This is a genomic window from Streptomyces sp. NPDC032721 (assembly GCF_055579625.1).
In genome coordinates this window covers 116925-168546 of sequence record NZ_JBVIMX010000021.1, presented here as the reverse complement: position 1 = coordinate 168546, position 51622 = coordinate 116925, and the positions used below count along the sequence as shown (strand labels likewise).

At 69.8% G+C, this 51622-nt stretch carries 37 protein-coding genes, 5 tRNA genes, 3 pseudogenes and 1 riboswitch; of the genes and pseudogenes, 19 read left to right on the top strand and 26 right to left on the bottom strand.

Features of this window, described 5'->3' with window-relative positions; all coding sequences use genetic code 11:
- Positions 1-502: 502 nt before the first annotated feature.
- A complete protein-coding gene (locus ACZ5PB_RS34985; protein WP_468696855.1) occupies positions 503-1060 on the bottom strand; it encodes a MarR family winged helix-turn-helix transcriptional regulator in 558 nt (185 codons plus the stop codon).
- Between the two features lie 116 nt (positions 1061-1176).
- On the opposite strand from ACZ5PB_RS34985, the gene ACZ5PB_RS34980 reads away from it, so the two are divergent.
- On the top strand, positions 1177-2478 hold the full coding sequence (locus tag ACZ5PB_RS34980; RefSeq protein ID WP_468696854.1) for an MFS transporter: 1302 nt from the start codon (positions 1177-1179) through the stop codon (positions 2476-2478).
- Positions 2479-2514: 36 nt separating this feature from the next.
- Here the strand turns inward: ACZ5PB_RS34980 and ACZ5PB_RS34975 are convergent, their stop codons facing one another.
- Positions 2515-4167 (bottom strand): ATP-binding SpoIIE family protein phosphatase, encoded by a 1653-nt coding sequence (locus ACZ5PB_RS34975; protein ID WP_468696853.1) that lies wholly within the window; start codon positions 4165-4167, stop codon positions 2515-2517.
- Positions 4168-4364: 197 nt separating this feature from the next.
- Entirely contained in the window at positions 4365-5717 is a 1353-nt protein-coding gene (locus tag ACZ5PB_RS34970; protein ID WP_468696852.1) for an NAD(P)/FAD-dependent oxidoreductase, read from the bottom strand.
- A 355-nt stretch (positions 5718-6072) separates the two neighbouring features.
- On the opposite strand from ACZ5PB_RS34970, the gene ACZ5PB_RS34965 reads away from it, so the two are divergent.
- The gene (locus ACZ5PB_RS34965; RefSeq protein WP_468696850.1) at positions 6073-6909 is read left to right on the top strand and encodes a TetR/AcrR family transcriptional regulator; all 837 of its coding nucleotides are present in this window, start codon (positions 6073-6075) and stop codon (positions 6907-6909) included.
- Between the two features lie 214 nt (positions 6910-7123).
- Positions 7124-9067 (top strand): sigma-70 family RNA polymerase sigma factor, encoded by a 1944-nt coding sequence (locus tag ACZ5PB_RS34960; protein ID WP_468696849.1) that lies wholly within the window; start codon positions 7124-7126, stop codon positions 9065-9067.
- 60 nt (positions 9068-9127) lie between these two features.
- Here ACZ5PB_RS34960 and ACZ5PB_RS34955 read toward each other — a convergent pair whose 3' ends face one another.
- On the bottom strand, positions 9128-11251 hold the full coding sequence (locus ACZ5PB_RS34955) for an asparagine synthase-related protein (RefSeq protein ID WP_468696848.1): 2124 nt from the start codon (positions 11249-11251) through the stop codon (positions 9128-9130).
- 717 nt (positions 11252-11968) lie between these two features.
- Between ACZ5PB_RS34955 and ACZ5PB_RS34950 the strand changes: the two genes are divergently transcribed.
- The 4 genes from ACZ5PB_RS34950 (at position 11969) to ACZ5PB_RS34935 (ending at position 17245) form a co-directional block, all read left to right on the top strand.
- Positions 11969-13399, top strand: coding sequence for an MFS transporter (locus tag ACZ5PB_RS34950; protein ID WP_468696847.1), 1431 nt, complete (start codon positions 11969-11971; stop codon positions 13397-13399).
- Positions 13400-13509: 110 nt separating this feature from the next.
- On the top strand, positions 13510-14715 hold the full coding sequence (gene lhgO / locus ACZ5PB_RS34945) for an L-2-hydroxyglutarate oxidase (RefSeq protein WP_468696845.1): 1206 nt from the start codon (positions 13510-13512) through the stop codon (positions 14713-14715).
- Positions 14716-14824: 109 nt separating this feature from the next.
- Entirely contained in the window at positions 14825-15709 is an 885-nt protein-coding gene (trmB, locus tag ACZ5PB_RS34940; RefSeq protein WP_468696876.1) for a tRNA (guanosine(46)-N7)-methyltransferase TrmB, read from the top strand.
- A 114-nt stretch (positions 15710-15823) separates the two neighbouring features.
- Positions 15824-17245: a PrsW family intramembrane metalloprotease gene (locus ACZ5PB_RS34935; protein ID WP_468696844.1), complete on the top strand. Its 1422-nt coding sequence runs from the start codon at positions 15824-15826 to the stop codon at positions 17243-17245.
- A 119-nt stretch (positions 17246-17364) separates the two neighbouring features.
- Here the strand turns inward: ACZ5PB_RS34935 and ACZ5PB_RS34930 are convergent, their stop codons facing one another.
- From ACZ5PB_RS34930 to ACZ5PB_RS34915, 4 genes are all read right to left on the bottom strand, one after another.
- Positions 17365-18681, bottom strand: a complete 1317-nt coding sequence (locus ACZ5PB_RS34930; protein WP_468696842.1) for a M23 family metallopeptidase — start codon at positions 18679-18681, stop codon at positions 17365-17367.
- Positions 18682-18692: 11 nt separating this feature from the next.
- Positions 18693-18826: riboswitch (cyclic di-AMP (ydaO/yuaA leader) on the bottom strand.
- Positions 18827-19166: 340 nt separating this feature from the next.
- Entirely contained in the window at positions 19167-20372 is a 1206-nt protein-coding gene (locus ACZ5PB_RS34925) for a PP2C family protein-serine/threonine phosphatase (RefSeq protein WP_468696840.1), read from the bottom strand.
- Positions 20373-20555: 183 nt separating this feature from the next.
- Positions 20556-20629 (bottom strand) — tRNA-Met (locus tag ACZ5PB_RS34920).
- A gap of 101 nt (positions 20630-20730) precedes the next feature.
- A complete protein-coding gene (locus ACZ5PB_RS34915; RefSeq protein WP_468696839.1) occupies positions 20731-21576 on the bottom strand; it encodes an NAD(P)H-binding protein in 846 nt (281 codons plus the stop codon).
- Positions 21577-21695: 119 nt separating this feature from the next.
- Between ACZ5PB_RS34915 and ACZ5PB_RS34910 the strand changes: the two genes are divergently transcribed.
- Together ACZ5PB_RS34910 and ACZ5PB_RS34905 are read left to right on the top strand one after the other, a co-directional pair.
- Positions 21696-22241, top strand: a complete 546-nt coding sequence (locus ACZ5PB_RS34910; RefSeq protein WP_468696838.1) for a MarR family winged helix-turn-helix transcriptional regulator — start codon at positions 21696-21698, stop codon at positions 22239-22241.
- Between the two features lie 63 nt (positions 22242-22304).
- Positions 22305-24011, top strand: a complete 1707-nt coding sequence (locus ACZ5PB_RS34905) for a DUF2079 domain-containing protein (protein ID WP_468696837.1) — start codon at positions 22305-22307, stop codon at positions 24009-24011.
- 822 nt (positions 24012-24833) lie between these two features.
- On the opposite strand, the gene ACZ5PB_RS34900 is transcribed toward ACZ5PB_RS34905, so the two are convergent.
- The 8 genes from ACZ5PB_RS34900 to ACZ5PB_RS34865 form a co-directional block, all read right to left on the bottom strand.
- Positions 24834-25724 (bottom strand): LysR family transcriptional regulator, encoded by an 891-nt coding sequence (locus tag ACZ5PB_RS34900; RefSeq protein ID WP_468696836.1) that lies wholly within the window; start codon positions 25722-25724, stop codon positions 24834-24836.
- 209 nt (positions 25725-25933) lie between these two features.
- Positions 25934-26308, bottom strand: a complete 375-nt coding sequence (locus ACZ5PB_RS34895; RefSeq protein ID WP_468696835.1) for a cupin domain-containing protein — start codon at positions 26306-26308, stop codon at positions 25934-25936.
- 40 nt (positions 26309-26348) lie between these two features.
- A complete protein-coding gene (locus tag ACZ5PB_RS34890) occupies positions 26349-27689 on the bottom strand; it encodes an MFS transporter (protein WP_468696875.1) in 1341 nt (446 codons plus the stop codon).
- Between the two features lie 183 nt (positions 27690-27872).
- Positions 27873-28274, bottom strand: a complete 402-nt coding sequence (locus ACZ5PB_RS34885) for a VOC family protein (RefSeq protein WP_468696834.1) — start codon at positions 28272-28274, stop codon at positions 27873-27875.
- Between the two features lie 17 nt (positions 28275-28291).
- On the bottom strand, positions 28292-28780 hold the full coding sequence (locus tag ACZ5PB_RS34880) for a cupin domain-containing protein (protein ID WP_468696832.1): 489 nt from the start codon (positions 28778-28780) through the stop codon (positions 28292-28294).
- The gene (locus ACZ5PB_RS34875) at positions 28743-30611 is read right to left on the bottom strand and encodes an FAD/NAD(P)-binding protein (RefSeq protein WP_468696831.1); all 1869 of its coding nucleotides are present in this window, start codon (positions 30609-30611) and stop codon (positions 28743-28745) included. The genes ACZ5PB_RS34880 and ACZ5PB_RS34875 overlap by 38 nt, the downstream gene beginning before the upstream one ends.
- Positions 30608-31459, bottom strand: coding sequence for an N-acyl homoserine lactonase family protein (locus ACZ5PB_RS34870; RefSeq protein WP_468696830.1), 852 nt, complete (start codon positions 31457-31459; stop codon positions 30608-30610). Before ACZ5PB_RS34870 ends, ACZ5PB_RS34875 begins: the two co-directional genes overlap by 4 nt.
- A gap of 5 nt (positions 31460-31464) precedes the next feature.
- A complete protein-coding gene (locus ACZ5PB_RS34865; RefSeq protein WP_468696829.1) occupies positions 31465-32823 on the bottom strand; it encodes a KamA family radical SAM protein in 1359 nt (452 codons plus the stop codon).
- A 404-nt stretch (positions 32824-33227) separates the two neighbouring features.
- Here ACZ5PB_RS34865 and ACZ5PB_RS34860 point away from each other — a divergent pair.
- From ACZ5PB_RS34860 to ACZ5PB_RS34850, 3 genes and pseudogenes are all read left to right on the top strand, one after another.
- Positions 33228-33755: pseudogene (locus ACZ5PB_RS34860) on the top strand (FAD/NAD(P)-binding protein); the annotation flags it as partial.
- Positions 33756-33836: 81 nt separating this feature from the next.
- Positions 33837-35123 (top strand): hypothetical protein, encoded by a 1287-nt coding sequence (locus ACZ5PB_RS34855; RefSeq protein ID WP_468696878.1) that lies wholly within the window; start codon positions 33837-33839, stop codon positions 35121-35123.
- A complete protein-coding gene (locus ACZ5PB_RS34850) occupies positions 35120-36319 on the top strand; it encodes an MFS transporter (protein ID WP_468696828.1) in 1200 nt (399 codons plus the stop codon). Before ACZ5PB_RS34855 ends, ACZ5PB_RS34850 begins: the two co-directional genes overlap by 4 nt.
- A 108-nt stretch (positions 36320-36427) precedes the next feature.
- On the opposite strand, the gene ACZ5PB_RS34845 is transcribed toward ACZ5PB_RS34850, so the two are convergent.
- The 3 genes from ACZ5PB_RS34845 to ACZ5PB_RS34835 all read right to left on the bottom strand — a co-directional run bounded on the left by ACZ5PB_RS34845 (position 36428) and on the right by ACZ5PB_RS34835 (position 38479).
- Complete coding sequence (locus ACZ5PB_RS34845) at positions 36428-36652, bottom strand: NUDIX hydrolase (RefSeq protein WP_468696827.1); 225 nt, start codon at positions 36650-36652, stop codon at positions 36428-36430.
- 71 nt (positions 36653-36723) lie between these two features.
- On the bottom strand, positions 36724-37260 hold the full coding sequence (locus ACZ5PB_RS34840; protein ID WP_468696873.1) for an NUDIX domain-containing protein: 537 nt from the start codon (positions 37258-37260) through the stop codon (positions 36724-36726).
- 1 nt (position 37261) lies between these two features.
- Positions 37262-38479, bottom strand: coding sequence for a tetratricopeptide repeat protein (locus ACZ5PB_RS34835; protein ID WP_468696872.1), 1218 nt, complete (start codon positions 38477-38479; stop codon positions 37262-37264).
- Between the two features lie 181 nt (positions 38480-38660).
- Between ACZ5PB_RS34835 and ACZ5PB_RS34830 the strand changes: the two are divergent.
- The 3 genes and pseudogenes from ACZ5PB_RS34830 to ACZ5PB_RS34820 form a co-directional block, all read left to right on the top strand.
- Positions 38661-39407, top strand: a pseudogene (locus tag ACZ5PB_RS34830) (hypothetical protein); the annotation flags it as partial.
- Positions 39408-39485: 78 nt separating this feature from the next.
- The gene (locus ACZ5PB_RS34825) at positions 39486-40403 is read left to right on the top strand and encodes a phosphotransferase family protein (RefSeq protein WP_468696870.1); all 918 of its coding nucleotides are present in this window, start codon (positions 39486-39488) and stop codon (positions 40401-40403) included.
- A pseudogene (locus ACZ5PB_RS34820) lies at positions 40404-41030 on the top strand (class I SAM-dependent methyltransferase); the annotation flags it as partial.
- Positions 41031-41374: 344 nt separating this feature from the next.
- On the opposite strand, the gene ACZ5PB_RS34815 reads toward ACZ5PB_RS34820, so the two are convergent.
- The 7 genes from ACZ5PB_RS34815 to ACZ5PB_RS34785 all read right to left on the bottom strand — a co-directional run bounded on the left by ACZ5PB_RS34815 (position 41375) and on the right by ACZ5PB_RS34785 (position 49393).
- Positions 41375-41447: transfer RNA gene (locus ACZ5PB_RS34815), tRNA-Lys, on the bottom strand.
- 135 nt (positions 41448-41582) lie between these two features.
- Complete coding sequence (locus tag ACZ5PB_RS34810; protein ID WP_468696825.1) at positions 41583-44576, bottom strand: FG-GAP-like repeat-containing protein; 2994 nt, start codon at positions 44574-44576, stop codon at positions 41583-41585.
- A 216-nt stretch (positions 44577-44792) separates the two neighbouring features.
- Positions 44793-47174, bottom strand: a complete 2382-nt coding sequence (locus ACZ5PB_RS34805; RefSeq protein ID WP_468696823.1) for a DEAD/DEAH box helicase — start codon at positions 47172-47174, stop codon at positions 44793-44795.
- 194 nt (positions 47175-47368) lie between these two features.
- Positions 47369-47986, bottom strand: a complete 618-nt coding sequence (locus ACZ5PB_RS34800) for a hypothetical protein (protein WP_468696822.1) — start codon at positions 47984-47986, stop codon at positions 47369-47371.
- Positions 47987-48252: 266 nt separating this feature from the next.
- A complete protein-coding gene (crcB, locus tag ACZ5PB_RS34795) occupies positions 48253-48627 on the bottom strand; it encodes a fluoride efflux transporter CrcB (RefSeq protein WP_468696821.1) in 375 nt (124 codons plus the stop codon).
- On the bottom strand, positions 48624-49046 hold the full coding sequence (locus ACZ5PB_RS34790) for a fluoride efflux transporter FluC (RefSeq protein ID WP_468696819.1): 423 nt from the start codon (positions 49044-49046) through the stop codon (positions 48624-48626). The genes crcB and ACZ5PB_RS34790 overlap by 4 nt, the downstream gene beginning before the upstream one ends.
- Positions 49043-49393 carry a metallopeptidase family protein gene (locus tag ACZ5PB_RS34785; protein WP_185032214.1) on the bottom strand — a complete coding sequence of 117 codons (351 nt, stop codon included), beginning with the start codon at positions 49391-49393 and terminating at the stop codon, positions 49043-49045. Before ACZ5PB_RS34785 ends, ACZ5PB_RS34790 begins: the two co-directional genes overlap by 4 nt.
- A gap of 59 nt (positions 49394-49452) precedes the next feature.
- Between ACZ5PB_RS34785 and ACZ5PB_RS34780 the strand changes: the two genes are divergently transcribed.
- From ACZ5PB_RS34780 to ACZ5PB_RS34765, 4 genes are all read left to right on the top strand, one after another.
- A complete protein-coding gene (locus ACZ5PB_RS34780) occupies positions 49453-51021 on the top strand; it encodes a metallophosphoesterase family protein (protein WP_468696817.1) in 1569 nt (522 codons plus the stop codon).
- A gap of 82 nt (positions 51022-51103) precedes the next feature.
- Positions 51104-51176 (top strand) — tRNA-Glu (locus tag ACZ5PB_RS34775).
- A 47-nt stretch (positions 51177-51223) separates the two neighbouring features.
- A tRNA-Asp gene (locus tag ACZ5PB_RS34770) sits at positions 51224-51298 on the top strand.
- 22 nt (positions 51299-51320) lie between these two features.
- A tRNA-Phe gene (locus tag ACZ5PB_RS34765) sits at positions 51321-51397 on the top strand.
- The last annotated feature ends 225 nt before the right edge of the window (positions 51398-51622 follow it).

Sequence of the window (51622 nt, the reverse complement as noted above, 5' to 3'; positions counted from 1 at the left end):
TTGGCACGCTGTTGAGTTCTCAAGGAACGGACGCTTCCTTTGTACTCACCCTCGCGGGCTTTCCTCCGGACGATTTCGTTCGGTGTTTCTTTTGTTCTTGCGTTTCCGACTCTATCAGACTGTTTCCAGTGCCGATTTCCTCGGTGCTTTCCAGGTTCTTCGCTTTCGCGCTTTCCCTTTCCGGCGGTTCCGACTCTATCAGATCCTTTCGGGCCTGACTCCCGGTCGAACTCGGGTTGTCTTGGCGGCTGTTGGGCCGTTCCGACGTCCCAAACCCTAGTGGATTTTCCCGTTGAACCGAAATCGGCTGCCGGCGACAGAATTCGGCATGCCGAAATTGTCCCCAGTGGGAGATCGTGCGGAGTTTGAGTTGCCGCTTTCGCGGCGGGAGTGGTTGCCGCAGAACCGTTACGGCTGTGTGGCAACTCGGAGAACCTTACGGATCTAGGTGGGGGGTGTCAACCCCCCACCGGGGCGCTCGAACACACAGTGGAGAGGAGCGTCAGTCCAGGTCGGTGAGGCGTCCGCCGGCATCCGGCTGGGTGTCCTCGACCCGGCGCAGCAGCCGGATCAGTACGTCTCCCAGGACGACCCGCTCATCGGCGTCGAGGTCCTGGAGGAGGTCCTCCTCGAAGGAGGACGCCATCGCCATCGCTTCGAGCCACTTGGCACGGCCCTCGTCCGTCAGCTCGACGATGACGCGGACGCGGTTGTTCTCGTCCCGGTCGCGGGTGACCAGACCCTCGCCCGCCATGCGGTCGATGCGGTGGGTCATCGCCGCCGGGGTGAGGCCGAGGCGCTTCGCCAGTTCTCCGGGGCCCAGCCGGTACGGGGCGCCCGAGACCACCAGGGTCTTGAGGACTTCCCACTCCGCGTTGCTGATGCCGAGGGCGGCGACCTGGCGTCCGTACGCCACGTTCATCCGGCGGTTCAGGCGGCCGAGGGCCGAGACGACCTTCTCCACCTGGGGGTCGAGGTCGCGGAATTCGCGTTGGTATGCGGCGATCTGCTCTTCGAGGCTCGGCTCATGAGGGCCGGGCGACTCTGGCGTGTCTGGCATCCGCGAAGTATGGCATGGGGCGCGTTGGCATTGAAGTCCTTCTATGTGTATTGTTGAGGTTCTAATTTTAGTGTTGAAGTCTTCGGACTTCAGGTCTTCAGGGTTGAGGTGAAGTAATGACCAAGGCGATGGGCTCGGCGATGCGGAGGATCCAGGCAGGTAACGCACTGAGTGCGTTCGGGCTGGGGTTCACGGTCCCCTATCTCTACGTGTACGTGGCTCAGGTGCGGGATCTGGGGCCGACCTCTGCGGGCATCGTCCTTGGCGCCTTCGCCATGGCCGCGCTGATCGCCCTGCCCGTCGTCGGTGTGCTGATCGACCGGCGCGGGCCGCTGCCCGTGGTGGTGGGTGCCGCGCTGCTGGCTTCCGTGGGCGCGGTCTCGCTCGGGGTCTCGTCGAGTCTGGTGACGGCGGTCGGCAGTGCCGCGCTGCTCGGCATCGGTACGGCGGTCATGCAGCCGGCGCTCGCGACGATGATCGTGTGGTGCTCCACGGCCGCCACCCGTACCCGCGCGTTCGCCATGCAGTTCTTCCTGGCCAACCTGGGCCTGGGCGTCGGTGGCCTCATCGGCGGCCAGATCGTCGACAAGAACGACCCGTCCTCCTTCACCCTGCTGTTCTCCATCGAGGCCGTGATGTTCCTGGTCCTCGCCGGGGTCGCACTGACGGTGAAGCTGCCCCGGCCCGAGACCTCGGGCGAGGTGGCCCCCGGCAACGGCGGTCTGTTCGCCGGGCTCAGCGTGCTGGTGAAGCACAAGGCGATGCTGCAGCTGTGCGTGCTCGGGTTCGTGATCTTCTTCGCCTGCTACGGACAGTTCGAGTCGGGCCTCGCCGCGTACGGCACCGAGGCCGCCGGAATCGACCCCTCCACGCTGGGCATCGCGCTCGCCGCCAACACGGCGATGATCGTGATCGCGCAGTTCGTGGTGCTGAAGTTCGTCGAGCGCCGTCGCCGGTCGCGGATGATCGCGCTGGTCGGGCTCATCTGGACGGTGGCGTGGATGTTCGCCGGTTACGCGGGACTGGGGCACGGCAGCCAGACCATGGCGACCGCGGCCTTCATCTCCACGTACGCCCTCTTCGGGCTCGGTGAGGCGATGCTGTCGCCGACCGTCGCGCCGCTGGTGGCCGATCTGGCGCCGGAGTCGATGGTGGGTACGTACAACTCGGCCTTCGCGCTGGTCAAGCAGTTGGCGCTGGCGGTCGGTCCGGCCGTGGGCGGGCCGATGGGGGCCTCGCTGCACATGCCGTACATCGTGACCTTCATCCTCTTCTCGCTCGGCATCAGCGTGCTCGCGCTGCGGATGGGCAAGCGGCTCACGCCTGCCCAGGACCTGCCGATCCCGGTGAAGTCGATCGTGGTCGCCCAGCACGTGCCGGACGCGGCCGCCGAGAAGCAGGTCAAGGCAGTCGCGTAACCCCGCCGCCCGGTCAGCCGGGCGGTAAGTCGGCAGTCAGTCGGGCAGTGCGAATTCGCACCAGACCGCTTTGCCGCCGCCCGGTGTGCGGCGCGAACCCCAGGACGAGGCGATCGTCGCGACGATCGAGATGCCTCGTCCTGCTTCGTCCGCGGGGTCGGCCCGGCGGCGGCGCGGCAGGTGGTCGTCGCCGTCGGTGACCTCGATGATCAGGCGTTTGTCCGTACGGCGCAGCCGCAGGCGCATCGGGGGCGTGCCGTGCTGGAGGGAGTTGGCGACCAGCTCGCTGGCGGCCAGCACCCCCAGGTCGCGGAGCTCGACGGGGAAGCGCCACGAGGTGAGGACCCCGGTGGCGAAGGCACGCGCGCGGGGGGCCGCTTCGATGCCGCCGAGGAGTTCGAGTGCCGCGTTGTGGAACAGCTCGGCGTCGTGGCCCTGGCGGGCGGGGTGCTGGACGACCAGGACGGCGACGTCGTCGTCGTGGTCGGTGGTGATTCCCAGGGCGCGCATCAGGCGGTCGCAGACGACCTGGGGGGTGCCGGTGGCGCCGGAGAGTGCCCGTTCCAGCGCGGCGACGCCCTCGTCGATGTCCTCGCGGCGGCGCTCGACCAGGCCGTCCGTATAGAGGACGGCGGTGGAGCCCGGCGGGAGGGCGATGGTGCCGGAGGTGTGCATCCAGCCGCCGGTGCCCAGGGGCGGTCCCGTGTGTTCCTCGGCGCGGGCGACCGTGCCGTCCTCGTGGCGGACGAGGATCGGGAGGTGGCCGGCGGAGGCGTAGACGAGGCGGCCCTCGTTGGGGTCGTGGACGGCGTAGGCGCAGGTGGCGATCTGGCTGGCGTCGATCTCGGCGGCCAGGCCGTCGAGGAGTTGCAGCACCTCGTGCGGCGGCAGGTCGAGGCGGGCGTACGCGCGGACCGCCGTGCGGAGCTGGCCCATCACGGCGGCGGCGCGCACCCCCCGGCCCATCACGTCGCCGATGACCAGGGCCGTGCGGCCGGCCCCGAGGGTGATCACGTCGTACCAGTCGCCGCCGACCGCCGCGTCCTTGCCGCCCGGCTGGTACGTGGCCGCCAGGCGCAGGTCGTCGGGCTGCTCCAGCCCCTGGGGCAGGAGTGACCTCTGGAGCGTGACGGCGGTCTCGCGCTGGCGGCGCTCGGCGGCGCGCAGCCGCTCGGCGGCGTCCGCGTGGTCGGTGACGTCGGCGGCGAAGACCAGCACTCCCCCGCCGTCGGGTGTGTCGATCGGGGTGCAAGTGATCGTGTACGAACCGCCCTTGGGGGTGCGGCGCGATTTGACCGTACGGGAGGTGCCGCTGCGCAGGACCTGGTCCATCAGCGGCAGCAGGCCCAGCTCTTCGAGCTCGGGCAGCTCGGTGGCGGCGGGCGCGCCGGGGGCGCGCGGGCCGAACGCGGTGGTGTAGGCGTCGTTGACGTACGCGATGCGGTGTTCGGGTCCGTACAACAGGGCGACGAGGGCCGGGAGTTGGCGGACGATCTCGCGCAGGGAGAGATCTTCGAGGGCCGGGGGGACCGGGGCCTGGGAGATGCTCGCGCCGGTGGCGGGGTCCGTGGTGGGGTCGGGCTGCTGCCCGGACTCACCGCGGGCGGCGGGCACGGACCCGCGGTCGGACCGCGCTGCCGCGCGGCGCTGCGTTCCGGGGAGCCGGGCGCTCCAGCGGGTGAAGTTCACTGAACTACTTGCCTCGTGGTCGGGGTGGTGGAGCAGGTCGGCTGGGGGTGGTGCGGTGCCCGGGGTGGGTTCCCGGGGTGCTGCTCGTGCGGGGTGGACAGGCGCGCGGGGCGCGTCACTCTGTGCAGGCGCGAGCCCACCTATCGTCACACGTCCAGTGTGACCGACCGCACTGACAGTCGGTAGTTGAGAGGACGTCAGCGGGGCTTGGGGGGTTCGCTCCCCGCCGCGAGTTCGAATTCGGCGCGCGGGTGTTCCAGTGAGCCCAGGGAGACGATTTCGCGCTTGAAGAGGCCGGAGAGGGTCCACTCGGCGAGCACCCGGGCCTTGCGGTTGAAGGTGGGGACGCGGCTGAGGTGGTAGGCGCGGTGCATCGTCCAGGCGGGGAAGCCCTTGAGCTTGCGTCCGTAGACGTGGGCGACGCCCTTGTGGAGGCCGAGGGAGGCGACCGAACCGACGTGCTTGTGGCGGTAGTCGGCGAGCGGCTGCCCGGCGAGGGAGGCGGCGATGTTGTCGGCGAGGACCTTGGCCTGGCGGACCGCGTGCTGGGCGTTGGGGGCGCACTCGGTGCCCTTTTCCCGCGCCGTCAGGTCGGGGACCGCCGCCGCGTCTCCCGCTGCCCACGCGTGCGTGGTGCCGGTGACGGAGAGCTGGGCGGTGCAATCGAGGCGGCCCCGGGCGTTGAGCGGGAGGCTGCTGGCGGCGAGCACCGGGTGCGGCTTCACGCCGGCCGTCCAGACGAGCGTACGGGTGGGGAAGCGGGCGCCGTCGTCGAGGACGGCGACGCGGTTCTCGATCGAGGTCAGCCGGGTGTGGAGGCGGACGTCGATGTTCCGGCCGCGCAGCTCGCGGACGGCGTACTTCCCCATCTCCTCGCCGACCTCGGGGAGGATGCGGTCGCTGGCCTCGACGAGGATCCACTTCAGGTCGTCGGCCTTGATGTTGTGGTAGTACCGCGAGGCGTAGCGGGCCATGTCTTCCAGCTCGCCCAGTGCCTCCACGCCCGCGTACCCGCCGCCGACGAAGACGAAGGTCAGGGCGGCGTCGCGGACGGCCGGGTCGCGGGTGGAGGAGGCGATGTCCAGTTGCTCGATGACGTGGTTGCGCAGCCCGATGGCCTCCTCGACGGTCTTGAAGCCGATGCCGTGCTCGGCGAGACCGGGGACGGGCAGGGTGCGCGAGACCGAGCCGGGGGCCAGGACCAGTTCGTCGTACGGCAGCTGGAGGGGCCCGGTGCCCTCCTCGGCGGTGGCGAGGGTGGTGACGGTCGCGGTGCGCTTCGCGTGGTCGATGGAGTTGGCCTCGCCGACGAGGATGCGGCAGCGGGGCAGCACCCGGCGGAGCGGGACGACGACGTGACGCGGGGAGATGGATCCGGCGGCGGCCTCGGGGAGGAAGGGCTGGTACGTCATGTAGGGGTCGGGAGTGACGACAGTGATCTCCGCGCCGCCTTCCGCGAGCTGCCGTTTCAGCTTCCGCTGGAGGTGCAGTGCGGTGTACATGCCGACGTATCCGCCGCCTACCACGAGAATGCGCACTGGATTTGTCACCGTCCCATGAGGCAACGGGCAGTGGGTTTTGTCCACAGGGCCGACAAATTGTATGACCGCCGGCCGACGCCGCCGAGGTGGCGAGAAGTTGATGTTCCGTACCGATGTGGGCGGTATCGGTGCAGGTCAGAGTGGGCGGAGGGGGAGTTGGGTGCGAGTGGATCCGGAATCTGTGCCCCCGCTGCTTCACCGGGTGGGCACACCGTGCGGAACAACCCCCTTCTGAATCGCCCCGCGCTCAACTATGTTCGTATCTCGTCGGAGTGGCGGGGTTTGTGGTCGTAGGACCCGTGAACTCCGGCAGTCAGGGCGGGGAGTGTCTCCGGGGGGAGACATCATTACCGGGGGAACGCTGATGCACATTCAGGATTCACAGTGGCAGGCTGCCGTCGCATCGTCGGCAGCATCGAACTCGACTTCCGGGGCCGTCGCGGCCTCTTCGTCGGCGCTGGAGGGCAACGGACGGGTGGGGGCGGCCGGTTCGGCCGTCGAGCGCTCGGCGCCGCTCCGCGTGGATGCACAGCGCAATCTCGAACACGTACTGCGCGCCGCTCGCGAGGTCTTCGGCGAGCTGGGGTACGGGGCGCCGATGGAGGACGTGGCACGCCGGGCCCGGGTCGGGGTCGGCACGGTCTACCGGCGCTTCCCGAGCAAGGACGTACTGGTGCGGCGGATAGCCGAGGAGGAGACCTCCCGGCTGACCGAGCAGGCCCGGACCGCGCTGGGGCAGGAGGACGAGCCGTGGTCGGCGCTGTCCCGCTTCCTGCGGACGTCGGTCGCCTCCGGCGCGGGCAGGCTGCTGCCTCCGCAGGTGCTGCGGGTGGGCGTGGACGCGGACTCCGAGATCGGCGGTTCGTACGAGCCCGGCGCGGTGCGGGACGCCACGCGGGTGCCGCAGCAGCGGCAGGCCGTCGAGGGTGCCTCGGCGCCGGAGCTGCGGCTGGTCGAGCAGGGCTCCGCGGGCGGGGAGTTGGACGACTCCGGTGCGGCGACGCTGCTGGAGGTCGTGGGCCGGCTGGTGGACCGGGCGCGGGCGGCGGGTGAGCTGCGGGCGGATGTGACCGTGGCCGACGTGCTGCTGGTGATCGCCACCGCCGCGCCCTCGCTGCCGGACGCGGCCCAGCAGGCGGCGGCTTCCGCCCGGCTGCTGGACATCCTGCTGGAGGGACTGCGGTCCCGGCCGTCGCAGTGAGTCGCGGTAAGTCGCGTTAAGCAGCACTGCGGTTAGTCGTACCGCTGCACGCCGTGAGCCCGCCAACGCCTACCCGAAAGGGTGAGGAGTAGTGCTCGATTTCGGGAAAGTTCCCCGGACGAGTGGTTGGCGGGCTTGATCGGCTTTCGGCGCGTCGCCCTGTGGGACTCTTGGCCGGTGTTCCGGTCAGAGGGTGCGTACGGGGGCTTCGGCCATGGGTGTTGACGAGCGGGGCGAAGCGCTCGGCGGAGGCGGCGACGGCGAGGGGCACGAGCCTCGGCAGGTCCCGCAGCAGGGCGGCCCCCTGGGTGCCACGCCCTCCCCCGTCGCGGAGCGCGGACCGGACCCCACGAGTGTGCCCACCCAGCGCGGTGGCGGCACCACGACGGGCGAACCGGGGCTCTCCGACGCCGACTTGATCGAGCGCATGCGCGGCGGCGACGACGTCGCGTACGAGGAGCTGTTCCGGCGGCACTCCGACGCGGTGCGGCGCTACGCGCGTACCTGCTGCCGCGACGCGCACACCGCCGACGACCTGACCGCCGAGGTCTTCGCCCGTACGCTGCAGGCGGTGCGCGGCGGCTCCGGGCCCGAACACGCGGTGCGCGCCTATCTGTTGACCACCGTACGAAGGGTGGCGGCGGGCTGGGCGAAGACGGCCAAGCGCGAGCAACTGGTCGAGGACTTCGCGGTGTTCGCCGCACAGGCGGCCCGTTCCTCCGAGGTGTCCGACAACGACACGCTGGACCTGGGCGCCGACGTACGCGCGATGCACGAGGCGGAGCAGACGCTCGCCATGCAGGCCTTCCGGTCACTGCCCGAGCGGTGGCAGGCCGTGCTGTGGCACACCACGGTCGAGGAGGAGTCGCCGAGCGCGGTGGCCCCCCTGTTCGGGCTGACCGCGAACGCGACGGCGGTGCTGGCTTCGCGCGCCCGCGAAGGGCTGAAGCAGGCGTACCTCCAGGCGCATGTGAGTACGGCACTGACCGCGGGCGGCGACTGTGCGCAGTACGCGGACCGGCTGGGCGCGTACTCGCGCGGCGGGCTGCGGATGCGGGCCGAGCGGGGGCTGCGCAAGCACCTGGAGGAGTGCGCCAAGTGCCGTCTCGCAGCGGGTGAGTTGCGCGATGTGAACGCCGGGATTCCGGCGATCCTGCCGGTGGCGGTCATCGGTTGGGTGGCTGCCGGGTACTCGCTGAAGGCCGCGGGCATCGTGGCCGGTGGGGCGGCAGGTGCCGCCGGTGCGGGTGCGGCCGCTGCGGCGACCGGGGGTGGAGCGGCGGGAGCGGGTGCCGCCGGGGCCGGAAGTGCCGGTGGTGCGGCCGGTTCGAGTGGGGCTGCCGGTGGCGCTGCCGCGGCCGAAGGGGTCGGGGCTCCCGTGAAGGTGGGGATCGGCGCGGCCGTCGCGGTCGCGGTGACGGCGGGTCTGGTGTTCGCCTTCGCGGGGGACGAAACCCCCGTCCCGCCGACCACGGACGCGAAGCCGCAGGTGACGAAGCCGGTGGCGCCGCCTCCCCCGCCTCCGCCGCCCCCGGCGAAGCCCTCGCCGAAGCCGACTCCGACGCCCCCGCAGAAGCCGACGCCGACGCCGCGTGCCGAGAAGCCGACGCCGAAGCCCCCGGTGGTGACGCCGCCGAAGCCCCGGCCGAAGCCTCCGGCCCCGAAGCCGCCCCCGCCGAAGCCGCGTCCCAAGCCCCCGGCCCCGAAGCCGCCCCCGCCGGAGCCCGCCGCGTACCCCGTGGCCGAGTTGGAGTACGGGCCGATGGGCGACCACACCACGCCCGAGGTGCGGGTGGGCGAGAGCAGTGCGCTGTGGCAGCGGTCGGAGATGTCGATCGGCGGGGTGGCGTACAAGCACGGGGTGTCGGTGCCCGAGAACTCGTCCGTGACGATCGACCTGAACCGGAAGTGCTCGACGTACGAGGCGCTGGTCGGGGTCGACGACATGACGATGGGCAGCGGGGCCGTGCGCTTCTCCGTGTACGGCGACGGGGCGCTGTTGTGGCGGTCGCCGGTGGTGCGGGGCGGGGACAAGGCGGTCCCGGTGCAGGTGGGGATCGCGGGCCGCAAGACCCTGCGGCTGGTCACGGAATCGGTCGAGTCGGCGGACGGGGTGGGCTTCGCGGACTGGGCGCGGTCGCGGATCGCCTGCGGGTGAGCCCGGTACGGATCGTCCGCGGCTGAGCCCGTGGGGACCGTCGCGGCTGGGCCCGTGGGGCTACAGGCTGCGGCGGTGCGGGACTCCGGCGGCCACGGCGCGTTGGCGGGGCGCGGCGGAGCCCGTCCAGCAGGTGCCCCGGCGGGCCATCAGACGGCGGAGCCAGAGTTCGGTGGAGACCAGGTCGGCGAGGCCGTCCAGGGGTACGGGTTCGCCGGCGGCCGCCGCGCGGACCGCCTTGCGTACGACTCGGGCCTCGATCAGGCCCGCGTCCGCCAGCAGCGGCGCGTCGAACAGGGTGAGCAACTCGTCCTGGGCGGCCCGGATGCCCGCCTGGGCGGTGGCCGCCGAGGTGGTGTGCGTGGTGGCCGCGCCCCAGCCGGGCGGGAGTTCGTGGATGCCCGCCCCCCGCAGCACGGCGCGGAGTATGGCCGCGCGGGCGCCGGGCTGGACGCGCAGGGTTTCCGGGAGGTCCCGGCAGGCGCGTACGACCTGGTTGTCGAGGAAGGGGGCGTGCAGGCGCTGGCTGCGTACCTCGGCGGCCTGTTCGAAGACGCGGTGGTCGTACGCGTGCCGGGCCAGCGCGGCGCGGGCGCGGGCCTCTCCGGGGCGCTGCACCGAGGCCGGCCGCAGCGCCGACTCCTGTAGGCGAACCGATACTTCAGCGAGCGCCTCGCCGGTCAGCCAGCGCGCCGCGGGGCCGGGCCGGGACCAGGCGAGCGCCTCCAGCGAGGCGTCCAGCACCCCCGTCGGGCCACTCGCGTCGACCACGCCCCGGCTGGTGAGGCGGCCGGCCGCGTCCTCGATGCCCGAGCGGTAGGACGTACGGGCCAGCTTGCGGGCGGCGCGGTAGACGGTGAGCGGGACGAGCAGGGAGTGCGGGGACGCGCCCTCGGCCTTGGCCAACGCCGTTGCGGGGCGCAGGATGTGGCGGCGTCTGCGGTCGATGAGGAGGTCGGCGAGGCGGGCCGGGTGCGCGTCCAGGACCTGGCGGGCGCCGTTGCCGACGAGGTGGTCGGCGCTGCCGGAGGTCAGGCGCAGCCGGGCGCGTTCGGCGGTGACGAGGGAGGGGCCCGGCTCGTCGGTGAGCGGGCCGGAGGTCAGGTCGGCGTAGGGCAGGGCCTCTTCGGCTCCGGCGACGACGACGTGGTGCAGTCGGGGGTTGGCGGCGATCTCGCCCGCGCGCGCCAGTTCGTCGGCCAGGTCGCTCTCGCGGGTCGGAGCGGAGGCGGCCAGGTCGTTGAAGGTGACGGCGAGGAGGCGCTCGCCGGCCCCGGCGCCGTGGCCCAGGACCGTACCCGGAAGGCCGGGGAGGCCCGCCGCGAGCAGGGCGAGGGTGGCGGAGGCGCTGCCGCCCGAGAGGTCGGAGCCGATGCCGGGGACGGGCGCCCCCCGGCGTCGGGCGCGCCGCTCGGCAGGACCGTTGCCGGGCACCGGCCCGGGGTCGGGGAGCGGGGTCTCGGGCGCGTGCCGGGGTGCCGTGAGCCGGGCGCGTACGGCTTCGACCAGCGCGTCCCGTACGCCTTCCACGGCGCGCTCCGCGTCGACCTGGGGCGCGGCGACGGCGAGCGAGGCGACCGGCTCGTAACCGGTGATCTCGCGCGAGCCCTCGCGCAGGACGAGGGCGTGGCCGGGCGGGATGCGCCTGACCCCCGCGTACGGCGTGCCGTCGCGCAGGGCCTCGGGGACGTCGGGGCAGGCGAGCAGGGCGGCGAGGTGGCCGATGTCGAGCTGGGCCTCGATGAGGTCGGCGAGGGGGAGCGCGGCGGTGGCGTACGCGGTGCCGTTGGCCCAGGGCGTGTAGAAGACGGGGCGGGCCCCGGCCAGGTCACCGGCGATGGTCACGCGTCTGCCGGTCTGGACGACGGCGGTGTAGCTGCCGGGCCAGGCGGTCAGGTGCCTCAGTGCGCCGCCGCGCGCCGCGAAGAGCCCGACGCGCAGTTCCTCGTCGGTGGCGCCGCAGCAGCCGAGGACGGCGAGCCGGGTGAAGGCGTCGACGCTGACGGTGCGGACCTCGTCGGGGCGCCAGTCGCCGACGGCCCACAGCGGGTCGGGGTCGCCCCAGAGGAGCTGGGCGCCGACGGGCTGGACGGTGTCGCCCTCGTGCTCGGTGCCGGGGGCGCCGACGGCTCCGACCGTGCCGAAGCTCGCGGCGACGCTGCTCCATCCCACCAACCAACGCATCGCCGCCTCCACAGGCTGTGGACAACTTTGCTCCCGCGCGGTAGACGCTCGCGCGTGGGGACCATGCTGCCACGACAACGGCGCGCGGGGTGCGCGGCGCCGTGCCGCAATGCGCTGGGAGAAAAGGGGAGTTGGGGGCAATTGGGGTGACCGTCGGCCGGCCCGGGCCGCAGCGGGCGGTCCGGGAGAGGGGCGGGTGGGTGAGGGAAGGGGCAGAAGGAGACGGGAGGGGCGGAGGAGGTGCCGTCGCCCGCCGTGGGCGCGATCGTCCCGCACCGGCCGGATGCAGACACCACCGACTCGGCACTACGCGCGCGTGCCTCCGCACCCGCTCCCCCTCGGGGGTCCACATTCGGCCAACTTGGCACACGCGTAGTCCGGGAGGCGCTGTTCGCCTCCCGGACCGCTCCGCCACCCGCGGGGATGAAGGTGGCGGTGTCCCCCAGCCCACTGGATCCAGTGCAGCGGGCCGACCCACGCACGTCCCATGGAAGCGCTGCCTCCGTACCCGGAGAAGAGCGCACGGCCGGGCGCACGGCCACACGACAGGAGCACGAATGGGACGGAACGTTCCTCCCGCACTGCCAATACGAACAAGAATCTCGCCATACGGGACACATCCCCTTAACGCTTGGGATGCGGCGAACTACGCTGGGTTTACGAATGCCGCGTGCCTATGCCGGGCCCGCGGCGGCCGTCTGCGTGAGGGGTGGCGCAATGTCCAGGGAGCAACGCGGGCCGAACGACAAGCTCGGCACGGTTCTCGCCCTCGCGGGAATCAGCAACGCCGGGCTGGCGCGCCGGGTCAACGACCTCGGCGCGCAACGTGGCATGACCCTGCGGTACGACAAGACGTCGGTGGCGCGGTGGGTCTCCAAAGGCATGGTGCCGCAGGGCGCGGCCCCGCACCTGATCGCCGCCGCGATAGGCGCCAAGCTCGGCCGCCCCGTACCGCTGCACGAGATCGGTCTCGCGGACGCCGACCCGGCCCCCGAGGTCGGGCTCGCCTTCCCGCGCGACGTGTCGGTGGCGGTGCGCCACGCCACCGAGCTCTACCGCCTCGACCTGGCGGGGCGCCGGGCCGGCAGTGGCGGGATCTGGCAGTCCCTGGCCGGCTCTTTCGCGGTGAGCGCGTACGCGACGCCCGCGTCCCGCTGGCTGATAACGCCCGCGGACTCGTCCGTGGCGCGCGACTCCACGGCCGTCGAGGGCACCCCCGACGCGACCCCGTTACGGGTGGGCCACAGCGATGTGGCCAAGCTGCGCGAGGCAGCCGAGGACGCGCGCCGCTGGGACTCCAAGTACGGCGGCGGGGACTGGCGTTCGTCGATGGTGCCGGAGTGCCTGCGGGTCGACGCGGCGCCGCTGCTGCTCGGTTCGTACAGCGACGACGTGGGGCGCTCGCTGTTCGGCGCGACCGCCGAACTGACCAGGCTGGCGGGGTGGATGGCCTTCGACACCGGTCAGCAGGAGGCCGCCCAGCGGTACTACATCCAGGCGCTGCGGCTCGCGCGCGCGGCGGCCGATGTACCACTGGGCGGGTACGTACTGGCGTCGATGTCGCTCCAGGCGACCTATCGCGGCTTCGCGGACGAGGGCGTGGACCTCGCGCAGGCCGCCCTGGAGCGGAACCGCGGTCTGGCCACCGCCCGCACCATGAGCTTCTTCCGGCTGGTCGAGGCACGCGCGCACGCGAAGGCGGGCGACCCGGTGGCCGCGGGAGCCGCTCTGAAGGCGGCGGAGGGCTGGCTGGAGCGGTCCAGGGAGGGCGATCCCGACCCCTCCTGGCTCGGCTTCTACTCGTACGACAGGCTGGCCGCGGACGCCGCCGAGTGCTACCGCGACCTCAAACTCCCGCGCCAGGTGCGCCGGTTCACCGAACAGGCACTGTCCAGGCCGACCGAGGAGTTCGTCAGGTCGCACGGGCTGCGCCTGGTGGTGAGCGCTGTCGCCGAACTGGAGTCGGGCAATCTCGACGCGGCCTGCGCCGCGGGCACGCGCGCGGTGGAGGTGGCGGGCCGGATCTCCTCGGCGCGCACCACCGAGTACGTACGGGACCTGCTGCACCGGCTGGAGCCGTACGGGGACGAGCCCCGGGTGGCGGAGCTGCGCGAGCGGGCCAGGCCGCTGCTGGTGGCGCCGGCGTAGCGACCCGCCGGCGGCGTGATTCCGTAAAGCTCTGACCAGAGGTCTCGCTTCCCAGGTTTACGGGCATTGTCAGTGGGCCAGTGCACTATTCGGGGTGGGAGGTGGCAGCGATGAGGCATGACTGCGATGTGCTGGTGATCGGCGGCGGGATCGTCGGGATGGCGTCCGCGCATGCGCTCACGCGCGCCGCGCCGGGGACCCGGGTGATCGTCCTGGAGAAGGAGCCGGGCCCGGCCAGGCACCAGACGGGCCGCAACAGCGGGGTGATCCACAGCGGGATCTACTACCGCCCGGGCTCGCTGAAGGCGCGGTACGCGGTGCGCGGTGCCGCCGAGATGATCAAGTTCTGCGCGGAGCACGGCATTCCGCACGAGGTGACGGGCAAGCTGATCGTCGCCACCGAGCGCGAGGAGCTGCCGCGCCTGCACGCCCTCGTCCAGCGCGGCCGGCAGAACGGCATCCCCGTGCGCGAGCTGGGCCCCGCCCAGATCGAGGAGTACGAGCCGCAGGTGCGCGGCCTCGCGGCGATCCACGTCGGCACCACGGGCGTGTGCGACTACGGCAGGGTGACCGAGGAGCTGGCGCGCTCCTCGGGCGCCGAGGTGCGGTACGGGGCGGAGGTCAAGGTCATCGCCCGCCGGGCGGACGGCGTCGCGGTGCGGACCGCCGACGGGACGGTGATCCGGGCGAAGGCGCTGGTCAACTGTGCGGGGCTGCACTGCGACCGGGTGGCACGGCTGGCGGGCGACGACCCGGGCATGCGGATCGTGCCGTTCCGGGGCGAGTACTTCGACCTGGCGCGGCCCGAGCTGGTGCGCGGTCTTGTCTACCCGGTGCCGGACCCGGCGTTCCCCTTCCTCGGCGTGCACCTGACCCGGGGAGTGGGCGGCGGCGTCCACGTGGGGCCGAACGCGGTGCCCGCGCTGGCCCGCGAGGGGTACGACTGGGGAGTGGTGCGTCCGACGGACGTGGCGGGCACCCTGGCCTGGCCCGGCTCGTGGCGGATAGCGCGCAGGCACTGGCGGTACGGGGCGGGCGAGCTGCACCGTTCGCTGTCCAAGCGGGCGTTCACCGAGGCGGTCCGGCGGCTGCTGCCCGCCGTGACCGAGACGGACCTGCGGCCCTCCCCGGCCGGGGTCCGGGCCCAGGCGGTCCTGCGCGACGGCACCCTCGCCGACGACTTCCTGATCCGCGAGGCCCCGCGCACGGTGCACGTGCTGAACGCTCCGTCCCCGGCGGCGACGGCCTCCCTGCCGATCGGCCGCGAGGTGGCACGCCGGGTCCTGGAGGCGCTGCCGCGCCCGGTCAGCACGTAGCCGCCCCGGCTCCCCCGCGCTGCTCCCCGCTCCCTCGCGCTCGGACTTCCGCCCCACCCGCATCCGTAGAATCGGAAGCACTGTGTCCGAGAACAGCGAGAACCCCACGATGCCCCAGCCCACCGAACAGCCCGCCGCGCCGGCCGCCGCGCCGGCCGCCGCATCGGCTGCTGCCCCGGCCGACGTCCCCGGCCCCTCGCAGCTCGCCGCGCGCGACGCCGCCGACCGCGAGGCCGCGCACGTCCGTGCCCGGAACCTGCGGATGTTCCCCGAGGGCGTCGGCCCGTCCCCCGATCCCGCCGGTTCGCACTTCGAGCGGCGGATCCGCAGCTTCCAGCCGCGCCGCAGCCGCGTCACCACCGGCCAGGGTGAGGCGCTGAAGAAGTGGTGGGCGACCCGGGGCACCGACATCGACGGCCAGCGCGTGCTCGACCTGGGCGAGATGTTCGACGGCCTGCCGGTCGTCCTGGAGATCGGCTTCGGAATGGGCGAGGCGACCGCCCAGATGGCCGCCGACGACCCGGCCACCGGCATCCTCGCCGTCGACGTCCACACCCCCGGCCAGGGCAACCTCCTGCGCCTCGCCGAGCTAAACGGCCTCTCCAACATCCGGGTCGCCAACGGGGACGCGATCATCCTGCTGCGCGAGATGCTCCCCACGGACTCCCTGGCCGGTCTGCGCGTGTACTTCCCCGACCCCTGGCCCAAAGCCCGCCACAACAAGCGCCGCCTCATCCAGCCCGAGTTCCTGTCGCTGGCCGCCACCCGGCTCGCGCCCGGCGCCGTACTGCACTGTGCGACCGACTGGGAGGACTACGCGGAGCAGATGCTCGAAGTGCTCTCCGCGCACCCGGACTTCGAGAACACCCAGGCCGACGGCGGTTACACGCCCCGGCCCGCGTTCCGGCCGCTGACCCGCTTCGAGGGCCAGGGCCTGGACAAGGGGCACGTGGTGCACGACCTGATGTTCCGCAGGGTCCCGCGCACGAGCTGACGCCCCGGGCCCGACAGTCCGACAGCTCGGCAGTCCGGCAGTCCGTCCCGAGTTGTCCACAGGCTGTGTCCACAGGGCATCGCGGCTGTCAGTGGCAGTCGTTAGGGTCGTTGGATGTACGAGACGTACGAAGCCCCGCCTCCGCACCCGGCCCCGCCGGTACCGGACCACGCGCCCGGGGGACCCGGGCCGTGGCCCGACACCGCGCTGCCGGCGCCCGCGCCCTGGCAGGACGGGCCGCGACGTACGTTCCCGGGCCGGTGGCTCCACCGGCTGCGCGCCAGCCGCCTCTGGCGCAGCAAAGCGGTGCGGGCCACGACGCTGATCGTGCTGCTCGCCCTGTCCGGGCTGGTCCTGCTCGCTCTCGTGCGGGAACAGACCGGTACCCGGGGGTTCCTGGTCGGGCTCGGCCTCGCGGTCTTCCCCGTGCCGTTGCTGGTGCTGGCGTTCCGCTGGCTGGACCGGGTCGAGCCGGGGCCGTGGCGGAACCTGGTCTTCGCGTTCACCTGGGGTTCCTGCGCGGCCGCGCTCGTCGCGATCACCGCCAACAGCTTTGCCGTGCAGTGGATAGCCGTGGCCACCGCGGACCCCGACGGGGCGGACACACTGGGGGCGACCGTCGTCGCACCGGTCGTCGAGGAGAGCGCGAAGGCCGTGGCGATCCTGCTGATCTTCCTGTTCCGCAGACGGCACTTCACGGGGATCGTCGACGGCGTCGTCATCGCGGGCTTCACCGCGACCGGCTTCGCCTTCACCGAGAACATCCTCTATCTGGGCAATGCCTTCGGCGAGGACCAGGCGTACGGCTTCTCCGGTCTCGGCTCGGTGACCGCGGGCACCTTCTTCGTCCGGGTGATCATGTCGCCGTTCGCGCACCCGCTGTTCACGGTGCTGACCGGCATCGGCTTCGGCCTGGTCGCGCTCGCCCCCGCGCGCCGGGGCCGGGCCCGTGCCTGGGTGCGGATCCGCCGGATCGCGCTGCCTGTGCTGGGCCTGCTGCTCGCGATGGGCATGCACGCCCTGTGGAACGGATCGGCGTCCTTCGGCCCGCTCGGCTTCTACGCGGTGTACGGGCTGTTCATGGTGCCGGTGTTCGCGTTCCTGACCTGGCTGGCGATCTGGACCCGGCAGCGCGAACTGCGGCTGCTCGGCGCCGAGCTTCCCTCGTACGCCGCCGCCGGCTGGCTGGACCCGGCCGAGCCGCTCGCCCTGTCCTCGATGCGGGCCCGCTCGCTGGCGCAGGGGTACGCGGCCCGGTCGTACGGCCCGGCCGCCGCCCGCGCCGTCTCCGAGTACGAGGGGTTCGCCACCGCGCTCGCGTTCCTCCGCTACCGCGCGCGACGCGGCGTACCGACGCCGGGGGCCGCCGCCGAATTCACCGCCCGGGAGCGGGAGCTGCTGGAAGAGCTCTGGCGGCGCAAGCGGATCGCGGGGCCCGCGCTGGTGTACGCGGCCCAGGTGACCGGGCGAATACGGATGCTGCCGCCGCCGTACCACCCGGCGTACGCGGCGGCGTACAACCCGTACAAGCGCTGAGGCGACCGACGCCTCCGTCCGGGCTGTCCTGAAACGCGAACCGGCAGCCCTGGCGTCGGGGGGTGAGCGCCAGGACTGCCGGAGTTCGGGAGTACGCGGGGGGGCGGAGCGTCAGGCCGTCAGACCGTCAGGCCCTTGTCGCGCAGCCAGGCCGCCGGGTCGATGCCGTCGCCGCCCGGGGTGTGCACCTCCAGGTGCAGGTGCGCGCCGGACACGTTGCCGGTGGCGCCGACGTTGCCGATGACCTCGCCGGTGGTGACCTTCTCGCCGGGCGAGACGTTCATCTGCGAGAGGTGGCAGTACCAGACCTCGGTGCCGTCGGAGAGCTCGATGACGATGCGGTAGCCGTAACTGCCGGAGTAGTTCGCGGACTTGACGGTCGCACCGTGCACGGCCTTGACCGGCGTACCGGCCCCAGCGGCGAAGTCGAGACCCGTGTGCTGCCCGGAGGACCACATCGAGCCGGACTGTCCGAAGGTGGCGCTGAGGTAGTACCCCGAGGTCGGCAGCGAGTAGCTGGCGGCCAGCTTGGCGAGCCGCTCGGCCTCGGCCTTCGCCGCTGCCTCCGCCCTGGCCTTCTCCTCGGCCTCGGCCTTCTCGCGGGCAGCCTTCTCGGCCTTGGCGTGGGCCTCGTCGCGCTGCTTCTTCGCCTCGGCGGCTGCGTCCTTGACCGCCTGGGCGCGGGCCGCCTCCTGGACCGCCTCGTCGGCGGCGGAGCGCTGCTGCTCGGCCTGCTGGAGGATGCGGGCGCGCAGGCTCTCGCCCGCCCCGGTCGGCTGCCCGGCAGCGGCACCCGTACCGGCACCGGCCTGGTCACCGGCGGCGGCCGGAGCAGCCGCCGGAGCCGCGGCTGCCATCAGCTCCTCGCCGGAACCCTCCTCGGAGCCGGAGTCGGACCCGGAGCCCGACACCAGGGCGCCGACACCCGGCAGGGACTTGGCGTCCGGCAGGGAGTCGGCGAGGGAGTCGAGCGACTCGGTGATCTGGTCGGGCAGGGATATGGAGACGGCGGGCTTGTCCTGCGCGGTGGCGATGCCACCGGCGCCGACGGCTGCGATCACGCCGACACCCAGCACGGTGGAGCTGCGGGCCAGGGAGCCGCGCTGCTTGGCCACCCGGTGCTTGCCGCGGACCGGAACGACGGAATCCTCGGTGGGGTTCCACTCCTCGGTCGACGCGGCGGGACCCTCGAAGTCCACGAATCCGGCGCGCTGCTGCGGGACCGTCTGCACGGCGGGCATCGTCGCGGTGGCGGCGGGACCACTCTCGTAGCCGCTGCTGTGACCGCTGCCGTAGCCGTTGTTGTCGTAGCCGCTGCCGTAGGAGGCGCCGTAAGCGTTGCCCTCCGGCCCGTCGGTGTCGTTCGGGACGCCGTACGCCCCGTACGAGAAAGCGGGGGCTGTGGGGGCTTCGGGGGCAGGCCTGTTGGACGCCACGGAGGCGCGCTCCTTTCCTTCCTTCTCGCCTACCGGGTTAGCTGACGGGTTCGGAGCAGGAAGGTCTCCTACGAGCCAGGTTCGGCCCGATTCACCCCAATTGGTGGTTCCCCGGTTTCCTCACGGAATTCGGCGCACGCCGCACGGCGCCGTCTCTGACGACGGCTGGGACGACCGCGCTGCGTTATCGAACGTTAATAGACACACAAGTGGAATTCCAAGCCGTTCCTGTTGATCGTTAACGCAGCGCACGCACCGATGGCCAGGACATCACTCCCAAATGCCCATCAAGTAGGGCGACCCAAAGACCCCTTGACACCCCTTCGGCCACACCCGTTCCCGTGCGTGCAAACTCTCCACAACTGATAGATCGTCAATTGTTATGCGGAGCGCGCTCCTTCGCGCACGCCCCGTGACAACCCGTAGTCACCTCGGATCCGCGGCTCGGCAACTCCCACGGCCCGACAGCTCCGCAGCCGTCGGCCTCACGGCCGTTTCACGATCTCCACGGTCCGCCGCCTCTCCGGCTGCCCCTCCCCCGGCCGCCCCACCGCGAGCAGCGCCATGTCGTCCGTCTGCTTGCCGCCCGTGTGCACCCGTACGTCACTCGTCACCGCCTCCAGCACGGCCTCCGGGCCGGAGAAGAGCGAGCGCCGCAGCCGCAGGGCCGGGTCGTAGAAGACCCCTTCGGCGTTCCGCGCCTCGGAGAGCCCGTCCGTGTAGAAGAGCAGCGTCGACCCGCCGGGGAACGCGAACTCCCGGGCCCGGTCCGGCCAGTTCCCCAGGTCCCCCATCCCCAGCGGCAGCGCGAACTCCTCCGGCGTCAGTACCTCCACCTCGCCGTCGGCGAACAGCAGCAGCGGCTCGGGGTGCCCCCGGTTCACCAGGCGTACGACGCCCTCGCCGCGCGGGATCTCGGCGAGCACCGCCGTCGTGAACCCCTCCATCGCGTCCAGCCCGTCCCGCCGCGTGCCCTCGCGCGCCAGCGCCCGCTCCAGCCGCTGCGCGACGCCCTCCAGCGTGCTCTCCGTCTCGGCCACCTCCCGGAACGCGCCCACCACCACGGCGACCGCCTCGACGGCCTCAAGTCCCTTGCCCCGTACGTCACCCACGACCAGCCGCACCCCGTGGGGCGTGTCCTGCACCGCGAAGAGGTCGCCGCCGATGAACGCGTCCGCCTCGGCGGCCTCGTAACGCGCCGCGATCTGGAGCCCGCCGATGCGCTCCGGCGGTGTGGGTACGACGGCCCGCTGGGCGGCCTCGGCGATGACGCGGACCGACGCGAGCCGCCGGTCGCCACGGCGTACGACCCTGTTGATGAAGACGGCCAGCGCACCCACCGTCATCACCGTCACCAGCTCGGTCACCGACAGCACCACCAGCAACGAGTCGTCACGGATGCGCAGCCCCGTCACCGCCAGTGCGGACGCGATCACCGTCAGCACGGTGGCGGCCAGCCCGAAGAAGGGGGCGGCGACCAGCGGGGCCGCCGCGAAGAGCGGGGACGCGGTGAAGCCGGGCGGAGTGAGCGTGTCGAAGACGACCCCACCGACGACCATCAGCGCCGGCAGCGCCCGTACGAACCGCCTGCTCTTGCGGCCCTTCTGCCCGGAGGGGTCCACCCCGCCCACGACCTCGTCGATCCCGCGCCCGTACCCCGCCACCGTCTGCTCTCCTGCCCAGGTCCGCACCGGGTGCGGACGGTACCGCTCCCCACACAGGCTTGCCGGAGCCGCGCCGCAGGGCGAATCGGCATCGGCCATGTGGGGGACGGCCCGCGCCGCACTCCGTACTTCCGTACTCCGTCTCCGGAAACGCCTGAGGCCCGGAACTCAATCGAGTTCCGGGCCTCAGACCTACTGCTACTTCTTCAGTAGCGGGGACAGGATTTGAACCTGCGACCTCTGGGTTATGAGCCCAGCGAGCTACCGAGCTGCTCCACCCCGCGTCGGTGAACACAACCCTACGCCATCCGAGCAGCTCCCCCGACCACTTTTCCGACCACCTCCCCGACCCCCTCTCCGATCACCTCACCGACCACCCCTCCGATCACCGCCCGCCGAAGGCCCCCACGTTCTCCCGCACCCACTGCCGATAGCTGCGCGCCGGCCGGCCGAGCAGGCTCTCGGTGGTGTCGGCGATCTTCGCGGGGCCGTCCTGCGCGGCCTCCCACAGGTCGAGCAGCGCGCCCACGAGCCGCTCCGGCATGTACTGCCCCATCTGCGCCGCGGCCTCGGCGCGGCCGATCTGCTCGACGGTGACCTCGCGCCCGGTCTCCTCGGCGACGACGGCCAGTTGCTCGCGGAAGGACAGCGACTCGGCGCCGGTCAGCTCGACCGCCCGGCCCGCGACGGCACCTCCGGTCAGCGCGTCGACGGCGATGTCGGTGATGTCCGAGGGATGGATGGGCGCGATCTGCGCGTCCGGGTACGCGAGGGCCACCGGCAGCGACTGCCCGATGGGGTGGCTCCAGCCGAGGGAGTTGCTCGCGAAGGCGTCCGGGCGCAGGAAGGTGTGCGGCAGCGCCGATGCGGCGAGCGCGCGCTCGACCTCAAGGTGGTGGGCCGCGATCGGATGGGTCTCGGCATCGGGCGCAAGCACGGCGGACGTGGACAGCAGCACGACGTGCTCGACACCGGCCGCCTCGGCGGCCGTGATCAGCTCGTGGATCCCGGCGGGCTCGGGATAGAGGAACACCTGCCGTACGCCGTCCAGCGCGGCGCCAAAGGTCTCGGGCCGCCCGAGAGGCATCTCAACGGCCTCCACCCCCTTCGGAACGACCAGCTCGGCGGGCCGGGCACTGGCCGCACGCACAGGAAGGCCGCTTTCGGCAGCGAGCCGCCCGACGACACCCTGGGCGACCTTGCCCCGAGCCCCAGTAACAAGAAAAGACACAACAAACCCCAATCCACTGACCACTAACCGATGACCACTGCCACATACATGCTTCCATGCACGCACTTGCATCTCAACACATATATGCGGCACGCACCGAGCTTGCGTACGATGCGGCCATGAAGAAGCACGAAGGGGCCGACGCCGACGACCTGCTGAACGCCGTCGGCCCGGCGTTCGGGAAACTGCGGCGGTCCTCGCTCCTGGAGGTCGCGAACCCGATCTCGCAGAAGGACCTGAGCCGGACCCTGGTCCTCAACATCGTGCTGGAGTCCGAGCAGCAGCCCGCGGCGGCCGACGACCCGGCGGACCCCGCGACCGGCCCGGCCCCCCGCGAGATCACCGTCGGCGCCGTCGCCTCGTACCTGAGCGTGGACCCCTCCGTGGCGAGCCGGATGGTGTCCGACTGCATCGCGGCCGGCTATCTGATCCGCGCCGCCTCCCAGCAGGACGGCCGCCGCACGGTCCTGCACCTCAGCCCCGAGGGCCGCGACCTGATGGCCCGCTTCCGCCGCCACCAGCGCGACGCCTACGAGCAGATCACCGCCACCTGGTCCGAGCACGACCGCCTGGAACTCGCCCGGCTGATGGTGCGTTACGTGGCTGACCAGAACGCGCTCACAGCACGCCACCAGAACCACGGTCGCCGCTCACCCCAAGTGTGATTCCCAACTCGGCCGCAACAGAGGCGCGTTCCTGGCGCAGCTGGGCACCGTAGCGTCGTCGCCATGAGACTCCGACGGGGCCCAATACCCGGCCCGGCCACCGCCGGCCTGCCGCAACAGCGCCGTGGCGGGCGGAGCCTGACGGTCACGGACCGTGGTGCCACCGGCCAGTCACAGGCACCCCCTCGCGCGCAGCGGGCGGGGATCCCCCCACAGCACCAGGGCCTGCTGCTGACGCTGTTGTGCTTCCTCCTCTGTCTCGGCCTGGGGTTACAGTCCTGGACGGCGTTGCGGGCGACGGGATTCGACCTCGGGATCTTCGACCAGGCGATCCGGGCGTACTCCCACTTCGAACTGCCCAGATCGCCGATCAAGAACGTGCACCACGAGTTCCCGCCGGGCTTTTCCCTCCTGGGCGACCACTTCTCCCCCGTACTCGCCCTGCTGGCCCCGCTCTACTGGCTGTGGGACGACCCCCGCATGCTCATCCTCGCCCAGGCCGGGCTGTTCGCCGCCGGAGTGCCCTTGGTGCGCAGAATCGCCGAGCACTGCTTCACGGACGCCGCACCGTCCGTCGTTCGGCGGGCAGCCGGCGGGGCCGGACTGGTGTACGCGCTGGGCTGGCCGCTGCTGAACGCCTCGTACACCACCTTCCACGAGGTGGCCTTCGCGGTGCCCCTCACACTGCTGATGCTCGAACGGGGCCTGGCGCACCGCTATGCCGCAGCGGCCCTGTGGGCGGTCCTGCTGTGCGCGGTCAAGGAGGACATGGGGCTGGTGGCCGGGGCGTTCGGGCTCCTGCTGGCGGTACGCGCCCACCGGTCGCGGGACCGCGTGGGCAGGGTGGCCGGACTCGCGGTGATGGTGGCGGGGCCGCTGATCTCCGCCGTGGTGATCGTCTGGTTCCTGCCTGCGATGGGCAGTCCGTCCGGCTACTACTGGTCGTACGGGCGTATCGGATCGGATCCGGGCGACGCGTTGCTCCGCGTGCTCACGCAACCGTGGGTGGTGGCGCAGGTCGCCTTCACCCCGTTCATCAAAGTGACCATGCTGGCCTGGGTGCTGGGCACGCTGGCCTTCCTCCCCTTGGGGTCACCCACTCTCCTCCTCGCGGTGCCGTTGCTCGCGGAAAGGGTGCTCTCCGACAATCCCAACCACTGGCCGGTGATCAACCACTACGACGCCTTCCTGTGGCCCGTCCTGCTCACCGCCGCGTTGGAGACCCTGGCCCGTCTGTATCGCTCCGGGGCACCACGAATCCTCTCCAGACCCAGCGTCAAGAGCCATCGGCTCCCCCTCCGGCTGGCCGTGACGGCACTCGTCTCCAGTACGGCGGCTTCGGCCTTCCTCGGGCTGTGGCCCCTGCTCGATCCGGATTCCTGGCGCGCCACGGCCGACAAGCGCGCTCTGGCCCAGGCGGCGGAGCTCATTCCCGACGGGGCGACCGTCGAGGCGGACAACAACATCGCTCCGCGTCTGACGGCCCGTACCGACGTCGTCATCGCCGACGCGACCCCGCGGGGAGCCGAGTGGCTGCTCCTGCGCGAGCAGGAACGAGCATTCCCCTTCGCCTCGGCGGACGAGCAGCGGCAACGGATCGACGTCCTGCTGGCTCACGGGCACGAGGAGGTGTGGCGCCGGGACGGGGTGGTGCTGCTGCACCGCGTCCACCCGATGCCCGTCCCCGGAATGAGCCGCCCCGGCCCGGACAGCGTTCCGGTTCGCGAACGGGTGCCTGCGAGCGTGGGGCGCAACCTGTTCCAGCGGTAACCGTCCAAGGCTGCGGTCTGAAGCGCGCGAGCCCCAAACGACGGAGCGCCCCGACCGAAGAATCTCGGTCGAGGCGCTCCCCCGCAGGTCAGAGGCGTAAGCCCCTCACTTCGTCCTGTAGGCCATGTCGGACTCGAACCGACAACCAACGGATTAAAAGTCCTGGAGGGGCCGTCCGGACGAGTCCGGGAGGTCCTTCTCTGTCCGAGGACACCTGGTGAGGGCAGGTATCGGCTGTTGCCTGATCCGTCGGAAAACAAGCAGTGGGGCGCCGTCCGCTCACGCATCGCTCACGCATGTGCTGGCCTACGAGCTGCAGATTCCTACCCCCTGGCGAGTGATGCGCCGAGTCGCAGGAACGGTCACTACCAGCCGGAGCACTTACGCAAGACATCGCGGCGCGGTGGAAGAGACGACCTCGGGGAACCTGTCCGGGCGCTGTCTGGGAGCCCCGACCAAAATCCTCTCCCAAACGATCACTGGAGACGCATCAATGCCTGACCCGGATCCCGGATCAGGCCATTGACCTGGTATTTCTCTGGTGTGGGGGTTCTGGGACGTGTAGCGATGTTCTGACCTGCGGTGGAGCTGGGGCGGGTGGGCTTTCCGAACGGTGCTGTACGGGGGTGAATGCAACCAGAAATGCAACCATGGCGCCGCGGTGACCAGCTATGTGACCAGGCCCTATTCGCCGAGCAGATCTGGCCATCGTTCCCAGCTGTCGCCGTCGCGGAGAGCCGCCGAGCAGCTGGAGCCGGGGGCGGCGCCGGGAGCGATGGGGAGGGCTGGGCGGACTCTCTCGGCGGGGTCAGCTGCGTCGGATCAGTTCCTGTGGTCTGTCAGGCCGGAACCCGACTCCTCCGGCGAACTCATCGCAGCCCGGGCCATAGCGACGAAGCGAGGTGTCAGAGGGTGGCCGCCATGCTTCAGGTAGACGAGGTTGAGGGGAACGGGCGGACCGTCAGGCACGGTAAGGAACGACACGAAGGAATGAATGTGCTGGCGACCGACAAATTCGGGCACCACGCCAACGCCTTTGTTCGCCGCGACAGCCTCCAACCACTCGTCGAAGTTTCGACAGATGGCAGAAATGCTGGGGCGGCGACCCTCGGGCCACTGCGTCAAGTCCGTTGTCCCACTTACCTCATTGAGCACGAGAGAATGGTCAGCGATATCTTGCCAGCTTATTTCTTCCCGCTTCGCGAGTTCAGATCGCGTGGATACTGCGACGATTCTCCGTTCGTGCAGCAAGGTGACTAATTCCATTTCGGGGGGTACAGGTATGCGTCCCCTTAGAATTGCCACGTCGGCTTCCCCTTGGTCCACCCCTGCGAGCTTTGCATCTCGCCGGTGCACCTTCACCGGTACCCCGGTCTCGGCCTCGAACGTGGCGATGACCTCCTGGGGCCACCCTGTGGGAAAGCCCCAGGCGAAACCCACGCGAAACGGTTCCTCGTCGGGGTCAGGGTGCAGGGCCGCCTCCAAGCGAGGGATGAGAACGCTGAGCTGGTCGTACAGCGTCGCGCCGGCCGCGGTGAGGGAGACCTGGCGAGTGGACCGTTCCAGCAGGCGTCGCCCGACCAGTTCCTCCAGGCGTCGTATGTTGCGGCTGAGTGTTGGCTGTGACACACCCATCCGACGGGCGGCCCTGGTGAAGTGCCTCTCCTCCGCCAAGGCCAGGAACCCGCGTAGGTGGTGCAGCTCGATGCTCATGGCCAGAAGCATATGCAAGGCCGTGTAAGGGCTTGCATTACTGTCGGAAGGGTCGCCGCTCTCGGGTTGCGTACGCACCTGAGCCCTGCCTCATCTCCCGAGAATCGCTTTGGCGTTGTTGTTTCCTGGCTCTGTCTGTGCAGTGAACAATTCGTCATGCAGGGCCCGGACGACCCGGGCCCTGCATGAGACGTCGCCTGCGCGTGGGCTCAGCCCTGGTACTCCTCGTCCGTCACGTGCTCCTTCCACTCGGTGGGGCCATCAGTGACGGCGATGTGTGTCATGAAGGTGCGCGGGCCCGCGCCGTGCCAGTGCTCCTCACCGGGGTGGCAGACAACGGTGTCGCCCGCCCTGATCTCTTGGCGCTCGCCGCCTCGGTACCCCACGACTCCCACGCCTTCGGTCACGTGCAGTACCTGACCCGCCGGGTGCCGATGCCATGCGCTGCGCGAGCCGGGAGTGAACAACACATTGCGCACTTCGGTGTTGGCGGTGGCACCGATGCGAGGCCACAGCCAGACATCGCCGTAGAACCGCTCCTCAGGTCCCTTGGTTGCGTCTCCGGGGTGACGAATAACGTCCATGGTGTACTTATCCTTCTATTTGGTAGTGATAGATGGTTGATCATGATTTAGAGGTGGAGGCTGACTGGGTCTTTCCTGCGAGCAGGATGAGCGCGGAGGCAGCTACCGACACGACAGCCAGTGCCGCGCTAGTGGTGCTGAAAGCGTCCTTTGGGGTGCTGCTCGGTTCGGCGAGACCCAGATAGACGGTTCCGAAGACGGCAACACCCATGGTTCCGCCGACCTGCAGCGTCGTGTTGAACAGGCCGCTCATGTCCGGCGCGTATCGAGCTTCGACGGACTCCGTCAGGTGGGCCAGCGTCCCGCTGAAGGCTGCGCCGTAGCCAACGCCACCGATACCGAGGAGGACGACTAGCCAGCCGGTGCTCTGAGCGCCCGCAGCCATGGCTGCAAAAGCGATCGCCATCAGAAGACTTCCCACGGGGGCCGCGAGCCGCCGAGTGCGCGCGCCAGCTCGGCCGAGGATGGGGCCGACCAGAGCGAAGGTCGCCACCCATGCGATGGGAACCAGCCCCGCATACACCGCACTCTTGCCCAGCCCTTGCTGTAGATACAGCGCGAGGACGAACAGCAGGGCGAAGTACCCTGCGCGAGTTGCGGCTTGGGAGACCAATGCCAGGGCCACTGGCCTGCGGGCAAGCAGCCCGACATTCATCAGTGGGTCGCCCCCGCGCCGCGTGATGCCTCGCTCCACCACGGCAAATACAGCGAAGACCGGCAGGGATGCGGCGATGCAGCCCCATGTCCACGGAGCCCAACCCGCGTCCTGACCCATCACGAGCGGTGTCACCAGAAGAAACAGCGCGAGGGACAGAAGCCCCACGCCTCGCAGATCCAGCTTCTTCTGCCCGGTGCCTTCATCGGCCGGCAGGAAGATGAACGCGGCGATCAGCAGAAGGGCACCGATCGGTACGTTGATCAGGAAAATGGGGCGCCATCCCGTTCCCAGGATGTCGGCCGTCACCAGAACGCCACCCAGCGCCTGCCCAATGACGGAACTCACCCCGAGGACACCGGTATAGGCGCCCAGTGCCCGTCGGCGTGCTGGCCCCTCGAAGTTGACCTGAATGCCTGTCAGCACCTGGGAGACCATCAGGGCGGCGCCGATCCCCTGCACTACTCGGGCACCCACTAGTGCGCCGCCGTTCAGCGCGAGGCCGCAAGCCAGTGAGGAGACCGTGAATACGACCAACCCCAGCAGGTAGGTCCAGCGGCGCCCACGGATTTCGCCAAGCCTGGCGCCAGTGATCAGCAACATGGCGTACGCGAGCGTGTAGCCTGAAACGATCAGCTCCAGCTCGCTGCCGGTCGCGTGCAGACGGTCTCGGATCGACGGGATCGCGACGTTGACCACCGCAATGTCCACGTTTCCCAAGAACATGCCGCCAAGCAGTGAGGCGAGTAGCCACACCTGTCGCTTCCCATGAGGGGCGGCGTCCCCTTGTCGTGCTCCGGTTCGCGTTGGCTCATGCGTAGGAGATGTCTTCAAGGAGTCACACCTCGGTCGATAGCTGACGGTTCGAACGGCTGGCGACGCAGCACGCCTTGTGCGCCGCTCCCTCCGTTAGACGGCATCCCGCTGGACCAGCTGGAACTGGACGCCGTTGGAGGTGTGGGGCTCCGTCCATGCATTCAGGTTCGGACCGACCGGGACTGGTTCGCTGGTAGTCAGCTCAACGCCCAGTCCTTGGACCGCCTTCATGATGGTGGGGACGTCGTCAACCTCGACTCCGATGTGTTCGATCCGAGCCTGGTTACCCGCGCCCAGCCTGCGCTGGCGGGCTTCCTCTGTTGTGGGCTCGATGAGCTCGATTCGGCCGTCCCCACAGAAGTAGAAGGCGATCTTCACGTTCCGCTCCGGGACCTCCTGCGCTCGCTCCAGACGCATTCCCAGGCTTTCCAGAAAGGACCTTGCCTCTGCAAGGTCATTCACCACTACACCGATGTGATCTATCCGCTTGAACATGATTCCTCCCATTACTGCTAGTTGTTCTGAACGTCTGTCGGCACGTATTCCTTGGAGAACTTGTTGTGCAAGTCGGCCAGTTGAGGAAGGTTCGACATATTGAGCAGCAACAGGTCACCGCCCGACTCGTTATTTTCGAAGTGATGCACGTGCCAGGCAGGAATGAGCACGATGTCGCCGCCGCTTACGCCGACGGTTTCATCGGTCTCGTCGAAGACCAGGACGCCGGAGCCGGATCGTACGAAATAGAGGTGCCACCAGGAGTGGGTATGCGGGGTGGTGTGTTCACCTGGCCTCACGGACTGGAAAGTCATCGACGTACCAGGAACGACCTGGTGGTCGCCGTCGGGGGTGGCAAGTGTGAGTGTGCCGTATTCCGTGTGCTCGGCTGCCGCCAGTTCTTCGGCCAGCCTCTCCCACTGCCAAATGATCGGGGCGGGACGCTCCTGAACATGGCGTTTGCGGAATTCAGGGTACGGAAATTGGCTTCCGGTCTGAACCGGCATCTTCTTCCTCCTGGGTGGTGTTATGTCGGTGATTGATGTCCGCGACCATGTCGCGCACGGCCATGTCGGCGTCGAGCGTGAACTGCGAGGCCATCGCCTGGCGAGGCAGTGCGTGTGTGTAGAACCGTGGCCCCTCGACCAAGTAGCCGACTGCCCAGGCGGAGTTCAGCGCCTGGCCTGCCGCCGTGACCGGACGGCCGCGTTCATCGATGTCGATGCCACCGGGCTTGAATTCGTCGTTCGAGTAGGGCCGTATGAGGCCCCGCTCAAGGAGGTTGGCGATCAACGGTGACCGGTCACTCTCGGGGTGGAACGCGTCGAGGCGTGCCACGATCAGCGCGTCGGCGTAGTGGACCTCGGGGCCGTCCGGGTAGTCGGTGCGGACGGTGAACTTTGCCGCCTCCCGATCGAGGATCACTCGGCTGCCCGGGCCGCCGGCCAAGTCCACAATCCCGGCGTGCATCAGCGCGAGGAGCTGATGGTTGCGGTGCCGTGGGGGTCCGAACGAGACCCGGTTCATGACTGGCACGTACTTCCTGTTGAACACTCCGTGCGAGTCAGGAGTGAGGCCGGAGAACTCAACGGCCTCCCGCAGGCTTGCCCGGGTGTCGCGGATGACGTCGGTGGCGGCCTTCACAGGACTCGTGGCGTTGCCGAGTTCTGCGTGCTCCAGGTCACTGACAACGTAGTCCACGAAGAATTTCGCGAATTCCTCCTGATTCGCGAACTGCTTGTCGTGCAACGGGTCGAGGAGCTCTTCTAGTACACGACGGTCGCCTGCAGTGAGTTCGTAGTCCTCCGGCGAAATGGAGCGTTGCTCCTCGGCCGATCGATAGGCGTACCCCATCTCCCGCAGCAAGAGCGGAAGGACCTCTTCTGCGAAGTCGAGCCTGGGGTCGCCGCGGTGTTGGGTGGCCTCTTGCTGTAGCTGTTGTACGGCTTCATTGGTGAAGAACCGCGGACGGTGGGCCCCGGTGATCCCCTTATGGTTCACTCCACGCGCACTGAAAGGCAGGCACTGGCGCGAGAACAGCCGAATCTGGGGTTCGCGTCCGGAAGGCCGGTACTCCGTGTCAGGCCCGGAGCCGTGGAATGTTCCACCTCGACCGACTGTGAGCTCGGAGATTACGTCGTGCGCGGTCAGCCCGAACCCTTGGACGGCGACCGTTGATCCGGGGGCGATTTGCTGAAGCCGGTTGACCGGGTACGGAGTGGAGCAGTAGGCAAGCCGGGGGTTCCGCTTGGCGTTACCGCGTGCGAACTCCTCGTACGCCTGATCCTCCTCTGTGGGGGTCCGTTCGCAGTGTCCTGTTGTCAGGAAGAGGTAGTCGCTGTGGACGACGAAGCCCTTCTCAAGACGGATGGCGAAGCGGCCGACGTCCCCCTGCTCGATGTCCACGGCCCGGTCACGGTGGTGGACAATGCGTACGTGCTGCGGCAGGCCATTAACTGTCTGGTCGAAGACCCAGCTGAGATAGGCGCCAAGGAGTTGGCGCGGTAGATAGGCGTGCTCTCCGACGGGCTCCCCGGAATCGTCACCCGTCGGATAGAACGCGCCGCCGAACTGCCGGTATCCGCTGTCAGCCGCCCACTGGGTGAACGACGGACCCTGGCCATTGGCGAACATCGTCACTTGGCTGGCAACGGTGTTGGTCAACAGGTGTCCTGGCTGTTGCGTGGAGTGCACACCCTGGCCGCTGTCACCAGGGTCTATGAGGTGCACGTCCAGCGAGCATCCCGCGGGCAGTTCCGCCGCGAGTTCGGAGATTCGCTGCAGGATGCTCAGGCCGCGCGGCCCTACACCGGTCACGGCCACCTGGAGAGCGCTCATCGCATGGCTCCAGCGGTCGCCGTCGCGGCGTCGATGCCGTCGAGCACGGGTTCGTGGAGGCAGACCCAGTCAGCCGCACCGGGGAGGCGTGGGAAGCGCAGTGCCACCTGAGGGTCGTGTCCGGGGATGATGTGGTCGTCCCCGTCCGCCAGGGCTTCGATCCGGTCGTACCCTTCGAGCATCGGCGTGAGATGGTCGAGGATCGGGAACGGGCTGCGGAGCCGGATGTTGGCCCACAGGTGCGTGGCGTCACTTGCCAGCACGACCCAGCCGCGTGTGGTCGGAACCCGTACCACCTGGGTGCCCGGCGTGTGGCCCGGAACCGGGTGCAGCGTAACTCCAGGGATGACCTCGGCTTGCCCTGAGTGGAGGACGAGTTGATCCTCGAACAGACCCTGCACCGCTGTTTTGATGTTGACCGGTTCGAAGGGCTTGCGCACGACATGGTGACGCATGGCAGGCCCGGTACAGAATTGGAGTTCGTCCTGCTGCAGATGGATCCGAGCGTGCGGGAACCGGTCCAGGTTCCCTGCGTGGTCATAGTGCATGTGTGTGATCACGACGTCGGAGACATCTTCGGCCGCCATACCGAGATCGGTCAGCGCATCAACCGGGTCGCGGAATAGGGTGCGTCCGCGGCGCTGGGCCATCTCCTCGGGGAATCCCGTGTCCACGAGGAGGAAGTGCCGGTCGTTGCGAATCGCCCAGAGGTAGAAGTCCATGGGCATCTCGCTGCCAGGTGTGAACTGGCCCTCATCGACGAGGAAGTTGTCCCGCGCGGGCCGGTCTGCATGGGTGCCGAACCGGAGCGCCAGGACTTCGTATACCGGATGCGTGTCCTCGGTCATACGGCTCAGACCCCCACGAGGTTGAGCGGCTTGCCGAGCGCGGAGTCAGCGATGCCGGACGGCTCCTCCTCAAAGAGGAACTTGCTCTCCCCGAAGGCAGGTACGAGTTGGTCGAACCAGGTCGCTTCCGGGTCGAACTTCGCGTAGAACGGCTGGCGGACGAGGCCGCCTCGCCGTGCCTGGAGGAGTTGCAGAGCGAAGACCTTCTCGCCCCGGATCGTCGGGACACCGTCGATGAGTACCTTTCCTGGGAACGCGCTCATCGACGGCCCACGTACCGTACGAGACAGACCGGAGACGCTCGAGTAGGCCGAGCGGAAGATGTCATATGCCTTGACCAGCGGCAGCTCGAAGTAGGACCGCGCACCGGTGTCACGCTCGACGAACATGTAGTACGGGATGGCACCCAGTTTCACGCCCTGGGTCCACAACTCGTGCCAGGCGGCCGGATCATCATTGATGTGCTGCAGGACAGGCGACTGCATGCGCACAACGGCACCGGTTGCAGAGATGCGGCGCAGGGCGTCTTGCGCGATAGCCGGGCGCAGCTCAGCTGGGTGGTTGTAATGGCCCATCAGCGCGAGGTGCTTGCCCGCACCCACGACGCGCTCGAACAGTCGCAGCAACACATCGGCGTCTGGATCACTGACGAACCGCTGCGGCCAGTAGCCCACGGCCTTCGTACCGATCCTGATGTTCTGGATGTGAGCCAGTTCGGGCACCAAGAGGGGTTCGAGGTATCGCTCCAGCGTGGCCGTGCGCATGATCAAGGGGTCGCCACCGGTGATCAGCACATCGGTGACCTCGGGGTGCCGTTTGAGGTAGGCGACCAAGCCCTCGGCATCACGGGCCGCGAACTTCAGATCCTCCTCGCCGACAAACTGTGGCCAGCGGAAACAGAACGTGCAGTAGGCGTGGCACGTCTGGCCGGCGCTCGGGAAAAAGAGGACCGTCTCCGCGTACTTGTGCTGGATGCCGGGAACAGTCTCGCCGTCAAGCTCCGGCACGTTGTGTGACTGCTGGCCGGCCGGGTGCGGGTTCATTCGTGACCGGATCACGTGGATCTGCTTGGCCAGCTGCTTTTTGTCGTCCGAGCGCAGCAGGTCACGCAACGTGATGTAGTCGTCCGGATCAAGCATGGACTTGTGCGGGAAGTTGAGCCGGTATATCGGATCGTCTGGAATATTGTCCCAGTTTATTAGTTCATCGAGGACGTATTGATTGGTTCGGAATGGCAGGACGTGGGATACCACATCGACTGCCTCGCGCAGCTCGGGCGGAATGCGCCCCCATTGCGGTGCGCGATGAATGGACGAGCGGTTATAGGGCTTGTACTTCGGTGAGCTTTCGCTTGAATTATCCATGCGAACTCCCGTCAGGGTTGCGTGAATGTGGTGTCGGAGCGAACAAATCAGGTCCAGGGCTGCCGAGTGAGTGGCGCCTGGCAGGTTGAGCGAAGGCCCTGCGTGAACACGGGGGCTCCCGCGCGTTTCCACTTCCCCGTGTTCACACAATCGTCCGGGAATCGGACTTGAGGGCATTCTTTCGCCGCGGTTCATAAATTTAGCTGCAGGTGCCACGGGTGGAGAAATAGACGGGGACGAACATTCATGCACTGTGTGCATGAATCGATTTATGATCCATTTGCATAAGTGGTTCGCCGGTCGCATGAATGCCGCTTCGTCGAGGTCTTACGCTCAGCAGCTGTCTATGAGAAGTAAGGGAAAGCTGAGGGACGGAGGTTCTGCCGTTGAACGGGCGGCTTAGCGTGGGCATCGTGGGCGCTGGACCGCGAGGGCTCACTGTCTTGGAGCGGTTGTGCGCCAACGCGGCGTCCCACCCGGATGTCGGGCATGTGAGCGTGCACGTAGTCGACCCTGCTCCGGCTGGGGCAGGGCGGGTCTGGCGTACGGAGCAGTCGCCTCACCTGTTGATGAACACGGTTGCCGAGCAGATCACCGTGTTCACCGACGCGAGCGTTCTGTGCGATGGGCCGGTGACACCAGGACCCAACTTGTACGAGTGGGCAGCCCTGCTGGCTGCCACGGGACCAGCGGCGGGATACCCAGATGACGTACTCACGCAGGTACAGGCCCTGAGCCCCGACTCCTACCCCACGCGCGCACTGTACGGTCACTATCTCCGGTGGGCCTTCCAGCGGACTGTGGAGACAGCGCCCTCAAATCTGAAGGTGAGGGTTCACGAGGACAGCGCGGTCACGCTGGATGGGCGAGGTACGGCGCAGCTGTTGCAGCTGGCGGGAGGGGACTGCCTACGGCTCCACTCCGTGATTCTCACCCAGGGGCACGTCGCAACCTCTGCCTCTCCAATGTCTTCGCCCGGTTCACGCCGTATCGGGCCGGGCAATCCCGCGGAGATGGACCTCAACGGGATCGGCCCAGGTGAGCCAGTGGCGCTGCGCGGCCTTGGCCTCACCTTCTTCGACTACCTGGCGCTGTTCACCCAGGGACGCGGTGGCGTGTTCGAGGAACGTGTGGACGGGAAGCTCGTCTATCACCCCTCGGGCCTCGAGCCAAAACTTTACGCGGGATCTCGCCGAGGCATCCCGTACCAGGCGCGCGGCGAGAACCAGAAAGGCATGGGGGAACGCCACCGGCCCGTGCTGTTAACGGACAGCAGGATCCGGGCCCTGCGCCGACGCGCTGCGGTGGATGGTGATGTCCGCTTCTGTCGGGACGTGTGGCCGCTGATCGCCCGTGAAGTAGAGCTCGTCTACTACCAGGCACTGCTACGGCGACGTGGTGCATCAGCCGAGGCCACGTCCGCGTTCCTCAGTGCCTCCTTGGCCCTCCCTGACCACAGCCCACTGACAGAGCGGCTGCGGGCCTACGGCATCTCCGCATGTGATCACTGGGACTGGACGGCCATCGAGACACCGTACGGTGATGAAGCCCTCAGTGGGCGAGGGGAGTTCACCCACTGGTTGCTGCTGCATCTGGAGCGCGACGCTGCGTTGGCCGGCGGAGGCAACATCGATGACCCGGTCAAGGCTGCCCTCGACGCCCTGCGGGATCTGCGCAACGAGATCCGGCAGGTGGTCGACCACGGTCGGATCACGGGGGATTCCTACCGAGACGAACTGGCCGGCTGGTACTCGCCGTTCAACGCCTCTCTTTCCATCGGCCCGCCCCGACGTCGCATCGCGGAAATGGCGGCAGTCATTCGCGCCGGAATCCTGAAGCCCGTGGGCCCAGGGATGCGTGTCGTCCCGAAGGCAGACGGAAGCGGCTTCATGGTCTCCTCGGACAGAGTGCCGGGGGCGCCCACACCGGTCACGGCCCTCATCGAGGCGCGCATTCAGGACCCAGACATTCGCACGACCTCCGACCCGCTCATGCGACATCTCCTGGACACCGGGCAGGCGGCCCCGTACCGCATACCCAATCCACACGGCGAAAGCTATGAGACCGGTGGCCTCGCGGTGACGGAGCGGCCCAGCCACCTCGTGGACGCGCACGGTCAGCCTCACTCCCACCGGTTCGCACTTGGCGTCCCCACTGAAGGTGCGCACTGGGCGACAGCGGCAGGTGTCCGGCCTGGAGTCGATTCCGTGACGTTGGGGGACGCGGACGCGATCGCGAGAACGGTGCTCGGAATCGGTGCAGCGCAGCCGTCCGGCCAGGTGGAGATGCCCGTCCGATGACAACGTCCATCGACGCGCGCGCCCCTGCCACGGCTTCCTCCACCGGAGATCCTTCCTCGGGCCTGTACACAGCTGCGGGGGTTGCGGCGGTCACCGTGCTCACGTCGCTGCCTGTGTTCCTTCCCGGGGCGGCGAACGGCCTGATCGCCGCCGAGTTCGGTTGGAGCTCGGTCCGTATGGGAGCCATCCTGGCCGTGTACTGGCTGGCCTCCTTGTCGGGAGCCTTCATCAGCAAACGTGCTGCCGTTCCTCCGGTGATCGAACGCACCCTCGCTGTGGCGCTGGGCGCCACGTGTCTGGGGCTGCTGAGTGCAGCGGCGGCACCCACCGTGGGCCTCTGGCTCTCCTCGGCGGTTGGCGGTTTCGCCTACGGGTACACCCAGCCTCACACCAATGCCCTACTCATGCGTCGCTGCGCACCTCGACTGCGGGCGTTCGCCTTCGGCCTCAAACAGGCCGCAGTGCCCGCAGCGACCCTGCTCGCCAGCATGGCCATGCCGACGCTGGCGGGTCCGGCCGGCTGGCGGCCGGTGTTTGCCGGTACGGCGGTGCTGTGCGGCGTGGCCGCTGTCCTCTTCGCGCACACGGTCCCCCCGGGCAGTCGGCCCGTGACTGCAGGACGTGACATCGTGCCTCCACTGCGTGGGGATGTCTTCCTGTTGGCTCTGAGCGGCGCCGGGTTTTTCGGTGCAATGGTGGGAAACGGCCTCGGCGGCTTCCTGGTCCTATCGTTGACCAGCCGTGGTGCGTCTTTGTCCGTCGCGGGAGCGGTGGCTACAGCCGGCGCTGCCCTGAACATCGCGGTCCGGCTGATCGCCGGATGGCTGATCGGTCGGCTGCCTCGGGCCGCCTGGGCGGCGCTGATCGGAATGTTTGCAGCGGGAGTGGCAGGCACCGTTCTTCTGGCGCATTCGTCGCTCACGCTGACCACTGTGGGTGCCCTGCTTGCTTATGGAGGCGGCTGGGGCTGGGCGGGCCTTCTGCACTATGCCATCGGACTGCCGTACCCGGGCCGAGAGCAGCGGGCCACTGCCTACAGCCAGATGGGAGTCTCGCTGGGTGCGGCCACTGGCCCGATGGTGTGTGGATACCTATTCACCGTGAACGCGGTCGCAGCCTGGTGGGCACTGACGGCTGCGGGCCTGGCCGCAATGTGTTGTGTCGCCGTGGCCAGGAGGAGGACTGCCCGAGTCTGACAGGGGAGCGTCCAGCGTGGGGCACTTGTCGCTGGACGCTGCCGTCCCAGCCCTTCGTACTACCGAAAGGCATGCGTGCGGCTTGGCGGCCAAGTGAGTCGCTTCGGGTCAGCGAAGAGCATCGGCGATGTGCCGTCGAAGTTTGGGGTCAATGAGCTCGGCGATATCGTGCCAGGCTGTGGCGGAGACTTCTTCGTTCTGAAGCCCTCTGATGTCGGCGGTGGTGCGGAAGAGGAAGTCGAAGTGCCGGTGGGCGGATTCGTTCTTGGCGGGGTTGGCGCCGATGGGGTGGATATCAATGTGGAGCGGCTCCGGCAGCCCCGGTCTTGTCAACGCCCACCTGGAGAAGGCCGTCGCCAGGGCTCATCGCGTGCGTTGAGCGGGCAAACCGTGGGGCTACTGCCCTACTGCCCCCAGCCGTTCAGAGAGACCTCCGGGCCTCCGTCCAGGTAGCGGCGGAGCGCACTGGCGGTGGTGTCCACGAACTCCTCGGGGATGGCGTCGGCATCGACCCAGCGCACCTGGGCGTGCTTGCGCGGTTCGCGGTTCTCGGGTTCGCCCGTCCATTCGTGGGCTGCGAAGACGACGGTCAGGAAGCCGCTGGGGGCTTCAACTCCCCATGCCCCGGGGATGATGTGGGCGACCTTGAGGGATTCCGGCTTCACCGTCAGGCCGGTCTCCTCGTAGAGCTCGCGCACCGCGGTTTCGGTGATGGGCTCGCCGGGTTCGCTCTTGCCGACGGGCAGGTCCCACATGCCCTGGGCGAACTTGGCGTTCTGGCTGCGCTGGAGGAGTACCAAGCGGTTGGTGGCTTGGTCGTGGACGATGACGGCGGCGACCAGCAGGGTCATAGATTCGAGGGCGGGCTTGAGGGCTTTGGGCTGGTCGTCGGTGGTCGGTTGAGCCACTGTGCGTCCCTTCTTCGGCCGGTTGGTGGGCATGTTAGGCGAGTGCTTCACGTGCGCGACGGGCGAGTTCGGTGGCTCCGGGGACTTTCCGCCGCTGGTAGATCCCGAGGGTGGACCGCAGTGATGTGATCGCTTTACGGGTGCGGTCGGAGGTCATGCCCTCCATGAGAGTCAGAGCCTGCGACCAAGCGGCGACCGCCTCGTCGGCGCGGGCTTGGACTGCGAGGCTGTCGCCCAGGTCGGCGTAGGTGAGGGCGTGGACCCGCTTGTACTTCACGGGGTCCCAGCGGACCAAGGCGTCGCGGTGCTGTTGTTCGGTACCTACGTGGTCGGCGAGGTCGGTCAGCGTGCGCGCGGTGTGGCTGGTCACAGTGCCGACGGCAGGGCCGCTGACGCGGGAGTAACTGGGCTGAGGGCCGTCCTCGCGCAGGAGAGCGTCCTCGGCGGCGAGCAGAGCGCGGGCGGCGGCGGGCTTCTCGCTGGTGGCGGCGTAGGCGCGAACGTGGGTGATGTGGAGCAGGGCCTCGGTCTGGCCGTCGATGTGGCCGACACCCTGGGCGAGCGCAGCTTCGGCCAGGGCAATGCAGTAGTGGGGCTGCTTGAGGCTGAGGGCTTGGTGGGCAAGGGCACGCATCATCCAGGCGGCGTGGCCGTGCGGGTCAGCCTCGCAGGCGAGCTGGTAGCCGACGCGGTAGTAGCGCTGGGCGGCGCCTTCCTGGCCAAGATCTTGGTGCTTCCAGCCTGCCAGGTAGGCGAGTTCGGCAACTGCGCCGAACGCGGCCTGGCGTAAGGGCTCTGCGGTGAATCGTCCGCGGAGCAGGGGAGCGGCGGTGTCGGCCAGGTAGGCAGTGACGGTGGTCAGGCCGTGGCCGCCGCCGAGGCGTTCGTCGGCCGCGCTGAGCGCGGCGGTGATCTCGCGTACGACGTCCACGTCCTGCGCACCGACCAGCCCGGTGGCGGTACGGGCACGGAGCATGCGGGCGGTGGCTTCGTGATCGTAAGCGAGCGGCATGGCGACGCCTGCGGTGGTGAAGGCGGCGACCGCGAGGAAGCGGCGGCGCTCGACGTCGGCACGGCCCAGATCGGTCACCGCCAAGACCGGGTCGGCTTCGTCCTGATCGTTGCCGTCAGACCTGCCCGCGCCGATCTCGGTCGGTGTGACGATGCGGCCAGCTCGGCGGGACAGCGCTTCGGCAAGGTACTGACTCGTTCGGCCGCTCGGCTGGCGAGTTCCGTTGGCCCAGTGGGAGATGGCCGACTACCCACGCTGCGTGACGAGCGGTTCACCTAATCGCAGCCGCCCGGCACGGTCCGAGTTCCGACCGTGATCCAGGCTCCCCCCCTGATCCGGGCGGCTCCCCGAAGTTCCGTACACCCGCAAGGAGTCCGGGCATGCCTATGCCCGCTCCCGGCCCATCAGAGACGGAGACACGGTGACCACCATCGAGACCACGACCATCACAGTCGAGTTGCCCGAGGCGTTCGACACGCGCTGGAGCCGACTGCCCGGCATCCACGTCGACGGCCGGCGCATCACCATCGACCCGGCCGAGTACTTCTACCGCTTCGAGTCCCACACCTGGCTCATCGCCGACTGGGAGCTGGTCAAGTCACAGCTCCTGGACGTGGACGAGACGACCGAGAGCGCGGTCGAGCGGCTCGCGCTCGACTTCATCAAGCAGCACAGTCAGCCCACTTCGGATGCGGTCCAGGTGCTGGCCATCGCGTTCGAGGTGTACGCCTACCTGTTCCGCGAGGAACACCTCGCAAGCCTCGGCCTGCCGCGGATCACCACCGACCACCTGCGGATGCTGCGTGAGGCCGCCACGCTGATGGCGCTGAACAAGGTCGAGCTGGACGGGCACATCTCGAACGTGGGCCCGTGCTGGCTCTTCCCCGCCGCCACCTCCGTCGTCTTCGACCTGTCCGACGAGATGGGCGGCCTGCTCGACGAGGCCTACCACGGTGGCTGGTTCAACGAGCACCGCCGCATCGAGTCCATCAAGGCCCACGCCGCGCTCGGCGGGCGGCTCGTGCATGGCTGCCAGTCCGTGCCGGACCAGTCCGGCGGCGTGGTCGCACCCTACGGTGCCTCGATGGCCACCTTCCGCGACGACCTTGCCGAGTTCAAGGCTGGATGGATCGAGCAGGTCTACGCCCACCGCGTAGCCCCCACCGCACAGCCACCGCCCCACCCGGCTCCGGGGCGGGCCAGCACCGTCGCCCGCCCCGGACGCCCTCAATCACAGGCGTCCTTCATGGACGCGTCGCTGAATGCCGATCTCTTGGACAGCGTGCTGACCGCTGCCGGTCGCCCCTCCGCCGTAACGCGCGAAGAGGTGCGCGTCTGGTCCATGTCCGGCGTCGAACGCCTGACCTTCTCCGACGGCGCCACCGCCATCTTCAAGTACGCCAAGAAGCCCTTCGACAGCGAAGACCAGGCCCTCCGCCTGGCGCACACCCTCGGCGTCCCGGTCCCGAAGGTCCACGCCTCCGCAAGTCTGGACGGCTGGCTCGGGATGCTGCTGGAAGACCTCGGCGCCCCCATCCGCGACGCCGACGACCTTGACGGTGCCGCCGCAGCCGTTGTCCTGCACTCCACTCGTAGGGCAGCGTCCCTGCCCATCCTTGATCAAGAGGCCCTGCGCTCCCTGCCCGGCCAGGCACTGGACCACCTCGACGACCGGCTCCGCAAAGCCGAGCGATGGCAGGACGCGGACGACATCGAGGCGGCACTCGACCGGCTTGCCCAGGCCGCCGAAGCACGCTCGACCGAGGCCACGGTGGCGCCGTTCGGCTGGGTGCATTCCGAGTTCCACCCCACCAGCCTCCACATCGGCCAACGCGGCTGGCGTCTGCTGGACTTCGCCCGTCCCTTCACCGGCCCCGGTCTGCTCGACCTCGCCAGCTGGCACGGCACCCTTGAGGAGCCCGACCCCGTACGCCTGCGCGTATTCCTGGAGACCTACGTCGCCGAGGGCGGCACCCCTGATGCGCTCGCCGAGCGCGGCGGTCTCGCTGCGGAGAAGTGGGCGCTGGGATGGCATCGCATGTGGGCGGTGGAGTGGTTCATGGAGCAGGCTATCCGGTGGATCAACGACCCGGCCACCGACCCCGAGTACCTCAAGGTCGTGCGCCGCCACCTCACAGACGCCCTCCGGCTGCTGGAGGTATAGATGCTCGCCCAGGCTTCCCCCTGGTACGCCCACGCTCTCCAGCGCACGGCGGCAGGACCCGCCGAGCCGCTGAACGTACCCGCTCGGCTGGAATGGACCACACGGCCAGGCAGCGGTCCCGGCTCCGAGATCCTCCAGCTGGGCCCGCACCGCAGACGAGTGCTGGAACTCGGCTGCGGCCCCGGCCACAACGTGGCTCACCTGGCCACCAAGCATGCCGCCCAAGTCACTGGTGTCGACCTGGTCGGCCTCCAGGTCCGAAGAGCCCGCTCGCATTACGGGCGGCTGCGCAACCTCGACTTCGTCGCCGGCCACGCCCTGCACTACCTGCAGGCAACCGAGGAGCATTTCGACGCGATCTACTCCGTCTTCGGTGCCGTCGGCCTCGTCGCCCCGCAGGTCCTGCTCCCTGCTGTCGCCCAGCACCTCAAATCCGGCCGCACCCTCGCCTTCTCCGTCCCCCATCCCCAACGCGGCGGCAGACCCCCTTGCGCCGACGACCGACCGTGACGCGATTTCGTCACCCTCCCCGATCGCACCCGACTGCCCGTGCCTCGCTGGGACTTCGACACTAGCCGTAGGTTCTCTGTCGATGCCCGATGGTCGGGTAGGGCATCCAGAACTGGCCGCGTCCGAGGCCAGGCGGCGGGAATTTACCCCGTGTTCCCTCAGGACCCAAGCGCAGCGCGTGCCCGTCGCTCGGTTGCCGGTACGGGGCGGGTGGGATCTGCGCGAATCGACCATCAGGCGGCGCCTGAGCGAACAGTCCCCGAGGCCGACCACAGCGGAAGAAGCATCGGCGAACCTGGTCTCTCGTACCTGCTCGTCCGCCTCCTGAGCAGGCAGTACCGGAGCGTCCGCTCACGCATCGCTCACGCACGAGCCCCCAAACGACGGAGCGCCCCGACCGAAGAATCTCGGTCGAGGCGCTCCCCCGCAGGTCAGAGGCGTGAGCCTCTCACTTCGTCCTGTAGGCCATGTCGGACTCGAACCGACAACCAACGGATTAAAAGTCCGCTGCTCTGCCAATTGAGCTAATGGCCCCCGGCAGGACTCCCAAGAGCATAGCTGCCCGGGTCCCGGGGGCCGATCCGGTATTGCGTACAGGGTGGGTTCCCGGGGGCGGCCGGCCTGTGCGCGGCCGCCGGTGGGAGGGGGCGGGAAGGGGTCGGGAAGGGGTCAGAAGAGGGATTTGTAGTACTGCCAGCCCGTTGTCAGGGCGCGGCGGGCGCCGAAGCTGCCCTTGCCGTCGCCCTCGTTGCGGAAGATTCCGCCCGCCGTGTCACGGACCATCAGGTCGGCCTTGCCGTCGCCGGAGACGTCGCCGACCCCGGCGATCTCCTTGTAGCCGATGCCCCAGCCGGTGAAGACCAGGACGCGGTCCTTGAACTGGCCGTTCGGGGTGCCGTCGTAGCGCCACAGGTCGCCGTTGGAGGCGCGGGCCAGCAGGTCGCCGTGGCCGTCGCCGTTGAGGTCGCCCGCGCCGATGACGTGGGAGTACGCCTTCCAGTTCGGGCGGATCTTCACCGGTGCGGCCAGTTTGCCGTCGGGCTTGGCCGCGAACAGGAACACGTCGTACGTGGTGCCGTGGCGGGCCACCAGGTCGGGGCGGCCGTCGCCGGTCAGGTCGCCGGGGGAGGTGAGGACGTTGTACTGCTGGTAGCCGGTGCCGATGCGGGTTTTCGGTCCTGTGGGGTTCACCGCGCCCGTGCAGCTGCCGTCGTAGCGGTCGAGGGCGCCGCTTCCGTCGCGGACCAGGACGTCGTTGCAGCGGTCGCCGCCCAGGTCTCCGTACGGGACGAAGGTGGTGTCCTTGGGCCAGCCGCCGGACTGGGTGAGCCGGTCGGTGCCGTTGGTGCCGAGCTGGTGGGTGTGCAGGGTGCCGCCGGTGGTGAAGGTCATCACGTCGCCGTAGCCGTCGCCGTCGTAGTCCCGGGGGGTGTCCTTGGCGCCGGAGAGGTAGAGCGCGCCCGAGGCGGTCTTCTGGGCGCCGGTGCCGTCGCCGGCGTCGGTGGTCAGGGTCCAGGTGTGGCGGCCGCCCACGACGACGTTGCCCTTGTCGTCCTTGCCGTCCCAGACGGGGGCGATCTGCGCGCCCTCGCGGGCGGTGCCGGTGCGGGTGGCGAGGGTGCGGCCCTGGTGGTCGGTGAAGGTGACGGTCCAGCGGGCGACCGGGCGGGAAAGGAGGAAGCGGGCGTTCCAGGGGTCGTCGGAGGCATCGCGGGCGACGGCAGACCCGTCCACCTGGGACTCGACCACGGAGACGGCCTGGCGGGCGATGCCGGTGGGCTTGAGGTGGATGCGCTGCTCGGGGTCGGTGTAGGCGACGTGGCCGCCGTACGCGTCGACGGTCCACTCGCCGACGGTGACGCCGGGGGCGGAGAAGTCGGTGGTGGTGCCCTTGAGGAGGTCGGTCAGCTTGAGCTTGCCGTCGCCGGAGTCGGTCACGACGAAGCCGTCGCCAAGCTTGCCCCACGCCGGGGCGGCGATGTTCTTCTTCGTGGTCAGGTCCAGGACGCCGGACTTGGCCCCGGCACAGTCCCAGTACAGCCAGCGGCCGACGGCCTGGAGCGAGGTGGGGACGCAGCCGGAGCCGGTGTTGACGGCCGGGGTGGTCTGCTTGGTCTTCAGGTCGTACGAGTCGACGGTGCCGGCGGTGGCCGCGGGCTTGTAGAGCTTGCTGCCCCAGAGGGCGGCGGCGGTCTGGGTGGGGCGGGTGAGGACCTCGGAGGTGCCGTTGTGGTCCTCGAAGTCAGTGACGTACTGCTTGCCGTCAGCGGCGTTCACGACCGCGTAGCGGCCGGAGGCGGAGAGCAGGTCGGTGGCTGCTGCGGGCGTCTCGGCCATCCGCAATTCGTCGGGGGCGGTCGGCGAGTGGATCCTTCCGGACTCCAGGTACGCGGAGCGTCCGTCCCCCAGAGCGGTGAGGGACGACGGTACCGGGCCGACGAACCTGTGACGGAGCGCGCGCTCCCCGGGTGTGGGTGCGCCGGTGAGCGGCAGGTCGTGCTCGTACAGACCGGTGGGCGGGCTCCCGTCGTTGTCACTGCGGTAACCGAGCCTGCCGCCTCCGATCGCCAGGAGGTCCCTCGGCGCGGGGACGGGTGGCAGGACCTGGAGGGTACTGACCTGGGGGGTGCCGTCCGGCCCGGTGGCGATGCGTCGCACGGCCCAGTCCTTGGGGCCCGTACCGCCCTGGACCAGCGCACTGCCGTCGGGGGCGATGGGCAGCGGAGCGCCCGCATGCGGCAGCAGTTCCTTCGCGGCCCCTCCTGCCAGCGGGATGGCCTGTACGGGACCGCCCGGCGCGGGGTCGTTGGCAGGGTGGCGGATCAGCCAGTCGCCCACGAAGGCGTACTGGGCGTACCCGGTGGCGAGCGGGAAGGTCATCGGAGTCGCTGCCAGGTCCGTCCGCGGCACGACGTGGACCTGGCGGGATTTGTCGGCCCAGGCAAGGTGGTCCTTCCCCAGCACGACGACGTCAAGGGAAGCGACACCTTGCGGGAACGGCGTGAGCTTGGCTGTTCCGTAGTCGAGGAGGTAGGGGGTGGCGACCTGTCCGTCCGCCGCACGCAGGTTGAGTACGGCACCACGCAGGTCCTGATGGTTGTCCCATGTCATCGGGATGTAGGCCACCAGGAGGTTCTCCGGCCCACCCGTGACCTGCTGGTCCTGCACCTTGCCGTCCACCAGCCGCCGAATGACCAGGGCCTTGGGAGAGGTGGGAGTGGCATTCCGTACCAACACGGCCGAGTCAGCGGTGTACGCGCGCGTCCAGAAATCACCGGAGGCCAGCGGAATGCTGGTGTCGGTGCCCGTCTCCAGGTTTCTCAGCAGGACGTGCCGCGACGGAAGAGTCTGGTCCCTGAGCCAGGCAGCCACACCGGAATGATCGCTGGCGGCCAGGGACACCGGGCGGTCCTTGCCGGTCGCGTAGTCGGTCCACACGTGGTCCCGCGTGCCCTCCGGGCGGTGGACGAAGCCAGTGGCCCCGGCCGAAAGCAGTTCGTCCCTCCGTGGGAGATCCCGTATCTCCGCCGGGATCACCACCTCCCCCGCCGGATCCGCCTCCACAGCCACCGCCGCGCCCCCCAGCACCGGCACCAGCCCCACGCCCGTACCCAGTACGGCCGCAACCGCCACGGCGGATCTCAGTCGCGTACGTCGATTCATCGGCATTGCCCCTCCCCGGGCAGCCCGGAGAAGGGGCGGTCGGCCCCTGGCCCCCCGGCCGCTCCCCATACAAGTCGCCGGAGCGTAACAGCAGTTCCGGATGTGGCGGAAGTGAAAAGAGAAAAGGGCCCGCTCGTGAAGAGCGGGCCCTTTTCAGGGGATTACTGCCGGTTCAACCGACTCGGGTTCAACCGACTCGGGCTGGCTCAGGCTGACTCAGCCGTTGCGCTTCCAGCGCGGCTTGTCGTCGCGGCGGCCGAAGGAGCCGGTGCCGGTGCCGGTGGAGCTGCCCCGGTGGTCGCCGCCACGGAAGCCGCCGCCGGAGGACGGACGGTCGCCGCCGCGGAAGCCGCCCGAGGGACGGTCGTCACGACGGTCGCGGTTGAACGGACGGTCGCTGCCACGGTGGCCACCGGACGGACGGTCGTCGCGGCGGAAGCCGCCACGGTCGCCGCCCCGGTCGTCACGGTCGTCGCGGCGGAAACCACCGGACGGACGGTCGTCGCGGCGGAAACCACCGGACGGACGGTCGTCACGACGGTCGTTGCCGCGGTAGCCGGTGGCCGCCGGGCGGTCGCTGCCGCTGCGCTCGCCGCCACGGAAGCCACCGCGGTCGTCACGACGGTCGCCGCCGCGGAAGCCGCCGGACGGACGGTCGTTGTCGCGGCGGAAGCCGCCACCGGCGGGACGGTCGTTGCGGTCGTTGCCGCGGAAGCCGCCACGGTCGCCACCCCGGTCGTCACGACGCTCGAAGGAACGGCCACCACGGTCGCCGCCCCGGTCGTCACGACGGTCGCCGCCACGGAACCCGCCACGGTCGCCACCGCGGTCGTTGTTGCCCCGGTAGCCACCGCGGTCGTTGTCACGGCGCTCGAAGTTGCCGCGGTCGTCGCGGCGCTGGCGCTGCTCCTCCGCCGCCTTGGCGGCAGCGGCGGCCTCGGCCTGGGCCTCTTCCAGGGCCTCGGCCTCGGCGGCGGCAGCGGCCTCGGCCACCGCGGTCTCCGGGTCCTCGCCACGCTCACGGGCGGCACGGGCGACCAGACGGTCGGCCTCCTCGCGCAGCTCGCTCGCACGGCGCTGGACGCGCTCCAGCTCCTTGGCGAGCTCCTTGGCCTCGCGCTCGGCCTGCTTGGCCGAGTTGGTCGCGGAGTCGGCCTGGACCTCGGTCAGCGAGCGGGCGCCGGTGATCTCGGCGACCTCCGGGTCGAACGCGCCCGAGCCGCCGACGATGTGACGCGAGGCGTCGACGCCCGCGTCCTCCATCAGGCGGAAGATCTGGCGGCGCTGGTGCGGCAGCGACAGGGAGACGACGACGCCGGACTTGCCGGCACGGGCGGTACGGCCCGAGCGGTGCAGGTAGTCCTTGTGGTCACCGGCCGGGTCCACGTTCAGGACCAGGTCGATGCCGTCGACGTGGATGCCGCGGGCGGCGACGTCGGTGGCGACCAGGGCGTTGACGTAGCCCTTCTTGAAGTCTTCGAGGACGCGGGTACGGGCGCCCTGCGTCATGCCGCCGTGCAGGGCGTCGGCCTTGACGCCCGAGTCCTGGAGCTGCTCGGCGATACGGTCGGCGCCCAGCTGCGTACGGACGAAGATGATCGTGCGGCCCTTGCGGGCGGCGATCGCGGCCGTGACCGGCGCCTTGTCCTTCGGCTTCACGACGAGGACGTGGTGGGTCATGGTCGAGACGTTGCCCTGCGCGCTGTCGACCTCGTGCGTGACGGGGTTCGTCAGGTAGCGCTTGACCAGGGTGGAGATCTCGTTCTCCATCGTGGCGGAGAAGAGCATCCGCTGGCCGCCGCCGGGGATCTGGTCGAGCAGCTCGGTGACCTCGGGCAGGAAGCCCAGGTCCGACATCTGGTCGGCCTCGTCGAGTACGGCGATCTGGACGTTCTCCAGGGAGGCGGCGCCACGGTTCAGCAGGTCGCGCAGACGGCCCGGGGTGGCGACGAGGACGTCGACACCGCGCTCCAGGGCGTAGATCTGGTTGCCCATGGAGGTACCGCCGCAGACGACCTTCATCTTCAGGCCGAGCACGTCGCCGTACGGCTGGAGGGCGTCGGCCACCTGCATCGCGAGCTCACGGGTCGGCGTGAGGATGATCGCGCGGGGCTTCTTCTTCTCGGTGGTGCCGCCGGCCAGCGAGGCCAGGGTCGGCAGACCGAAGGAAAGGGTCTTGCCGGAGCCGGTACGGCCACGGCCGAGGATGTCCTTGCCGGCCAGGGCGTCCGGGATGGTCGCGGCCTGGATCGGGAAGGGCGCGGTGACGCCGTTCTGGGCGAGCTTGCGGACGATGCCCTCGGGCAGGCCCAGGTCGGCGAAGGTGACGCCGGGCTCGGCGTCGGCCTGGTCGGCCTCGACGTCGGCGGCAGCCTCGACGTCGGCAGCGGCCTGGACGTCGGCGACAGCCTGGACGTCAGCAGCGGCCTCGACAACCTCGACCGTCTCCGCCTCGGCCTCGGCGGCCTCGACGATCTCGGTGGCGGCCTCTACGACCTCGGTGGCGTCGACCGTCTCGACAGCCTCGACCGACGCGGTGTCGAGCTGCTGCTCGGCGTCAGTGGGCATGGCGGTGCGGTCAGAACTGGAAATAGACATGCGGATGCGAAACCTCTCGGAGTCTCGGCACGCGCCCAAACTCCGTGAATCGCAAGTGAAACCGCCTCGATGCGGTCAGCCACGGCAAGGGAGAGTACGCGCCACACGGCGCTCTTCTGTGTCGGCGCCGGGCAATGGGATCAAACGATCTATAACCATACGCACCCTCCCCCACACCTGGCAAATCGGCTGCCCTACACCGCTTCCACCTGCGGATTTACCGGTGGCCCCACGCGCGCTCCGGGAAAATGCCCGCTCCCGGAACCGTGAGAGGTCCTGCGGTATTCCACCGGCTCAGGCGTCCCCGCCGCCCGGTTCTCCGCCGGGGGCGTCTCGGACGGCGTCGGCGGCACGGTCGGCTCCGGCGGCTGGGTCGGCGTCTGCTCCGGCGGGCTGCTCACCGGCGGTTTCGTCGGCGCGGGCGGATCGGAGGGCCGGGGCGCCGACGGCGTCGGCAGCCCGGCCGACCGCGAGGGTACGGCGGCCCCCGGCGACGGCGTGGCGCCCGGCGCGCCCTTCCCCGGCGTGGCCTGCGGGCCCGGGGTCGCGCTGGGCGCGCCCGGGGGCGCGGCCGAGCCGTCCGCGCCGTCCGCGCCGCCCTCGCCCCGGGACACCGGCCTGCCGTCGGTACGTCGTCCCTGCCCCTCGCCGCCCACCGCGGCGCCGCCGTCAGGCCCCGCCTGCTCCTGCTTGGCGGCGGGCCTGGCCGGCAGCGGTTTGCCCCCGTCGTCGCTCACGCTCATGCAGCCTGCGGAAGCCGCCACCGCGAGCGCCGCGGCGGCGAGTCGGACAGGGGTGGGCAACTGGCGCACGGGCGCACCTCCGGAATGACGGCCCCGGGGCGACGGCCCGGACTCAGGGACACACGGGTCCACGGGTCAACGGAGCTGCGGCGATCGGGAAGCCGTAGGGCGGGAACTGGGGTCAGCCCTCTCAACTCCCTTTGCCCCGCCGGGGACACGCGCCCGCACCCGACCGCCACCGCGCCACCACCGCGCCCCCACCCCCGGCACACCCGGAGCACACGGCGCCCGCACGCCCTCGCACGCCCCACCCGCCCCCCTGCCGAGCCGCCCCCTCAGCCCCCGAACGCGTTCCCCAGCGCCAGCCCGAGCCCGACCGCCCCCAGCCCCACCAGCACGGACACCGCCACGTTCGCCGCCGCGAGGAACCGCTCGCCGCCCTCCGCCAGCCGCAGCGTCTCGTACGAGAACGTGGAGTACGTAGTGAGCGCCCCGCACAGCCCCGTGCCCACGAGCAGGTGTACGGACGAGGAGGCCGCGCCCACCGCGACCGCCCCGGTCACCACCCCGAGCACCAGGCTCCCGCCCGCGTTCGCCGCGAGGGTGCCCCAGGGGAACCCGGAGGAGTGCCTCGCCCGCACCGCACGGTCCGTCAGATACCGCAGCGGCGCCCCGACAGCCCCGCCGATCACCACCAGCAGCCAGTTCACCCGGCCCGCACCGCCCTGCCCACGACCCCGCGCGTCACCGTCGCCGCCACCCACACCGCACCCACCGCCCCGACCACCGTTCCCAGCGCGTACGAAAGCGCCGTGAGCACCTCACCCCGCCCGAGCAAAGCCACCACATCCATCGCGTACGTGGAGAACGAGGTGAAGCCCCCGAGCACCCCCACCCCCAGGAACGGGCGCACCAGCGGATGCGCCCGCGCCCCGCGCCCGTCCTCGGCGACCAGCACCATCAGCACCCCGATCAGCGCGGACCCCAGCACATTGATCCCGAACAGCGCCCACGGAAAGCCCGCACCGGAAGCGGGCCACAGCAGCAGCGCCCCGTACCGCGCCGCCGCACCGAGCGCCCCGCCCACCGAGACCACCGCGAGCACCGCCCCGCCCCCGGGCTCCTTCACCCGTACCCCAGCGCGTGCAGCCGCTCGTCGTCGATCCCGAAGTGGTGCGCGATCTCGTGCACCACGGTGATCTCCGTCTCCGCGACCACGTCCTCCCGGTCCTCGCACATCCGCAGCGTCGGCCCCCGGTAGATGGTGATCCGGTCCGGCAGCACGCCCGCGTACCACTCGCCGCGATCGGTCAGCGGCGTGCCCTCGTACAGGCCGAGCAGCTCCGGATCGTCCTTCGCGGGCTCGTCCTCGACGAACACCGCGACGTTGTCCATCAACCGCGTCAACTCCGGCGGTATCCGGTCCAGGGCCTCGGCGACCAGTTCCTCGAACTCCTCACGCGTCATCTCCAGCACGCGCCCATTCTCATGCACCACCCGGCATGCCCGCCCGCGCTCCTGGGCATACGGGCCCAATGGCCCGAGCACTCCGTGCACCCCGTGCCCACCACCTGCGAACCGCCGCCGCCCGGCTGGTACGCCACTACCGCTCGCACCACACCGCCCCCACCAGCACCCTGGCTCACACGCCCCACCCGTGGGCCAGGGCGCTCGGGCTCCTCGCCGTGGTCCTCCTCGGCGCCTGGCTGGGGCTCCTGGTCGTCGGCGCCGTCCGCGCTCCCGTGGGTCCCGTGGACACCACGATGACCCTGCGCCCCTCCCTCGCCGGCGGCACCAAGATCAACGTGTCTCCCCTGGGCGCCCTGGAACTCGACTCCCACACCGCCCCCATCCGCCTCGACGTGGACGTCGACCAGCTCGACCCGGAACGCTCCTCCGCCCTGGTCAGCCACCCGGAACGGATCTCCGGCCTCCAGGAGGAGATCACCGGGGACGTCGCCGCCGGAACCCTCGACCTGGCGCTGCGCTCCTCCGTCGCGGTCCTCGCCGGCGCCACCGCCCTCGGGCTCGTGGTCTACCGCCGCCCCCGCCGCGCCCTGGCCGCCGGGGGTCTGGCGCTCGCCCTGCTGACGGCCTCGGGCGTCACCGCGTACGCCACCTGGAACCCCAAGTCCGTACTGGAGCCGAAGTTCTCCGGCCTGCTCTCCTCGGCACCCTCGGTGGTCGGCGACGCCCGCAGCATCGTGGCCGAGTTCGACGTCTACCAGAAGGAGCTGGCCCGCCTGGTCACCAACGTCACCAAGCTCTACGACGCCACCTCCACCCTCCCCGCCTACCAGCCGTCCCCCACCACGATGCGCGTCCTGCACGTCTCGGACATCCACCTCAACCCGGCGTCGTGGCACATCATCGGCTCGCTCGTCGAGCAGTACGACATCGACGCGATCATCGACTCCGGCGACACCATGGACCACGGCAGCTCCGCCGAGAACGCCTTCCTCGACCCGATCCCCGACCTGGGGGCCCCGTACATCTGGGTCCGCGGCAACCACGACTCGGCGGCCACCCAGGCGTACATGTCCCGGCTCAAGAACGTGCACGTGCTCGACCACGGCGACGCCGTGACGGTCGCGGGCGGGCTGCGCGTCGCGGGCATCGGCGACCCGCAGTTCACCCCGGACCGCTCGGTCAAACCCCAGGGCGACGCCAACGAACGCGTCGCCGGGGTCCAGCTCGCCGCCGCCCTGCGCGACCAGAAGGCGGCCCGCACTCCGGCCGACATCGCGGTCGCCCACAACCCGATCGCCGCCGCCCAGACCGACGGCGAGGTCCCGCTCGCGCTGGCCGGCCACACCCACGAACGCAAGACGGAGATCCTCAGGCGCGGCACCCGGCTGATGGTCGAGGGCTCCACCGGCGGCGGCGGACTGCGCGCGGTCGAGGACGACAACCCCCAGAAGATCCGCGCCTCCCTCCTCTACCTGGACCGCGACACCCGTCGGCTGCAGGCCTGGGACGAGATCACCCTGGGCGGTCTGGGCCTGACGACCGCCGAGGTCAGCCGCCATCTCCCGGCCGAGAACAGCCCTGCGGAAAAACCCGCCGACAAGCCTCCGGCCACCCCCGCTCCGGGGGCCCGGTAAACCGTTTTGGCGATCGCCCCGGGCATCGCCTATGCTTCTGAACGTCCCCGACGCGCTGCAAGGCGCACAGGCGGGCCAATTAGCCCTCATCGTCTAGTGGCCCAGGACGCCGCCCTTTCAAGGCGGTAGCACGGGTTCGAATCCCGTTGGGGGCACGCAATACCTGTGCGAGACTTCTGAGAAGTCCGTCTCGCACATGCTTGGTCCTGTGGAGCAGTTTGGAGTGCTCGCCACCCTGTCAAGGTGGAGGCCGCGGGTTCAAATCCCGTCAGGACCGCTACGGATCGCAAGATCCGAGTGGCTGGGTAGCTCAGTTGGTACGAGCGATCGCCTGAAAAGCGATAGGTCGCCGGTTCGATCCCGGCCCCAGCCACCACTTACCGAAGGCCCCGATCCCCACCAGGATCGGGGCCTTCGGCGTTCCCGCACACAGCCGCCACGCAGCCGTCACACCTCCGCGTACGGGTCCTGGGGGGGGGGGGACCCCCCCCCCCCCCCCCCCCCCCCCCCCCCCCCTTCCCCCCCCAACACCAAAGAGGAAAGAAAGCAGTCCCGGAAGACCCTCTTTGTTCCCCCCCCCGCCACCGCCCCCCAAAAAAAC

What these genes read in the sequence shown, in the direction of transcription:
- ACZ5PB_RS34985 (WP_468696855.1), bottom strand. Translation starts at nt 1,060, where the DNA reads ATGCCAGACACGCCAGAGTCGCCCGGCCCTCATGAGCCGAGCCTCGAA.
- ACZ5PB_RS34980 (WP_468696854.1), top strand. Translation starts at nt 1,177, where the DNA reads ATGACCAAGGCGATGGGCTCGGCGATGCGGAGGATCCAGGCAGGTAAC.
- ACZ5PB_RS34965 (WP_468696850.1), top strand. Translation starts at nt 6,073, where the DNA reads ATGCACATTCAGGATTCACAGTGGCAGGCTGCCGTCGCATCGTCGGCA.
- ACZ5PB_RS34960 (WP_468696849.1), top strand. Translation starts at nt 7,124, where the DNA reads ATGGGTGTTGACGAGCGGGGCGAAGCGCTCGGCGGAGGCGGCGACGGC.
- ACZ5PB_RS34955 (WP_468696848.1), bottom strand. Translation starts at nt 11,251, where the DNA reads ATGCGTTGGTTGGTGGGATGGAGCAGCGTCGCCGCGAGCTTCGGCACG.
- ACZ5PB_RS34950 (WP_468696847.1), top strand. Translation starts at nt 11,969, where the DNA reads ATGTCCAGGGAGCAACGCGGGCCGAACGACAAGCTCGGCACGGTTCTC.
- lhgO (WP_468696845.1), top strand. Translation starts at nt 13,510, where the DNA reads ATGAGGCATGACTGCGATGTGCTGGTGATCGGCGGCGGGATCGTCGGG.
- trmB (WP_468696876.1), top strand. Translation starts at nt 14,825, where the DNA reads ATGCCCCAGCCCACCGAACAGCCCGCCGCGCCGGCCGCCGCGCCGGCC.
- ACZ5PB_RS34935 (WP_468696844.1), top strand. Translation starts at nt 15,824, where the DNA reads ATGTACGAGACGTACGAAGCCCCGCCTCCGCACCCGGCCCCGCCGGTA.
- ACZ5PB_RS34910 (WP_468696838.1), top strand. Translation starts at nt 21,696, where the DNA reads ATGAAGAAGCACGAAGGGGCCGACGCCGACGACCTGCTGAACGCCGTC.
- ACZ5PB_RS34905 (WP_468696837.1), top strand. Translation starts at nt 22,305, where the DNA reads ATGAGACTCCGACGGGGCCCAATACCCGGCCCGGCCACCGCCGGCCTG.
- ACZ5PB_RS34900 (WP_468696836.1), bottom strand. Translation starts at nt 25,724, where the DNA reads ATGAGCATCGAGCTGCACCACCTACGCGGGTTCCTGGCCTTGGCGGAG.
- ACZ5PB_RS34895 (WP_468696835.1), bottom strand. Translation starts at nt 26,308, where the DNA reads ATGGACGTTATTCGTCACCCCGGAGACGCAACCAAGGGACCTGAGGAG.
- ACZ5PB_RS34890 (WP_468696875.1), bottom strand. Translation starts at nt 27,689, where the DNA reads ATGTTCTTGGGAAACGTGGACATTGCGGTGGTCAACGTCGCGATCCCG.
- ACZ5PB_RS34885 (WP_468696834.1), bottom strand. Translation starts at nt 28,274, where the DNA reads ATGTTCAAGCGGATAGATCACATCGGTGTAGTGGTGAATGACCTTGCA.
- ACZ5PB_RS34880 (WP_468696832.1), bottom strand. Translation starts at nt 28,780, where the DNA reads ATGCCGGTTCAGACCGGAAGCCAATTTCCGTACCCTGAATTCCGCAAA.
- ACZ5PB_RS34875 (WP_468696831.1), bottom strand. Translation starts at nt 30,611, where the DNA reads ATGAGCGCTCTCCAGGTGGCCGTGACCGGTGTAGGGCCGCGCGGCCTG.
- ACZ5PB_RS34870 (WP_468696830.1), bottom strand. Translation starts at nt 31,459, where the DNA reads ATGACCGAGGACACGCATCCGGTATACGAAGTCCTGGCGCTCCGGTTC.
- ACZ5PB_RS34865 (WP_468696829.1), bottom strand. Translation starts at nt 32,823, where the DNA reads ATGGATAATTCAAGCGAAAGCTCACCGAAGTACAAGCCCTATAACCGC.
- ACZ5PB_RS34855 (WP_468696878.1), top strand. Translation starts at nt 33,837, where the DNA reads ATGGACCTCAACGGGATCGGCCCAGGTGAGCCAGTGGCGCTGCGCGGC.
- ACZ5PB_RS34850 (WP_468696828.1), top strand. Translation starts at nt 35,120, where the DNA reads ATGACAACGTCCATCGACGCGCGCGCCCCTGCCACGGCTTCCTCCACC.
- ACZ5PB_RS34840 (WP_468696873.1), bottom strand. Translation starts at nt 37,260, where the DNA reads ATGCCCACCAACCGGCCGAAGAAGGGACGCACAGTGGCTCAACCGACC.
- ACZ5PB_RS34825 (WP_468696870.1), top strand. Translation starts at nt 39,486, where the DNA reads ATGGACGCGTCGCTGAATGCCGATCTCTTGGACAGCGTGCTGACCGCT.
- ACZ5PB_RS34810 (WP_468696825.1), bottom strand. Translation starts at nt 44,576, where the DNA reads ATGAATCGACGTACGCGACTGAGATCCGCCGTGGCGGTTGCGGCCGTA.
- ACZ5PB_RS34805 (WP_468696823.1), bottom strand. Translation starts at nt 47,174, where the DNA reads ATGTCTATTTCCAGTTCTGACCGCACCGCCATGCCCACTGACGCCGAG.
- ACZ5PB_RS34780 (WP_468696817.1), top strand. Translation starts at nt 49,453, where the DNA reads ATGGCCCGAGCACTCCGTGCACCCCGTGCCCACCACCTGCGAACCGCC.